Here is a 57,671-nt window from a genome sequence, read left to right on the forward strand (position 1 = left end):
CTGGACCCATGGACCGCCGCTGAAGTGGCCATGCGCGTGACTGTTCGCACCGCCATCGTGCAGGCAGACGGCCATCTGACGTCCTTGCTGAGGGTGCCGACGGGCACCCCTCTCGCTGAGTTCTTCTGCATCAGCCATGAGGGAGACTCACCGCACGGTCTGGCCCGCATTTACATCCCGCGCGACCTGGCATCGGCCGACGTGCTGGGCGACGACTCCTCGTTGCGGGACACGGCCACGCGATTCGCTGTCCTCGGCTCGGCACCGGCAACTGTCCGGGAGACGGTATGCGCTCGTCCACCGACACCGGACGAGGCATCCGCCCTCCGGATCGGCCGAACGGCGGCAGCCCTCGCGATCACACGGGTCGCGACCGACTCCACCGGTCGAGTCGTCGAGGCCGCGCTTCTCGTGTTCCCCGGGGATCGCGTCGACGCGGTCTTCACCACCACGACGTGACCGATGAGAAGGGAACCCAACGATGACGGCACCGAACGAACTGCGACTCCTCCCGTGGTCGGGGCCGGAGGGGAAGCCCTGCTACTTGGACACCGACGACAAGGCCGGCTACATGTCCCGGCTGGCGGACAACATCGAAGCGGTGCAACTGGGGACGGCGGCCGAGTTGTTGGAGCATGCCTCCGACACCCTCGACGACCAGGGCGCCAGCCCGGAAGACTTGGAACGGCTGGCGAGGGAACTGACCAGGGCGTTGCGGGATGTTCTCCGCGTTGCAGTCAGCCGCGGTCACCTTCTGGCGCTGAGCGACCCTCATCGCTCCTGAGAACCGCTGATCAGCGGGACAGAAGAAGCCCACGGTTTTGACCTCCTCGGATGCCGTGGGCTTCTGTCATTGTCGGCCGGCGTCGACTGACGTCGTCGGCATAGGGACGGCCCGGACGTCGCACGCGCTCAACCACTGGCCGCAGCATATGGGCAACGAGGGAAGGACATCGCGCTGGGACGCAAGGGGGCACGACGCATAGTCGTCGACGGCACGAGCTATCGCTGGCGGCTGCGACGCAGGCCCACCTATGGCCAGGGTCTCCACTGGTCGCCGTGTACGTATGCCGTGGAGCATGCGAAGCACTCTGGGACGACCCTGATCGTCACCACGAACCAACCAGCAACTGGTCAGAACGCCCAGGAAAACCGGTTCTGCCTTCCGATGTTGCCGACGCCATCACGTCGCGCTCCGGCAGGGACGGGTTCCGACCCGTGTGGGCTCACCGTTTCAACTGGACCAGTCCGCCGGCTTCTCTCCCCCGACAGGGTGCGATCGCCGACCCAACGCACTTCAAGCAACGCACCCGTGGGACTTCACTAGCTTCCAGGCCGCGACCCCCTGACCGTTCCGATCCGGCACCGTTGACGTCAACCGGTGATGTCAGACTGTGGGCCTTTACGCGCTGATGGCAGGCTTCTTGGCCTGCTGCCGTGCTTGCCTGGGATCTCCTCAAGCTGAGGGGGAGGGCCTTGTGGCCGGTCTGGTCGAGTTTCGGCGGCAGGACCAGTCGTGAGATGAGCCCTGACCCTGACCGTCGGCAGCGATCGGGCTGCATCGACAAGCCGCCCGGACCTCATGTGGGGTATCCGCGAGACCAACGTGGGACGACGACTACCGTGGCCGAAGAAGACTCCAGCTCATGGGGTCATGGGGTCATGGGGTCATGGGAGGGCATCATGCAGTTCGTCGTGGTGAAGCGGCTACGGGATCTGCCTGCGGACTACAGCGGAGCCTACCTAGTACCGGACAGCTGGAATGACTACGGCTTCGTGACGCTGTTCAAGCTGGGCATCAAGCGTCGCGGGAGGGATGCGAAGTCCATCGGTGGTGTCCGAATCGGCCATCTCGATATGGGCTCAGGCCACCATGACGAATTCTTTCGAACTGAGGAACGCCTGCCGAGCCGGTTCGAGTGGCTCGACGAAGATTACTTCAGCCTGGGCCTCGATGACACTTATTACGAGTCGCTCAGAAAGCTGGGTGATCACGACAGAACCAGCATTCTGACTGCGTTGCGGGATGTAGCGTACGACTACAGCGTGGACTTCGTGGAACGCGTATGGCATCTGCGAGTCTTCACAGACTCACTGATGCGCGATGTGCGTCATCCCCGCGCGGAGCTGGAGCGCCTCCATCTCATTGCCCGCGGCCGCGATCGTGTCGTCGACTTCCAGTGGGAATATGCGCCTCCCTTGCCTGAGGGTTCAGGGTACGAACCACCTACACTAAGCTTTCGTGCCAGTCCCGCCTCTCTGCCGCCAAGCAACGTGCATGCTTTGATCGGCCGTAATGGAGTGGGCAAGACCAGCATGATGCGTGCGATGGCTGAAGGGGTGGCGTCCGGGAGCATTGAGGTCACCCAGCTGGCTGCCCGCGCAGCTAAGGCCACACCGAACGTGGTACTGGTCTCCTTCAGCGCCTTCGATGAGTTGTTTCATCACCCGGACGCAGGCTTCGCCTACATCGGGCTGCGGGACGATGAGGAGCCGCAGCGTTTGAAGACGAGCGAAGACCTATCCGCGGAATTCGCCGAGAGTCTGGCGACGGCCCGAATCGGTGCCCGTCGTAGCCGGTGGGAGCAGATCCTGGCCACGCTCAGTTATCCGGAGTCCGGTTTCTTGGAGGACTACACAGGCGATCTTGAAGAGCTTTTGCACGAGGGCTCTGACCGCCGATTTAGGGCCGCCGCGATACGACTCTTTGCGCCGCTGAGCTCCGGCCACAAGATCGCTTTGCTGACCTTGACGCGGCTGGTCCAGGAGGTGACCGAGCGCACGGTCGTCTTCATGGACGAACCCGAAGCACATCTTCAACCACCGCTATTGTCGGCGTTCATCCGTGCACTGTCCGACTTCCTCTCGGATGTCAACGGGATGGCGGTCGTGGCCACGCACTCACCGGTCGTCCTGCAGGAGGTGCCGAAATCGTGCGTTTACAAGCTGCGCCGATATGGCAACATTGTCAAAGCTGAGCGGCCACTGATGGAAACTTATGGGGAGAACGTCAGTACTCTCACTCACGAAGCCTTCGGCTTGGAGTCCACCGCCACCGGTTTCTATGCTGCCCTGGCTAAGGAGGTCGACGAGGGGCGCAGCTATCAAGAGATCCTGGCAGACTTTGAATCGCTGGGCAGCGAAGCCCGAGGTTTGCTGCGTGTTCTCACCTCCCGTCATCACCGGAGAACCTCATGATTCCGATCGACCCTCCGGTCATGACGGTCAAAGACACGCTGACCGCTTCCTGCAAGAGGCTGCGGAACTCCGTCTTGAGAATTCGGCTTTTGGCCCGCGAAAAGGACTTGTCCACAGCCGAGCAGACCTACATCGACGCTGCCGAGCATAACGATCTATACAGGCTCGCTATCACTTCCCGGGAAGCCGAGGAGCTACTGCCCGATCGCGACGGTGAGCACCTGAAAGAGCTTTACAATGCGGGGCTGGTCGGGCGTAAGGACGGGAGGATAAAGTACGACGAGCTCAAGGCCCGCGCTCCGTACGGGCGCTGCCTCCTCTGCGGTAACGGCGAGATCGGCTCGCTCGACCATCATCTGCCCAAGGACATGCTCCCGCTCTACGCGATTTGTCCGGTCAACCTTGTGCCGGCGTGCAGCAAGTGCAACCAGATGAAAGGCGACCGGATTGGTGCCACCGCCAGCCAGCGCACGCTCCATCCCTACTACGACCGCCCCGGCCAGACCGGACGCTATCTTTTTGCGGACATCACGAGCTGGCCCGTGCAGTTCCGCATCCAGGCCCTGCCTGAATGGGACGCTGAACTACGTGCCCGCGTAGAATATCACTTTCACACCTTCAAGCTGGCAGAGCGATATGCTGAGTTCTGTATATCCGAGGTGACTGGCAACCAGTGGCTGCACCAGAAGATACGCCGCGAGAGCGGTGTGCCGGGCTTGATCGCACACCTGCAAGAGGACGCCGAGCAGCGCGCTAGTACCCACGGCCTCAATGCTTGGGACACAGCCCTGCGCTATGGATTGGCTGACAGCGCCTGGTACCTCCACCGCGGGGTCCTCGAAAGCCCCTGACTGTGCCCGCGAAGATCAGGAAGCGGAGCGCACGGAAGAACAGGAAGAAGGCGACATGGTGGCCTGATCAATCTCGTTTGTCTCCCTGTTTGGCCCTCGAGCACGTCAGAGCCCCATTCACGACCACGTGAATGGGGCTCTGGCCAACGTCGGGGTGGCGGGATTGCACCCACGTCCTCTTCGTCCCGAAGTAACTTGGGCTGGCGGCTGACCTTGCGTCGCTGCGCCTCTCACCTGCTGTGACGGTCCGCAGGTGTGCGTGGTCGTCCGCCGCTGTGCGTCGGCGTTGTCACGCAGTTAGACACTCAGCGGTGCGCTGTTCCGTTGCCTAGTGGTACTAGCCCAGGGATGTTCCAGTTTCTTGGCGCCCTCCTGATGCAGGAAAAGGACGTTATTATAGCGAACCTAAGGTTATTCCTACCCAATTACGACACTGACGAGGAATTCGTGATCTTGCTTCCGTCGCAAACCGTTTAGATCCTTGGAAAAGGACTCAGGATCCGCGATGAAGTGATTGGGGTCGTAGATGTACGCGAACAGTCGACGGCAATCCGGGTGCCAGTGGTAGCTCTCGAAGTCAATTTGCAGCTCGGATGCAATTTTCTTGGCGTGCGCCGCGTCTCGAACGTACTTGCACTCGATGAGAATTCCCTCATCTTTTACGATCAGGTCAATTCGCTTAGCTGAACCGGCGTTTTGCGGGGTCCATTCCTCTCGCTCGACCTTCGGAAACACTGCACTTAGTGCTACCTCTACGAGATCCTGCACGTCGTATTCGTTAGCTACCGTGAGGGCGGGCCGACCGTGAGAGCGTGAAGCCATTCTTCGTGCTGAAATGGCAACTGATTTCAGGGCTTGATGGACAAGCTCTTCTTGGTTGCCCTGGCTGCCCAGCGCAGGAAGGCGCTCGTATCGTTCCTTCTGACCGCCGCACACGAGGCTCTCTAGGTGGGGGCCGAGAAAACTTGCTGAGCATCCGCGGATGTCAATTACGGTCCCGTCTTTGAACGGGCGACTTCCGTACTCACCGTACTCGGTGACGCGTTTCCGGTATTTTTCATCCTCGATGGCCAAGACTGCTGCCGTGAAGTCCCTCGTCTCTTGAAAGGCTTTCATGAACTGCTGTTCTGCGACGCTTGCCTCGACGTACTCATAGATTTCTGCAGGGGTGAGTGCGATTCGGTATCGGGTGAAAGTTCCGAGGAAGGTTCCTTCCTCGTCCCTGTCTGCGAATTCAGCATAAATGGCCCCTTCTTGCTCTAGCGTCCGCAGATCCTCCGCGTTCCCTGGAAGCATGTTCTTGAAGGTCTTGCCGAATGCCTCGATGGTGACGTGTCGCACCCTGTGCCGGTCTTCGGTGTCTGTCACGGCCCCTCCCCTGGCGAGATCTAAACCGATGGTAGGACGCACGAGAGGTCGGCGGAGCGGGTTTGGCCGGTGGCCTGCCCGGTCTGGGGTCGAGCATGATCAGGGGGCCGTACGCTGGTTGGCAACTCGGGCAGGCTTTGGACCTGCCCGCAATGTGCACGAGTGGCCCCCTGGTCTTGCTCGACGCGGGACCCGGACCGGGGAGGTGGCTAAAGCCGTGGAACTGACCGCCCCAGCCACGACGTAACCCTTCTCTGACATCAGGCGGCGGGGTGCTGTGCGCGGGGAGCGGAGCGACCCGCCTTGATGAAGTAGAGAAAGTCCTATCCCGCCGTCGGCCGAGGTCTGGGTGTACTCGTTTCGCACGGTGGCCAGTGCGGTCAGGGGTAAGCCAACCCCGACGGGTCAGGTCCGCCTGACCGCTGTGCATGTCTCTGCGTGAGCGGGCGTTCAAGCGACTCGGACTTGACCCTCTGACGCCCTGTCAGGCGTGGTGCACATCCTTCATCTGGTGAGCGCGACTGCATGAGCGTCTTGGTGTGCCACACGCGCCGAGGAAGCCGTGGCCAAAGCGAGTGGAGGACGTGACCTTGCCCGAGCTCGACATCGACGACCAGTGGCATGAGTCGGCCCCCCGCGCCCGATCGATCTGCCTGCCCGGAGCGGGTCGGTCGAGTCGCCGGATCCGTCATCGGTCGGGCTTGGCGTAGGTCACGTAAGGCCTCGCTGGCATCGCCTCGAAGCCGCGGGCGATCCGCTAGAGCGGCCCGGCGCCGGCTGATCCCCGGGCCGGGGGCTTCGACCCGTATGTGACACGGCCATCCGTGAGAACCCGGTGACAGCCGTACAGCCTCGGACCCCGGCCTAGATCATCGATCGGGCGTCCGGGGCTCCGCCATGCCCGCCCGCACCCACCCCGACCAGCAAAAACGCCCTCCCAAGGGGAGGGCGGAGACATGCGCCCCCGGCAGGACTCGAACCTGCGGCCAAGCGCTTAGAAGGCGCCTGCTCTATCCACTGAGCTACGGGGGCCTGGTGTGGTGGCCTCTGTCGTGGTGCCCGGGTGTGGGCTGTGCCGTGACGTTGCCGGGGTCAAGGATAGGGCTCCCGGATCCTTGACCCTGTCGCTTCGCCTCCGTGGCTCGATGTGGAGGTTCGGTGAAGCGGTCCTGATAATCGCAGGCAGGTACGAATCGTGCACCGCTTTTGGCGCCCCGCGCCACGGGTGTTGTGCACTCGTTATGCCTGCGCTGCGCCCATGTCCCGGTCGTCCCTTCCGTCCCTTGTGTTCAGTCGGCGCGCAGACATGCCTATATGCTTCAGAATTCCCCTAAAATTGGGCATTCTTCGCATGTGGTGACCTTGGACGTACGGCCTCAGCTGCTCGACGCACTCTCCGCGCTGCGCGACCGCGTCGCCGCCGCACGCTTCCCGCTGCCCCTCAGAGGGGCTCCACGCGCGCGTGCCAGCCGCGACGAACTGCTCGCCCAGCTCGACGACTACTTGGTGCCCCGCCTGCGGCAGCCCGAAGCGCCCTTGCTGGCCGTCGTGGGGGGTTCGACCGGCGCCGGCAAGTCGACGCTCGTCAACTCGCTGGTCGGACGACGCGTCAGCGAGGCGGGAGTGTTGCGGCCGACGACCCGGACGCCGGTGCTCGTATGCCATCCGGAGGACCATCACTGGTTCAGCGGGATGCGCGTACTGCCCGACCTCACCCGCGTGTGGGTGCCCCAACAGGACCCCGGTGACGACCTGCTGCTCCCCGACGAGAACCCCGCGCGCGTGCTGCGCATCGAGACCGCCGAGACCGTGCCGCCCGGCCTCGCCCTCCTCGACGCCCCCGACATCGACTCCCTCGTCGCCGACAACCGCGTCCTCGCCGCCGAACTCATCTGCGCCGCCGACATCTGGGTGATGGTCACCACGGCGGCCCGCTACGCCGACGCCGTGCCCTGGCACATGCTGCGCACCGCCAAGGAGTACGACGTCACCCTCGTGACCGTCCTCGACCGCGTACCCCACCAGGTCGTCTCCGAGGTCTCCCGGCAGTACGGCGCCCTCCTCACCAAGGCCGGCCTCGGCGACGTACCCCGCTTCACCGTGCCCGAACTGCCCGAGTCCGCCTGGGGCGGCGGGCTGCTCCCCGCCACCGCCGTGGCCCCGCTGCGCACCTGGCTCGTGCACCACACCCAGGACCCCGGCGCCCGCCAGCACGCCATGGCCCGCACCGCCTACGGCGTCCTCGACTCCCTCAAGTCCCGCATGCCCGAACTCGCCAACGCCACCGCCCAGCAGTACGCCGCCGCCCTCCGGCTCACCGCCGCCGTCGACGGGGCGTACGACAGCGAGCACACGCGCGTGCGGAACCGGCTGCAGGCCGGTGCGGTCCTCGCCGGCGACGCCCTCAAGCGCTGGCGGGCCTTCCCGCTGGACTGCACCGCCGGAGAGCTGCTCGACGCCCTTGTGGAGAGCCTCGCCACGCTGCTGCTGTGCGCCGTCACCGCCGCCGACGAGCGCATCGACGACGCCTGGCGCCGCGAACCCGCTGCCGCCGCCCCCGGCCTCGCCGACCCCGACGACACCGCCGAGAGCGCGGAGCACCGGATCGGGCTCGCGGTACGGCGGTGGCGGCGCGAGCTGGAGGAGCTCGCCGAGGAGGAGGTGCGCGAGCTGGACCGCAGCTCCGCACCCGACCCCGAGGTGGTCGCCGCCCTCGTCGCCACCGCCCTGCTCGGCGGGCGCCGGGCGCGCAGCGCGGGCGAGGGGCTCGCCGAGCGGCTCGGCGCGCACGGTGCCCTGCGGCTGCGCGACCGCGGCGGGCGGCTGCTCACCGAGCACGTCGACCGCGTCCTGCACACCGAGCGCGAACGCCGCCTCGCCCCCCTCGACGGGCTCGATGTCCACGCGGAGCCGCAGGCCGAACTCATCGCCGCGCTGTCCCTGCTGCAGAAAGAGAGGTGACCGGTGACCGCCGTCACTGACCAGGACCACAGGGGCGTCACGGACGTCACTGATCAGCACCCCACGGACGACGCCGACCACCCCGGGGAGGGGACCGTGCAGGACGACGACCGCAGCCTTCCCGCGCCCGACGGTGAGAAGGAGGAAGACGGTGACGGGCGGGGGGCCGACGGGGGCGAACGCTCGGGGCAGGGCGCGGGGGGCGACACCGAGGGCGCTGAGAGCGCCGAGAGGGCCGGGGAGGACGCCGGCGTCGAGGCGGGTGCCTCGCCCGCGGCGCCCGAGGCCGGGCCGGGCGACGGGGACGCACGCGCGCGTGGGGACGAAGACGGGGACGAGGATGAAGACGACGCCGTACGCGCGCGTGGTGCCGACGGTCCTTCCGGCGCCTCGTCCGCTTCGTCCGCGCCGTCTGCTTCGTCCGCGCCGTCCGCCCCGCCGCCTACGCCCGCCGGCGGCTCCTCCGGGGACGACGCCCCCTCCCGCCGTACCGAATCCCGCCGTACCGAATCCCGTCGGCCGGAATCCCGCCGCCCGGAATCTCCTCCTGCCGAGTCCCCCCGTACCGACTCCGGCCCCGCCTGGGACGACGGGCTCATCGCGCGGCGGGTGGCCGAGGGGGCCGCAGCGGAGCAGGCCGTCGTGCTGGAGGCCCGGGGCAGCGGGTCGCAGGGGGTGGCGCCGCTCGCGTACGACGGGACGCTGCGGTCGCGGCTGGACGCGCTCCGCGAGCTCGTGGGGCTCTCCCGGACCCGGCTGGACAGCCGTACCCTCTCCGAGGCCGGGCGGGTGCTGGACGAGGCGGCGGCGCGGCGCAGGCTCTCCGGGCAGCACACCGTCGTCGCCATCGCGGGTGCCACCGGCAGCGGCAAGTCCCAGCTGTTCAACGCGCTCGCCGGGGTGACCATCTCGGAGACCGGCGTGCGCCGGCCGACCACCGCCGCGCCCATCGCGTGCAGCTGGAGCGACGGCGCCGCCGGCCTCATCGACCGGCTCGGCATCCCGCCCCGCCTGCGGCGGCGCCCGGTGCAGAACGCCGAGCTGGAGGCGCAGCTGCGCGGGCTGGTCCTGGTCGACCTGCCCGACCACGACTCCGCCGCCGTACAGCACCGCGAGCAGGTGGACCGCATCCTGCGCCTGGTCGACGCGGTGATCTGGGTCGTGGACCCGGAGAAGTACGCCGACGCCATGCTGCACGAGCGCTATCTGCGGCCCATGGCGGGCCACGCCGAGGTGATGTTCATCGTGCTCAACCAGACCGACCGGTTGCCCGGCGAGGCGACCGAGCTGGTCCTGGACGATCTGCGGCGGCTGCTGGACGAGGACGGCATCGCGCTCGGCGAGTACGGCGAGCCGGGGGCGACCGTGCTGTCGCTGTCCGCGCTCACCGGGGACGGGGTGCCGGAACTGCGGGAGGCGCTCGGTCAGTTCGTCACGGAGCGCGGGGCCGCGGCCCGCCGGATCTCCGCCGATGTGGACGCCGCCGCGGCCGAACTGTGGCCCGTGTACGCCGCCCGGCAGCGCACCGGGCTCAGCGAGCAGGCGCGGGAGGAGTTCGCCGCGCGGCTCGCGGACGCGGTCGGCGCCACCGCGGCGGGCGAGGCCGCCGAACGGGCCTGGCTGCGCAATGCCAACCGGGCCTGCGGGACGCCGTGGCTGCGGCTGTGGCGCTGGTTCCAGGACCGGCGCGAACCTCCCACGGGGCGGCTGCTGCTGCGTACGCCGGCCGACGAGGAGGCCACGGCCCGGCAGCGGGTGGAACAGGCGGTGCGTACGGTGGCCGACCGGGCGTCGGCCGGGCTGCCCGCGCCGTGGGCGCAGGCGGTGCGCGAGGCGGCCGTACGTGGCGCGCAGGGGCTGCCCGAGGCGCTGGACCAGCTGGCGGCGCGGGCGGGGCTGCCTCCGGGGCGGCCGCCGCGGCCGGGCTGGTGGCCGGCGGCGGTGCTGGCGCAGGCGTCGATGACGTTGCTGCAGGTCGTGGGCGGGTTGTGGCTGGTGGGGCAGATCGTCGGGGTGATGTCGCCGAACCTCGGGGTGCCGGTGCTGCTGATGATCGCCGGGATCGTCGGGGGGCCGCTGGTGGAGTGGAGCTGCAAGATGGCGGCCCGCGGACCGGCCCGGCGGTACGGGCAGGAGGCCGAGCGCAGGCTGAGAGAGGCGGCCGCCGGGTGCGGCCGGGCGCGGGTGCTGGATCCGGTGGCGGCGGAGCTGCTGCGGTACCGGGAGGTGCGGGAGCAGTACGCGCGGGTCACGGGGGTGGGCGCGGGAGCGCGTTGAACTTGCGTGAGCGCTCGGCTCCGTTCGGGTGAGGTGACCGGGCTTTCGTCCGGGCACCGGTCACTCGTCCGGGTGGTGCGCTTTTCCACAGGTCGGGGGGCGGTCCACAGGGCTCTGCGGGCCCGGCCCGGCGGAGGCAGTCTGGCGGTGCGGCGGTCGCGACGGACGCGATGGCCGCGGCAGCGGTGAGCGTGCGGGGAGTGCGCGCCGCCGCAGCCGGACGCAGCCGCACGGGACGGGCCCGTCGGCGTTTCCGCCCGGCCGGGGCCGGTCGGGGGAGGGGAGTTCACGATGAACGAGACGGTCATCTGCGTGGTGGGCAACGTGGCGACGGCGCCGGTCTACCGGGACCTGGCCTCGGGGCCGTCGGCCCGGTTCCGGCTGGCGGTGACCGCCCGCTACTGGGACCGGGAGAAGAGCGTCTGGACGGACGGGCACACCAACTTCTTCACCGTGTGGGCCAACCGGCAGCTCGCCGTGAACGCGGCGGCCTCGCTGTCGGTCGGCGAACCGGTCGTGGTGCAGGGCCGGCTGAAGGTCCGCACGGACGTACGCGACGGGCAGAACTGGACCTCGGCGGATATCGACGCGGTCGCGATCGGTCATGATCTGTCGCGGGGTACGTCCGTCTTCCGACGGGCCGGCCGCGCGGAGACGACCGCGCCACCGGACCGTCCGGAGCCCAACTGGGAGACACCGCCCGCCACTTCGGACAGCGCGGACCAACGCGCCGACGCCGAACTCGCGGTGACCTGATGTCAGCGTCTGCCCCGAGCTGAAACGGGCTGCGGCTTATCGGCGAATACGCCCCGAACAGACCGGTGGATTTGTCGATAAGCCCTGCTCGCGGGCCGCTTCGGCGATAACGATTACGAGTCGGATCGCTTGTCCGACGATATGACGGCGAAACGGGGGTCCGTCGCGTCCCTAGGATGCCGGACAGAGCTGCCAGGCTCCTGATTCTGCTGGTGGGACCCCGTACCCCCCACGTCAACGGGTCCTGCTCGGAGGGGAATTCCGTGTTTTCTGTGTACGGCCGCGTCGCCGCCACGACGCTGGTGTCCGGGCTCCTCACCGCCGGCGCGTTCATCGCGGCCGGCCCGGCGGCCGCCGACGAGGCGGCGCAGACCCGGGGCGGGGCCAGTGCCGTCATCGGCGGCCTGAAGACGTACGGCACCGCCGTGATCCACGACTCCGGCGGCGGCCAGGACGACCTCCAGGTGTCCGCCGGCCTGTTCGAGATGTCCGTCGACGGCGGTGGCACCCTGCAGACCTACTGCGTCGACCTGCACACCGCCACCCAGCGGGACGCCCGGTACCACGAGACGCCCTGGAGCGGCACCTCGCTCGCCGCCAACAAGGACGCCGGCAAGATCCGCTGGATCCTGCAGCACTCCTACCCGCAGGTGAACGACCTCGCGGCCCTCGCCGACCAGGCCGGCATCAACGGCGGCCTCACCGAGCAGGACGCCGCGGCCGGCACCCAGGTCGCCATCTGGCGCTACTCCGACGGCGCCGATGTCGACGCGCTCGACCCGCAGGCGGAGCAGCTCGCCGACTACCTCCACAAGAGCGCGCGGTCCCTGCCCGAGCCGAAGGCGTCGCTCACCCTCGACCCGCCCGCGGTCTCCGGCCGCCCCGACAAGCCGCTCGGCCCGGTGACCGTGCACACCGACGCGGGCAGTGTCACGGTGAGCCCGCCGGCGGACGCCGCGGTGAGCGGGGTGCGGATCGTCGGGCCGGACGGCAAGCCGGTCACCACGGCGCAGGACGGCAGCCGCCTCTTCTTCGACGTGCCCGAGGACGCGGCGGCCGGCTCCGCCGAGCTGACCGTGCAGGCCTCCACGACCGTCCCCGTCGGCCGGGCCTTCACCTCCGAGGAGCGCAGCCAGACCCAGATCCTGGCCGGCTCCAGCGAGTCCACGGTCTCGGCGACGGCCGGCGCGACCTGGGCGGAGCAGGGCGCGATACCGGCCCTGTCCGCCGCCCGGAACTGCGCCAAGGGCAGCGTGGACATCACCGCCGGCAACACCGGCGACCAGCCGTTCGCCTTCACACTGATGGGCGTGGAGCACTCCATCCCGGCGGGCGCGTCACGGACGGTGACGCTGCCGTTGCTGGAGGACCAGGCCTACGACTTCACGATCACCGGGCCCGGCGGCCTCCAGAAGCGGTTCTCGGGCGTCCTCGACTGCAAGACCCAGAGCAACGCGCCCGAGGTCACCACCCAGACCGTCAGCGAGCCCAGCCCCGCCACGGTCGGCGGCACGGCCCCCGACACCAACCTCGCCGAGACCGGCGGCTCCACCACCACCCCGCTGATCACGGGCACCGCCATCGGCCTGGTGGTGATCGGCGGCGCGGTCCTGGTACTCCTCCGCCGCAAGGAGACCCACCCGCAGGACTGACCGGACACGCCCGCAGGGCCGACCGCATCCGCCCGCAGGACCGACCGGACCTGCGGGCGGAGCCGACCAGGCCACGCCCACCGGGCCTGCGGGACGGATCAGACTCCGTACACGTGGCGCCGTACCAGCGGGTCGTTCTCCGGCAGCCGCGGATGTCGCAGGACGGCCGCAGAGCCGAGCTTCCCCGAAGAGATCAGGGCATCCCGGCCGAAGGTCAGTGACATGGCGCACATCCTGCAACAGCGATTCCGGCCCTGAAGGGCCAGGTCAGGGCCGCCCGGGTATAACGCGTTTCCGCGCAAGGGTGGCCGTACGGCAAGATGGGGTGTATCTGCCCACTGCCAGATTCAAGCTGCCGGACGGTTTCTCTTGGCTGAGTTCATTTACACCATGCGCAAGGCGCGCAAGGCGCACGGCGACAAGGTGATCCTCGACGACGTCACCCTGAACTTCCTCCCCGGGGCGAAGATCGGCGTCGTCGGCCCGAACGGCGCCGGTAAGTCGACCGTGCTGAAGATCATGGCGGGGATCGAGCAGCCGTCCAACGGCGACGCGTTCCTGTCGCCCGGGTACAGCGTCGGCATCCTGCTGCAGGAGCCCCCGCTGAACGAGGAGAAGACCGTCCTGGAGAACGTCCAGGAGGGTGTCGCCGAGATCAAGGGCAAGCTCGACCGGTTCAACGAGATCGCCGAGCTGATGGCCACCGACTACTCGGACGCCCTGCTCGAGGAGATGGGCAAGCTCCAGGAGGAGCTGGACCACGCCAACGCCTGGGACCTCGACGCCCAGCTGGAGCAGGCCATGGACGCCCTGGGCTGCCCGCCCGGCGACTGGCCCGTCACCAACCTCTCCGGTGGTGAGAAGCGCCGCGTCGCGCTGTGCAAGCTGCTGCTGGAGGCCCCCGACCTGCTGCTGCTCGACGAGCCCACCAACCACCTCGACGCCGAGTCGGTGAACTGGCTGGAGCAGCACCTCGCCAAGTACGCGGGCACCGTCGTGGCCATCACCCACGACCGGTACTTCCTCGACAACGTCGCCGAGTGGATCCTGGAGCTGGACCGCGGCCGCGCCTACCCGTACGAGGGCAACTACTCCACGTACCTGGAGACCAAGCAGACCCGTCTGAAGGTCGAGGGGCAGAAGGACGCCAAGCGGGCCAAGCGGCTGAAGGAGGAGCTCGAATGGGTTCGCTCCAACGCCAAGGGTCGGCAGGCCAAGTCCAAGGCGCGTCTGGCCCGCTACGAGGAGATGGCGGCCGAGGCCGAGAAGATGCGGAAGCTGGACTTCGAGGAGATCCAGATCCCGCCGGGCCCGCGGCTGGGCAGCATCGTCGTCGAGGTCGACAAGCTCAACAAGGCCTTCGGTGAGAAGGTCCTGATCGAGGACCTCTCCTTCACGCTGCCGCGCAACGGCATCGTCGGCGTGATCGGCCCGAACGGCGCCGGCAAGACCACCCTGTTCAAGATGATCCAGGGCCTGGAGGAGCCGGACTCCGGCGCGATCAAGGTCGGCGAGACCGTCAAGATCTCGTACGTCGACCAGAGCCGCGAGAACATCGACCCGAAGAAGACGCTGTGGGAGGTCGTCTCCGACGGGCTCGACTACATCAACGTCGGACAGGTCGAGATGCCCAGCCGGGCGTACGTGTCCGCGTTCGGCTTCAAGGGCCCGGACCAGCAGAAGCCGGCCGGTGTGCTCTCCGGCGGTGAGCGCAACCGCCTCAACCTGGCGCTCACCCTCAAGCAGGGCGGCAACCTGCTGCTCCTCGACGAGCCCACCAACGACCTCGACGTCGAGACCCTCTCCAGCCTGGAGAACGCGCTGCTGGAGTTCCCCGGCTGCGCCGTCGTCGTCTCCCACGACCGGTGGTTCCTCGACCGCGTCGCCACGCACATCCTCGCCTACGAGGGTGACTCCAAGTGGTTCTGGTTCGAGGGCAACTTCGAGTCCTACGAGAAGAACAAGGTCGAGCGGCTCGGTCCGGACGCCGCCCGTCCGCACCGCGCCACCTACAAGAAGCTGACCCGGGGCTGATCGATCTTGCGGCACACCTACCGCTGCCCACTGCGCTGGGCGGACATGGACGCGTACGGCCACGTCAACAACGTGGTCTTCCTCCGCTACCTGGAGGAGGCCCGTATCGACTTCCTGTTCCGCCCGGACAAGGATTTCAAGCAGGGGTCGGTGGTGGCACGCCACGAGATCGACTACAAGCAGCAGCTCGTCCACCGGCACCACCCGGTCGACATCGAGCTGTGGGTCACCGAGATCCGCGCCGCGTCCTTCACCCTCGCCTACGAGGTGAAGGACGGGGACGTCGTCTATGTGCGGGCCTCGACGGTGATCGTGCCGTTCGACTTCGAGCAGCAGCGGCCCCGCCGGATCACCGACGAGGAGCGCGCGTTCCTCAAGGAGTACATGGACGACGCGGGCCGGCAGGGGGCCGTCGCCGCATGACGGTGCTCCACCTCGCCGACGAGACGGAGGCCGCGGACCTCGCGGCCTTCCTCTCCCGGCTGCTCCACTACGACCGTGGAGCCGCGGTACGCCTGCAGGCCGCCGGCACGGCACTCGCCGTGTTCGGCCGGCCGCCCTCCTTCGAGGTGCTGGCGATCCGCGCCGTACGGCTGGCCAAGCCGTACGAGGACGGCCTCGACGTCACCCTGGACGTCACCGTGTCCGCGGGTGAGCTGCTGGAGTCCGTGGACGAGGCGGGCGCCACGGCCGGAGTGCCCGCCGCGGTCACCGGCCCTCCGTGGGCCGGGGTGCTGCCCCCGCGCGGCGGCTGGCGGCGCGAGTCCGGGCTGCCCGGTCCCGCCGCGCTGCACGCGCTGGTCGGCGCGGCCGTCACCGAGTTCCGCTCCCGTACCCAGGAGCTGGCGCCCGGGCGGCGCACCCGGGCCGAACTCGACCGTATCGGCGGGGAGATCTGGTCCCGCACGGTGGGGGAGACCCGGCTGCCCGTGCGCGCCGTGCACGCCGCGCAGTCGCTCGGCTTCCTGCGCCCGCCCGCGCCGGACGCGTCCGGTGACGTCGCCGCCGGGCCCGGGCTGTTCTCGTCCGGGGCGTGGCTGCGGCTGCGCACGCCGTACGGGTCGGTCGCCGTGCGGGTCGGCGGGGCGGCCGGGGGGCTCGGGGCTCTCGGGAACCTCGGCGTCAGCGTCCGCTGACGGCCCCCGGGTAGCGGCCGGGTCCGGTCAGGTTTCCTCGCTGTCGTCCGGCCATACGGCGATGTGGTCCTGCTCCAGTTCCAGCGCCACCCGGTCCCGCATGCCCAGGGCGCGGGTGTAGTCCGCCGGGAGCTGGAGGCGGCCGGCGCGGTCGAGCATGGCGTACTCGCGGGCGACGACCCGCTCGTGCCCGGTCGTCTCGTCCACCTCGCTGCGGCGCAGGACCTCCGTGGAGGTACGGCCGTCGCGGATGGCGACCGTGCGGCGGACCTCGCCGGCCACGGCCTGGTCGTGGGTGACGATGACGATGGTTGTGCCGAGGCGCTCGTTCGCCGTGCGGAACGCGGCGAAGATCTGTTCCGCCGTGTGCGAGTCCAGTTCGCCGGTCGGCTCGTCCGCGAGCAGCACGGACGGGTCGTTGGCCAAGGCGACCGCGATCGCCACGCGCTGCTGCTGGCCGCCGGACATCTCGTGCGGGCGGCGGTCGCGGCAATCGGCCACCTCCAGCAACTCCAGGAGTTCCGTGGCGCGTTCGGCGCGGGCGCGGCGGGTGTGGTGGGTGCGGTCGCCGCCGAGCTGGAGGGGGAGGGCCACGTTCTGGGCCGCGGTCAGGTAGGGGAGCAGGTTGCGGGAGGTCTGCTGCCAGACGAAGCCGACGACCGTGCGGCGGTAGGTCAGGCGGTCCTTCGCCGTCATCGTCAGCAGGTCGTGGCCGGCGACGCGGGCCGCGCCGGCGGTGGGGGTGTCCAGGCCGGCGAGGATGTTCATCAGGGTGGACTTGCCGCTGCCGGAGGCGCCGACGAGGGCCATGAGTTCGCCCTCGCGGACGAGGAGGTCCAGGCCCTGGAGGGCCTGTACCTCTATGCCGTCCGCGGAGAAGATGCGGACGAGGCGGTCGCAGGTGATCAGGGCGTCGTGGCCGTAGGCGGGGGTGTGGCGGGCGGAGCTTGCCTTCTGAGCCAGGTCGGTGAGGGTTGGGTCGGCGGTCATTGGGTCTCCTGCGTGGGTGCCCGGTGATGGTGCGGGCCGGGGGTGGGTCGCGCGGCCCGGCGCTGGCGGGGTGCCGCTGCGCCCACCCGTGCCGCCCCAGCGGCACGACTGCCCGCAGCTATGCCGACAGGCGGCCCGGCTGGTCGCAGCTGCGTCGGCTGGCTGCCCGGCTGCCGGGTGGGCGCCGCCCCAGCGGCACGACTGCCCGCAGCTACGTGGGAATGCGGCGCGGCCGGCCGCAGCCTGGTGGCAAGAACCCTCATGGCCTCGCCCCTCATCGCCCCGCCCCTCACCGCGCATCCCCCGCCCGCAGCTCCCGTACCGCCCCCCTGCGCCCCACCCACCACGCCTGGATGGCCGCCACCGTCACCGTCGCCGTGAGGACCGCGAGTGCCGGGAGGGTCAGGGACAGGGGGTCCGTGGAGAGGGCGGTGGGGGCTTCCGTGGGGGCGGGGGCCGTGGCCAGGGCGATCGTCGTGAGGTCGATGCCGGGGGAGAGGAGACGGATCGTGGCCCAGCCGGTCAGCGTGCCGCCCGCCGCGGCGAGGGCGGACTGGGGCAGGGACTCCAGGATGAGCAGGCGCCGGGACTCGCGGCGGGTGAGGCCCATCGTGCGGAGGCGGGCGAGCAGCGCGGCCCGTTCCGGGGCGGCGCGCAGCAGGGAGAGGAGGAGAGCGAGGACGGTGTACCCGGCGCCCGCGGCGACGGCCGCGCCGTAGATGTCCTCGGCGCCGGACTGGAGGGGCGAGTCGACGTAGTGGGCGCGTTCGGTGGAGCGCAGCTGGACGCCGAGGCCCGGCGCGGAGCCCGTCGCCCGGCGGAGGGCGTGCGCGGTCAGGCCGTCGCCGGTGACCAGCAGGGCCGTCGGCCGGGCCGCGTCCCCGCTCAGCCCGGCGCGGTCCACGACGAGGAAGTCGGCGCCGGCGACGGCGGGTGTGCGGTCCCGTACGGCGGTGATGCGGACGGTGGTCGCGCTGCCGTCCTCCAGACGGACGAGGAACGGCTGCCTGCCGTAGGTCGCGGCGACCGTCGGCGACGCCAGGGCCGGGAGCGGGGCGTCGGCCGCACGCGGACGCTTCAGTCCGGCCGCGTCGAACGCACCGAAGCCGGTGCGGGCGGTGAGACGGGCGTACCCGGCGGGGTCCACGCCCGCCAGCGGCACGGGTGCGTTGCCGTCGCCCGGTCGGGCCTGGTAGGCGAGGCTGACCGCTGCGACGTCCCGGACCCCGGCGAGGTGCCGTACCCGGTCCGGTGCCCGGGACGGCAGCGGGCCGCCGGACGCCTCGACGCGGGCGTCCGCGCCCACCGCGAGCAGCGCCGCACGGTCCCGGGCGGCGTCCACCCCGGCGAGGACCGACCCGCCGAACGCCGCGGTCGTCAGCGCGGTCAGCAGGGCCAGCAGCGGCAGCACGGCCGAGGCCGAGGTGCGGCCCGCGCGGGCCAGCGCGAGCGGGCCGACCACTCCGCGCAGCCGGCCCGCGGGACCGGCCAGCCGGCGCAGCGGCAGCGGGTACACACGGACCAGGACCAGCGCGGCGATCACCCCGACCAGCACTGGCGCCGCCGCGACCGGCCCGCCCGCCGAGCCGCCCTGCCGGCGCAGCATGACCACCGCGCCCACGGCCAGCACGAGCAGGGTGAGTTCGGCGACGGTGCGGCGCCGGGACGGCCGTACCGCCGTGACGTCCTGCCGGTCGGTGTGCACCGTCACGCGGCGGTGGGCGGCGAGTGCGCGCAGCGGCAGCGCGGCACAGGCGAGCAGGGTCACCGCGGCGGCGGCGACCAGCGCGGGCAGGAGCCGGCCGTCGGGGACGGCGAGCAGCGCGGCGGCCAGGCCGGCCGCGCCGGCCGGTACGGCCACGGTCGCCGTCTCCGCGAACAGGCGGCCGGTGAGGCCGGGCAGGGAGGCGCCGCGGGCGCGCAGCAGGGCGAGTTCGCCGCGGCGGCGGTCGGCGGCCAGGCCGCCCGCCATCACCAGCACCACCGCGGCGACCGTGCCCGCGCCCACCGCGGCGACGGCGACGAGCGGGCGGACGCCCGACCGCAGGCCGTCGTAGGAGGTGAAGACCTGGTCGAGTTCGGTGACGGTGCCGGCCTCCCAGCCGGCGGTCGCGCGCACCTGACGCAGTCCGGGGCCGCCCTCCAGGGAGGCCACCGCCGACTTCAGGCCCGCGAGGTCGCCGCCGCGCAGGGCGCCGGTGGCGGGGGCGATGTTCCAGAAGCGTTCCTTCGCCACCGGCAGGCCTAGCAGGGCCGGGCCCGCCTCCGGGGGGAGCAGCAGCGCGCCGACCCAGTACACGTCGCCCGGTTCGCCGCCCGCGAGGTGGTTGAGCGACGGGGCGCGCAGCAGGGGCTGGGTGGCCCACCAGGCGCGCTCGGGGGCGCGCGGGGTGACGATGCCGGTCACCCGCACGGTGAGCGGCCCAGCCAGCCGCGGGCTCGGGAAGTGGAGCACCGAACCGGGCCTGATGCGCAGCGCCTTGGCGGTCTCGGCGGTGACCGCGGCCTCCACCTCGGTCACGGACAGGGGCACGGCCCCCGGGGCGCGGGGGAGCCGGCCGGTCGTCGCGGTGACATGGCCGGCGAGGTCGTGCTGCGCGGCCACGATCATCCGGACGGGCAGGCCGGAGGGCTGCGGCAGCCACGGCTCGGGCACGGCGAGGGGGTCGGTGGTGCGCACGCCGTACGTCGACTGGTCCCGGTCGGCGACGAGCGGCGCGCGGACCTGGGCGAGGATCTTCCGGTACTGCTCGCCGAGCAGGCCGGGCCGCACCGACCGCACGACGTCCTCCGCCTGGTCGGCCTCGACGCGCGGGGGCGGGGCGTACACCTGCACGGTCGTACGGTCGGGGCGGGCCTGCTCGGCGGCGCGGGCGAGGGCGGTGTCCTCGTACCGGTCGACGGCGCGCGGCAGCGCGGCGGCCAGACACGCGGTCAGCGCGACGAGGAGGGCCAGCGCGCACGCGGCGACCGGAGCGGCCCGCAGCCGGGTACGGAGCCAGGGCGCGGGGATGCCATGCCCTCCCCGGACAGGGCTTGGCCCGGGAACGCCCCGCCCTCCCCGGCCAGGGCTCCCTCCCTCGTCACGGATGCCCACGCCCCGCAACCCGCGGATGCGCACGCCACGCCACCCGCGGATGCCCACGCCTCGCAACCCCCGCACCTCACTCCCCTCCCTGTTCCCGCAGCGCCCTCGCCGGGTCCACCTGCCGCCGCGCCAGTACGGCGGTGACGGCGAGCGGCAGTGCGGCGACCGCCGTGAGCAGGACGGCCACCCGGCCCGCCGGCAGGACGACCAGGACGTCGGGGACGGGGCGGGTGGCCTCCGTGGTCAGCAGGATCAGCGGGATCACCGCCCGGGTCAGCAGGACGCCCAGCGCGCCGCCGACCGCGAGCGCCAGCGCGACCAGGACGCCGTGCTCGGCGGCGATCATGCGGGCGAGCCGGCGACGCCGGGCGCCGAGGGCGCGCAGCACCGCGAGTTCGGCGTCCCGTTCCCGCAGCGCACCGGCGGTGCTCACGGCGAACCCGACCGCGGCGAGCGCCGCCGCCACCCCGGCCGCCGCGGTGAACGCCGTCTCCGGGCCCGCCCCGAACGGGTCGTCCCGCAGCTGTCCGGCCAGCTCGTCGCGGACCAGCACCTGCCCCGGCTCCATGTCCGGCCAGGCCCGTACGACCGCCGCCACCCTGGCCGGGTCGGCGGTGCGCAGCCACCACTCGGTGGGCGCGACGGCGGCGCCGTAGCGGTCCTGGAGGACGCGGTTGACCGCGCGGAGGTCCACCAGCAGCGCCCCGCCGGCCTCGGAGGCGGCGGGGACGCCCGGGGCGCCCGCGGTCGTGGGCAGTTCCCGGACCGCGCGCACGATCCGCACCGGCACGGTCTCCCCGCCGAACGTCGCGTCCACCCGCTCCCCGACGCGCGCGCCCGCCGAGTCGAGGAAACGGTCGGTGGCCACGCCGGTCACCTCCGCCGCCCCGGGCCGTCCGGCCCGCAGCCGGACCGTCACCGTCCCGCTGGCCCAGGGGTCGTCCAGGGGGAGGAACCCGGTGCCGTACTCGACCGTCGGCGGCGCGGTCGAGGTCAGGCGCGCCCGGGTCGGCCGGCCTTTCCCGTCCGGGGAGAGGGAGCCGCCGTCGAGCCGGGAGACGACCGTCCAGGACGCGGGCAGCGGCAGCCGGCGCGCGGTGCCGTCGGCGGCTGTGGCGGTCAGCGCGTCGAGGGTGAGCCGGTGCCGCTCGCCCCGGCCGACCGGCTGCGGCAGCACCAGCTGGAGTCCGGTCAGGGTCAGCGGGCCGCGCAGGCCGCCGAGGCCGGGGGCGAGCGGGTGGGGGCGGCCGTCGGCGGGGAGCCGGCCGGCCGGCAGGTCGTAGGGGATGCCCCAGCGGTCCTGGAGCGTCAGCGTCACATCGGTGTCCGTCGGCGGTGTGCCGCCCGAGCCGCGCAGGGTCGCGGTCAGCCGCAGGGCGGCGGTGCCCGCGGGAACCGCCGCGCCGGCCGCGGTGCCCTTCGGGCCGAGCCCGGCCAGCAGCGGCCGTACCGGCTCGTCGGCGAGGTCGGGGCGCATCAGCAGCGCGTCCGCGGCGTGCGCGGTGTCCACGGCGAGGGCGGTGGCCTCGCGGTTCCCGGACAGTGGCAGCGAGGTGCGCAGCACGGGCGCCACCGCGTCGACGTGCGGGACGGCCGCGAGCTGTTCGGTGCGGGCCGGGCCGCCCTGCCCGCCGGACGTGACGCGTACGGCCGTCCCGGCGCGGAAGTCCGCCTGGTCCTCCTGTGAGCGGTCCCAGGAGGCGCCCTGCCCGACAGCCAGCATGCCGAGCGCGACGGCGAGCACCAGCAGCAGCACCGGTCCGGCCTGCCGTGCCGGGCGGCGGCTGAACTGCCAGCCCGCCAGGGCCGTCGTCAGCCCGCGCCCGCCGGCCGCCCGGCGCTCCGCGAGCCGCGCCGCCGGCGGCAGCAGCCGCAGCGTCACCACCGTGCCCGCGAGCAGCGCCAGCGCGGGCGCGGCGACCAGGAGCGGGTCGACGCCGAGGGCGCCGGTGCTGTCGTCGTTGACGGCGCTGCGGCTGTCCAGCTGCCAGTACGCCACCGCGGCCACCGCCAGCAGTCCGACGTCCGCCCCGGCCCGCACCGCGCCTGGCAGCGCACGCGCCCGGCCGACCCGCCAGCCGCTGCGGGTGAGCACGGGCACCGTCACCGCGAGCGCGCAGCCCAGCGCCGTACCGACCGTGACCAGCCACACGCCCGCGCCGCCCAGCGGCGGCACCTCCGGCCGCAGCCCGATCCGGGCGAGCGCGCCCTGCCCGGCCAGCAGCTTCGTCAGCGGCCCGGCGAGCGGCGGGGCGCACAGCACGGCCGGTACGGCGAGCAGCAGCGCCTCCAGCGCGGCCAGGCCCGCGATCCGCGCCCGGGACGCGCCGCGCGCCCGCAACAGCCGGGTCTCCGCGGTGCGTTCGGCGCTCAGCAGGCGGGCGACCAGCAGCAGCGCGCACGCCGCGAGCAGCACCAGCTGGAGCGCGACGATCAGCAGGGTCGAGCGGGAGACCAGCAGGGAGCGCTCGACGCGGTCCAGGACGTCGGGCAGCCCGGTCGTCGCGACCGTCGTGCCGCGCAGCGCGGACTGCTGCCGCAGGGAGGCCCCGCCGGTGCGGGCCGTCTCGCGCAGGGCGTCGATCCGGCCGGTGGTCAGCGCCGAGAAGTCGGCCGCGGCCAGCCATCCGGACTGGCCGGCGCTCACCCGGCCGCCGGTCAGCGCCCCGGCGTCGGTGAGCAGCGGGCCGTACGTCGTGAAGCCGGACTTCTTCACGCCGCGCCCGGCGAGGTCGTCCAGCCGCCAGTACGGGGCCGTGGTGTCGGCGGGCCGGTACACGCCGGTGATCTCCACCCGCACCGCCGGGCCGCCGAGCCGGTCGGCGAGGGTCAGCCGCGTCCCGGGCGCGAGGCGCAGCCGCTCGGCGGCGGCCCGGGGCAGCGCCACCTCGACGTCCGCCGTGCCGGGGCGCGGCAGCCGGCCCGACACCAGCCGCACCTGCGTGGGGTCGAGCGCCGCGAAGTGGGTGAGGTCCGGGTCCCCGGACCGGTGGCCGGGCAGCGCGTACGGCCCCGACCGCAGCAGTGTCCGCACGGTCACCGGCAGCCCGTCGAACGTCCTGCGCGCCTCCCGGCGTACGGCGCGGTCGGCGGCGGCGCGCTGCCCGGCCGGCACGTCGGCCTTGACGACCAGGGCGGTGTCGCCGGCGTTGCGCGGGTCGGCCAGGGCGTGCCGCAGCGCCGCGTCGCCGATCGCGCCCGTGTACGCGGTGAGCGTGGCGAGGACGGCCGTCGTCAGCAGGACGGTGAGCAGCGCGGCGGCCAGCAGCAGGCGGTGCGCCCGCGCGCGCAGCACGACGAAGCGTGCCAGTCCCCCGAACCCCGTCACCCGGCCCCCCGCCGTCGTCCCCCGCACTCCTGTCGCACGCCTGCCGTACGCGCCCCCGTGGGTCCGCCGCGTGCCCGCGTTGTCCAGACCTGTCGGCGATGGTGTCAGAGGGCGAGGGGCGCGGGTAAGCGGTTGTGGACCGGGCTTGACCGGATCGTGACCGGATTCCGGGGCACTGCGACCGGAATGCGGCGCTCAGGGGCTGGCAGTGGCTGTCAGCGGCTGTCAGCGGCGGGGCTCAGCCGGGGGTGTTCACCATCGAGGCCGCCGCGTACGTCAGGTAGTTCCACAGCGTGCGCTCGTGCTCCTCGGACAGCCCCAGCTCCTCGACGGCGACCCGCATGTGCTGCAGCCACGCGTCGTGCGCGGCCCGGTCGACGGTGAAGGGGGCGTGCCGCATCCGCAGGCGGGGGTGGCCGCGGTTCTCGCTGTAGGTGGTGGGGCCGCCCCAGTACTGGATGAGGAACAGGGTCAGCCGCTCCTCGGCCGGGCCCAGGTCCTCCTCCGGGTACATCGGCCGCAGCAGCGGGTCCTCGGCGACTCCCTGGTAGAAACGGTGGACGAGCCGGCGGAAGGTCTCCTCCCCGCCGACCTGCTCGTAGAAGGTCTGCTCCTGAAGCGTGCCGCGCCGAATCTCATTCACGTCCCCCATGGTCTCAGACGCGCGGACGGAGGACCTGAGGCTTAGGACCTGCCTCGGAGGCGCGTGGACGCCGGGCACCGATGGCGGGCGCGGCACTCGCCTCGCGGCGCCGCGGGCAGCACAGTGGAGGCATGGGCACGGACACGGCCGGCCGGGAGCTGGAGGACATCGCCGACGAGGCACGGGCGGAGCTGGTGCGCGCGATCGAGGCGAGCGGGGCCTTCGCCGGGGACCCGGCGTGGAAGGCGGCGTTCGCCGCGGTCCCGCGCCATCTGTTCGTGCCGTACTACTACGTGGCGGGCACCGCCGGATACGAACGCCGCTGGGGCGAGCACCCCGACCCCGCCGCCCGCGAGCGCTGGGTGCGCGGCGCCTACGACGACACCCCGCTGGCCACCCGCATGCGCGACGGCGAGCTGCTCTCCTCCAGCAGCCAGCCGTCCCTGATGGCGATGATGCTGGCCGAGCTGGACGTCGAGGAGGGCCACCGGGTCCTGGAGATCGGCGCCGGCACCGGCTACAACGCGGCCCTGCTGGCGTACCGCCTGGGCGACGCGCAGGTCACCACCGTCGACCTCGACCCGGAGATCACCGAGTCCGCCCGCCGGCACCTCGACGCCGCCGGCTTCCACCCGGCCGTCGTCACGGGCGACGGGGCGCGCGGGGTGCCCGAGCACGCCCCCTACGACAGGATCATCGCCACCTGCAGGCTGCCGTCGATCCCGCACGCCTGGCTCGGCCAGTGCCGGCCCGGCGGCCGGATCCTGACGCCGTTCGCCACCGGCGTGGTGGTGCTGACGATGCGGGACGACGGGCAGGCGGAGGGACGGTTCCTGGCCACGCCCGCCTACTTCGTGCCGCTGCGCGGCGAGGGCCGGCCCGGGCGGGAGCCCCCGCACCTGGCGGGGCTGCCGCGCCGGGCCCGGGAGAGCGACCTGTTCCGTTTCCTGCTGGCGCTGACCCGCGGCAGCCTCGACCCGGAGGAGGCGCACGCGCTGTGGGAGCGGGAGGGCATGCCCTCCCGCGAGCGGTACGGCCTCACGGTCGCCGGCGGGCGCGAGTGGGCGTGGCTGGACGATCCGGAGGGGCCGTACGTGTGGCCCCTTCCGGAGTCCGGGTAGGGCTTCTTCGGAGCGACAGCCGCCCGGCCGGGATCAGCCGCGGCGGATCGTGATCGTCGTCCAGGCGCCCACGTGCACCCGGTCGCCGTCCTGGAGCGGCACCGGCACGAACGGCTGGATCGGCTCCTCGGAGCCGTTCACCGTGGTGCCGTTCGTCGAGTTCTGGTCGACGACCGCCCAGCTGCCGTCCGGCTGCTGCACCAGCACCGCGTGCTGGTGCGAGACGCCCGGGTCCTCCGGCGGGACCGACAGGTCGATGTCGGGCGTCTCGCCGGTGGAGTGCCGGCGACGGCCGATGGTGACCTGGTTGCCGGTGAGCCGGCGCTGCTGCTCCGGCGAGTACGCGGGCAGGTTCAGGCCCGCGGCCTCCGGGCCGGAGCGCTGCATCATCGCCATGAAGTACTCGCGGTCCGGGCCGATGGTCGCCGTCCACGTCGCCGGCCCCTGCGGCTGCTGCGGGAACGCCTGGTGGGGCGCGGGCGGGGCCTGGGTGGCGCCGGGCTGCGGGTAGCCGTAGCCGCCGGGCGCACCGGGGCCGCCGGGGCCACCGGGTCCGCCCTGGCCGCCGGGGGTGTTCGACGGCGGGCTGATCACCCAGTCGTCCTCACCGCCGCCGAAGGACGGTCCGGACGGCGCCGGACGCTGCTGTTCCTGCGGGAAACCGTGCGGGGCACCCTGGCCGCCCGGCCCGGTCGGACCGTTCGGCTGGTGGAACGCCTGCGGTGCGCCCGAGGTCGCCCCCGGACCGGCGGGCGGCGTCGGCCCGGGCGGCGGCGGGACCGGCCGCGAGGGGTCGGCACCGAAGGAAGGGGGACCGGAGGGGCCGGCCGGGCTGCCGGGGCCACCCGGAGCACCGGGGCCGCCGTACGGGCCGGGGCCGCCGGACGCGCCGGGGCCACCAGGCCCGCCGGGACCGCCGAAGGGGCCGGGCCCGCCAGGCCCGCCGGGACCACCCGCACCCGGGAACGCGCCGGGACCGCCCGGACCGCCGGGACCACCGGGGCCGCCCGGACCACCCTGGCCACCAGGACCGTTCGGCCCCCCGAAGGGACCGGGACCGCCGGGGCCGCCCTGGCCCGGCATCCCCGTCGGACCCTGCGGCTCGCCGCCGAACGGGCTCGGCGGGATCGGCTCGGCCGGGCGGTTGACCTGGCTCGGGCGCGAGTGCTGGTAGTCGAAGGCGTCACCGCCGCCGTACGAGGGCCCCGGACCCTGCGGACCGGGACCGGGTCCCTGCGGGCCGGGGGCCTGCGGGAAGCGCGGCCCGGGACCGGGCGCCGTCGCCGACGGGCGCGGCGCGGCCGGGGTGTACGAGGTCGCCGTGTTGGTCAGGAAGTTCCACCGGCACTCCTCGCAGAACGGCGCACCGCCCTCACGGGGCGTACGGCACTGCGGGCACAGCTCCGGCTCGGGTTCCGCGGCGGACGGGCGGCCGGGGCCGCCCGGAGCGGGCGGCGGGAAGCCGTAGCCACCGCCGGCCGGGGGCGGCGGAGGGGGCGGCGGAGGTACGGCACCGGCCATGCGGTGACCGCAGACCTCGCACCAGTCGTCGGAACCCGACTGGTGTCCGTTCGGGCAGGTCGGCATGTCGGCGCGTCCTTCCTCGTCCTTCTGGGCCTGGCGGCGTCACTTCTTCACGCGAACTGTCTTGGTGGACCGGGTCTCGAGCGTCATCTCGTCGGCCTCCGCGACCTTCGCCTTCAGTCGCACAGTACCTGTCGCCGCGTCGACCACGTCCACCACCTTCGCAAGCAGTTTCGCAGTATCGGCGTTCCCCGAGGCACTGGCGAGCTGAACAGCGCGCCCCAGTTTGGCCGTTGCTCCATCTATATCGCCCGCTTTGCGCAGATCGAGCCCTTGCTGGATGGCCTGTGCCAGTTCGGCCTGCCCGGTGTAGTGGGCGACCTGGGGGTTGATCGACGTCGAGGCGACCATGTCGTCGGTCCACACGGCCCGTACGAGCCCCTGCGCGCCCAGGTTCTGCACCGAGCCGTCGGGCTGCGGGACCACCAGCGAGACGCGGGCCGCGAGCATCTCCCGGCCGACGGCGGCGGCCGGAACCTCCACGCAGAGGTGGTAGTCACGGGACTCGTCGCCCCAGGAACCGGTGGGGTAGTCACCGGCCCGCGGGCCCGCCTCGGTGCGCCGGTCGGTCAACTCCTCCACGGTGGGCGCGACCTGCTTGACGAACTTGATGGTGGTGCCGACCGGCGTCCACAGCCTGAGGGCGACGTCCGCGACCTCCTTGCCCATCGCCGTCTCCATCATCCGCGTGAAGTCCGCGGCGAGCCCGGCCGGGTCGGCGACGATGTCGGCGGAGCCGAGGAGCGCGGAGGCGATGCCTGTGACTTCTTTCACTTCCCAGTCGGTGCCCACGCCCCGCGCGTCACAGGTGAACCGCCCGGCGCAGTCGTCGAGCGCGGCCTTCAGGTCCTGCGGCGACTCGTGCTCGTTGCGGCCGTCGGTGAGCAGGATGCCGTGCCGGATGGCGACGTCCGCCGAGGACAGCAGCCGGTCGGCGAGCCGCAGCCAGGTCCCGATCGCCGTGCCGCCGCCCGCACTGAGCTTGCGCAGCGCCTGCTTGGCCTGGTCGCGGGTGGTGGCGTCGGCGACCGCGAGGCGCCCGCCGCCCGGGTAGACCTCCTTGGCCACGTGCGTGCCGCCGATCACCGCGAAGTGCACGCCGTCGCGCAGGGTGTCGATCGCGGCGGCCGTCGCGTCGCGGGCGTTGCGCATCTTGGTCGGCGGGTAGTCCATCGAGCCGGAGCAGTCCACCATGACCGCCACGGCCGCCGAAGGGCCCTGACCGGGCGCATACAGGTGGGGCGCCGCCACCGCGCCGCCGACGGTGCCGCCGCCCGTCGCCGTCACCGTGACGATGGCGTTGACCTCGCGGCCGCCCTCGGGCAGGTACTCGTTCTGGTACACGTCGACCGAGAACTGCGGCACGTTCGACTTCGAGAAATTGGCCATGCCTGATCGCATCCCCCTTGACCGCCCCACCCCCGTGAGGCGACGACTGTGACGCGGACCGGTCCCCTCCGGTCCGCGTGCGGCTTGTCGGTGGCCGGGCCGGCCCCGGCGGGCGAGGCCTCCCCGTCCTTACGGCCTCAGGCCGATCCTGCCCCCTGCGGCGGTGCGGGGAACGGCACGACGGCCACTGTTACGTTGTCGTGGCCCCCGCCGTCGAGCGCGTGACCGACCAGCACGCGGGCGCTGTGCAGCGGGCGTACGGCCGCGTCAGGCGGGAGCACGCCCGCCATCTGCTCGGCCGACTCCGCGTAGTTCCACAGGCCGTCCGTGCACACAACGACGACGCCCGGCCGGTCCGGCTTGAACGACGCGGTGTGCGGCTCCAGTTCGTAGGCGTCGGCGCCGAGCCAGCCGGTGATCGCGTGGGCGCGCTCGTCGGCGTACGCCTCGGCCTCGTTCATCAGGCCCGCGGCGACCATCTGCGCCGCCCAGGAGTCGTCCTCGGTGAGCCGGGCGGCGGGCGCGGTGCGGTCGGCGGGCACCCAGTAGGCGCGGCTGTCGCCGACCCAGCCGACGACGAGGAGGCCCTGGGCCACCACGGCGCCGACGATCGTGCACGCGGGCGCGTTCTGGTGCGGGGCGTGCTCACGGGCCGTCGCGGGCTCGTTGGCCAGTGAGTTGACCGCGCGGGAGGCGGCGACGATCGCGTCGTGCATCGCCTGCTGCGGGTGCGTGCCCTGGGGCAGCGCGGCCAGCAGCGACTCGCCGGCGGCACGGGACGCGGCGAGCGAGGCGTCGTCGGGGCGGGTCGCGGAGGACACGCCGTCGCAGACGATCGCCAGGCACGCCTCGGTGCCGTCGGGCAGCGTGGTGTGGCCGACCGCGAAGGCGTCCTCGTTGCGGTGGTGGCGCAGGCCGCGGTCGCTGACGGCGGCCACCGGGCCCGACTCCTGCTCCATGTGGTCGCGTTCGCGCGGCTGGGCGTGCCCGCAGTTCTCGCAGTAGCCGTCGCCGTCCACCCGGCCGGACCGGCACGCCACGCACAAGGCGGCCTCGTCGGCGGCCTCGGCCGCCTCAGCGGCGACCCGCGGATCGGGCGCCTGCAGCGGGTACTCCTCGGGCTCGTCCGGCCGGTCGAACCGGACCCCGGCGGCCGCCTCCGGCACGGCGGCGGGGGGTACGGCGGCGGGGGCCGGGCCCGCAGACGGTACGGCGGTGGGGGCGGGGGCCGCCGGAGGCGCGGGGGGCGCTGCGGGCGGGGGCGGCGGGGGGACGCCGGGGCCCTGCTGCGGGGCACCGGGTACGTCCGGTCCCGCACCGGGGTGCCCGGGCGGCGGGGTACCGGGTACGCCCGGTCCCGCACCGAAGTGCCCCTGCTGCGCTGCCCCGGGCCCGGCGGGCGCCGTACCCGGGTGGCCCGGCTGGGCGGGCAGGCCGGTGCCGTCCGCGGCGGTGCCCGCCGCCGGGGCTTCGGCGCCGTACGGCCACGCGCCCGGCGCCGGGACCGGTGGGGCCACCCAGTCGGCGGCCGTGGGTGCCGCGGGCGGTCGCGGCGCCGGCGGTGTGCCGTTCATGGTGAGCGTCGGATGGTCGGGCTGCGGCGCGGCGACGGCGGACAGGTCGTATCCGCACGCACCGCAGAAACGGTCACCCGACTCGAGCGGTTCCGCGCAGCTCGGGCACTCCGACACAGCGGCCTGCTGGGGCATCTGCGACATCAACTACACCCACGTCCGGGGGCGGTAACGGTTGGCACGTTCCACCAGGTCGATCCTCTCCTCGCCGCCGGGCGCGAGCCGGGCCAGCGTGCGGTACGAGCGCTCCAGGCCGAAGCGCAGGCCCCGTTCGTCCAGTTCGCTGCCGAGCAGCACCCGCCGGGCGCCGGGCGCGTCGGCCCGGCCACCGGAGAGTACCCAGTCCAGCGCGGAGCCGAGCACCTCGGTGGCCAGCTGCTCACGCCGCGTCGGGTCCAGACCGTACGCGTCCAGCGCCTCGACCTGCGCCGCGGCGGCGCCGAGGTCCTCCACGAACGACAGGTCGGCGGCGAGCGCGGCGCGCTGCCGCAGCCGCGCCCGCACCGCGGCCACCCGCGCGGCCGTGTAGTGGATGGAGGACTCCGGCACCGACTCCAGCGTCGTCACGGCGCCGCGCCGGTCCCCGGCCGCGAGCTGCACCCGGGCCAGGCCGAACGCGGCGCTCACACAGCTCGGGTCGGTCGACCACACCAGCCGGTAGTACTCGGCGGCGTTGTCCAGCTGGCCCAGCACCTCCGCGCACAGCGCGAGCGCCAGCTTGGGCGCCGTCTCACCGGGGAACGCGTCGTACACCGCGTCGAAGGCGACCGCGGCGCCCTCGTGGTCGCCGGTGACCAGCGCGGCCACGCCGCGGTACCACACCACCCGCCAGTCGTCGGGGTGATCGGCCTCCAGCTCCTCCAACTGCCGCAGCGCGGCGTCCGGTTCGCCCATCTCCAGGCGGGCCCGCAGCTCCCGCAGCCGCAGCTCCGTCGATCTCGCGGGCGCGGCGTGCAGCGCGGCGATCAGCTCGGCCGACGCCGAGCCCATCAGGCCCGCCAGGAAACCGGCGTTGGGGTCGGAGGGGTCGACCCGCGGCACCGGCAGCGCGAGCGCCGCGGGGGCCACGGCGACCGGCTTGACCAGGGCCGGGACGGCAGCCGCGGGCGGCGGCGGCACAAAGAGGCCGTTCCGCGGCGCGGGGACGGTGCTCGGGGGTGCGGGGAGGCCGTGGGGCTGTGCGGGGCGGCTGCTCGGCGGTACGGCCGCTGCCGCCGGTGCGGCGGACGCTGCCGGTGCGGCGGGCCGCCGCCTGCCGTTGACCGCACGCGCCCCCAGCCGGGACACGTCCCCGTCCAGCCGCGGGAACAGCACCGTGTCCGTGACCCTGACCTCCGGCCCGAACAGCGTGGACAGCGCGGGACGGGCGCGGCCCGTCTGCAGCGAGACCACCTCGCGCAGCACACCGGTCAGCTGCTCGGCCATCTCCTGCGCGGAGGCGAACCGGCGGGCCGGGTCGGGGTCGGTGGCGCGCACCAGCAGCCGGTAGAAGGACTCGTACTGCCGGAAGACCTCGATGGAGTCCGGGTCGGGCAGCGAGTCGGCGTAGACGTTGGTGTAGCCCTGGAAGTCGAAGGTGAGGACCGCCAGCGTGCGGCCCACCGTGTACAGGTCGGACGCCACCGACGGGCCGATCTCCGCGACCTCCGGCGCCTGGTAGCCGATCGTGCCGTAGATCGCCGACTCGTCGTCGTCCATGCGGCGCACCGCGCCCATGTCGATCAGCTTGAGCTGGTCCTCGGTCTGGATGGCGTTGTCGACCTTGAAGTCGCAGTACAGCAGGTTGCGGCTGTGCAGATGGCCGAGCGCCTCCAGCGCCTCGATGCCGTACGCGCACGCCTGCTCCACCGGCAGCGGGTCGCGCCGCCCGTCGGGCGTGCGGCGCGCGTTGGCGATCTCCTTCAGCGACTTGCCGCCGACGTACTCCATGACGATGTAGCCGTCGAGGGAGCCGGTGCGCTGGTCGAGGTGCTCGACGAAGTTGTAGATCCGCACGATGTTGGCGTGCTCGATCTCCGCGAGGAACCGCCGCTCGGAGATCGCCGCGGCCATCGCGTCCTGGTCCCCGGTGTCGAGCAGGCCCTTGAGGACCACCCAGCGGTCGGCGACCGCCCGGTCCACCGCCAGGTAGATCCAGCCCAGCCCGCCGTGCGCGAGACAGCCCGCCACCTCGTACTGGCCGTGCACCACGTCCCCGGCCTTCAGCTTCGGCACGAAGGAGTACGGGTGGCCGCACTTGGTGCAGAAACCTTCCGTACGGCCCGGACGGCCGCCGCGCGCCCGTCCGACCGGTGCCCCGCAGTCCGAGCGGGAGCAGTACCGCTTGCGCTCGGGCACCTCCGGGTTCTCCAGCACCATCGCGCGCGGGTCGGGCCGCGGCACCTGCGGCACCTCCACCAGCCCCGCGCCGAGCCGGCTGCGGGCCGAGGAGGCGGCGGAGGAGCCGGAGCTGCGCACCGACACCGAGCGGCTCGCCGACAGCCCGGACACCGAGCGCGACAGGCGTCCCGGCACCGAGCGGCGCGACTTCGACGACTGCGACGACGTACCCGAGCCGCGGGTGCCGCGGGCGCTGCCGCTGCCCGCCGAGCCGCGGCCGCCACCGGTGATCCCGGTCGGCGCCGAGCCGACCAGGCCGGTCGCCGACACCACCGGCGCCAGCCCGCACGTGTCGCAGTACAGCTCGCCGCCGCCGACGTCCTCGTACGACCCGTCGCACCCCGGCCGCTGGCACGTCTGCCCTGCCTGACTCATGACGGCTCCCCCCTGGAGTCATGCGGACCGTACTGCCGGGGCACCGCGGAGGCGCCCGGTCCGCCGAGCGCCTCGGCCGCCGCCTGCTGGTAGCGCAGCACGGCCTGTTCGGCGACGCGCAGGTCGCAGGGCGCGCTCCACAGCATGCGGCGCGCCTTCTCGTACCGCTCGACCAGCTCCGGCTCCTCCGCCAGCCCGTGCCGGGCCACCTTCGCCTTGTAGGCGTCGAGCCGGCCACGCAGCTCGGCGCGGACCGCGAGCGGCGCGGTGACCGCCGTCAGCGACTCACGGGCGCGCAGCAGCTCCTCCTCCGCCTTCTCCTCCAGCCGCTCCAGCAGCGGCGACAGCCGGTGCCACTGCGCGTGTCTGCGGTACTCGGCGGCCGTCGCCAGCTGCTCCTGCAGCGCGGTCGGCGGTCCGCTGACCACCGGCACCTCCGTCGCCGCGATCTTCGCCAGCACCTCGCCGCGCGCGGTGCGGGCCTCGGCGAGCGTGCGGTCCGCGCGCGAGAGGACATCGCGCAGCCGCACCAGCCGCTTCTCCGCGTCCTGCCGCACCGTCAGCACGGCGTCGATCTCCCGGCGCACGTCCTCCAGGGCGCGCGCCTCACGGTCGTACACCGTGGTGTCAGGCCGGCCGCCGCCCGGCGCCGAACTGCCCTGCGCGGGCACCCAGAACGCCAGCGGGTCGCTGATCACCTGCTCCCGCAGCCGGGTCAGCGTGCGCGTGATGCGCTCCAGGTCGTCCCCGGCCGGGTGCTCGCCGGGGCGCACCCCGACCGAGTGCGCCAGCTGCCGGGTGCGCTGGAGTTCCGCGGCCAGTAAATCGATCCGCGCGGGCAGCGCCGACCACACCGCGTCGGCGGCCACGACCACGTCCAGCGAGGCCGCGTACAGCTCGTTCATCCGGTCCACCAGCGCCGACAGCGAGTACCGCTCGCTGAGCCGGCCCGGACCGCCGTGCAGCGTCGGCGCGCCCGCGACCGCCGCCGCCGAACCGGCCACCGTCACGGCCTCGCCGCGCAGCAGCCCGGTCAGCTCCACCAGGTCCTCGCGGCTGGACCAGCGGCGCCGCGAGCGGATCTCCCGGGCGGAGCGCAGCGCGCCGGAGTACGCGTCGAAGTACGCCCACAGCAGCGTGATCGACGCCTCCGTGGCCGCCCAGCGCTCCGCGGTGACGCCCGTCAGCGCGGCGCCCTCCAGCAGTCTGCGGCCCGCGTGGTCCTGGAGGGCGAGCAGCGACGTCTCGATCGCCTCGTGCTCGGCGCCGAGCCGTGCCAGCGCACGGTCCACCTCGTCCCGGTCCATCACCGGCCCGGCGGGGTCCGTGACGCCCATCGATCACCTCTCGCTGCTGTGTCGGATCTCTGCCCTGTGCTTGCCCTGTGCCGGTCCCGATGTCGTTCGCGTGGTCGTCGGGCCTTTCCGCCGTCCCGTCAGCTCGTGCGCAGGTACTGGGGCGCGGGCGGCTTCGACGCCGTCGAATCCTTCCCCAGTGTCGCCGACAGCCATGTGTCGTACGACGTCTGCCAGCCGTTCCTGCCGTAGTCCACCAGGGTCTGGTTGACCCGGCGTACCAGATCGTCGGCGTCCTTCTTCATCGCCACGCCGTAGAACTCGGTGGTGAACGCCTTGCCCTTCAGCTCCACCGTCGGGTCCTGCGCGGCCTGGCTCGCCGCGAGCGCGCCGTCGGTCACCACCGCGTCGACCTCGCCCAACTGCAGCCTGACCAGGCAGTCCAGCTGGTTCGGCACGGTCGTGGAGATGTCCGCGGAGGCCGGCAGCCGGCCTGTGCGCCGGTCCTCCTCCAGCGTGGTGTACGCCGTCGAACCGGCCGCCGTGCAGATCCGCTTGCCGGCGAGCGAGCCGTCGTAGCCGGTGATCGCCGACGACTTCGGCGCGAGGACCTGCTGGCCCGTCCTGAAGTACGGCGCGGAGAAGGCCACTTCGCCGATGCGGGCGCAGCTGATCGTCATCGTGCGCACCACCATGTCGACCCGGCCGTCCTGGATGGCAGGGATGCGCTGGTCGGTGGGTATCGCCTTGAACTGCACCGCGTCCGGGTCGCCGAGGATGTCCGCGGCGATCCGGTGCGCGAGGTCGATGTCGAAGCCCTCCAGCTGCGCGCCCTCGTTGTTGGGGTCGCGGTAGCCCCAGCGGTAGCTGTTCTGGTCGACGCCCACGATCAGCTTGCGCCTGGCGCCCGTACGGTTCTTGATCGCCTCGATCGTCGGGCCGTCCGCGGCCGACGGGGACAGCGTCTGCTTCTGCGGGTCCTTGCAGTCCTCCGCGCGCGCGTGCACGCCCTCGGCGACGCCCTGGCCGCCGGTTTGCGCGTCGTCCGCGCCGCGGGACTGGGTCAGCGGCAGCAGCAGCACGAAGGCCAGCGCCAGGGCGCAGACCGCGGCCATCGCGGCGACCCCGCCCCAGCCCCTCAGCCCGGCCCGTGCGCGCCGCGCCCACATCGTCACGCCGCCGCCCTCCATCGCTTCGCCCCCTTCCATCGCTCCGCCCCCTCTCACCGGTACTCCGACAGCCTGCGCCCGATGCCGAGCAGCGCGCCCGCCGCGCCCAGCAGGGCGAGGACGGCGGCGCCCACCGGCAGGCCGCTCATCGCGTCCAGGCCGTCGCCCGCGGCCCGCTGGAACTCGCCCTGCTCGTGCGTCAGCGCCTTCGCCAGGTTGGCGTCGACGCTGTCGAAGCACTCGCCGGTCGCGCCCTTCGCGCCCGCGCTGCCCGGCGCGCCGATCACCTTGTCCAGCGCCTGCTCGTAGAAACCGTCCTCGTCGGCGGTGCGGGCGGTGGCGTGCCGCTTCTTCCACTCCGTCATGTTGCCGACGGCCGCGGTCACCGGCTGCTCGCCGCCGGCGTCGTCGGCGAGGCCGCGGGCCTGGGTGAGGGTGCGGCCGAGGAGGTCCATGTCCTTGCCGAAGTCGTAGTCGTACGCGTCGTACGTCCGGCCGCCCACCTTGACCGTCTCCGCGCCGCGCGCCACCAGCGTGAGGTTCTCGTTGCCCCGGGCCTTCAGGGAGGCGATGCGGGCGTCGTGCAGGACGTTGAGGGAGCGCACGCCGTGGTCGTAGGAGTCGTTCAGCGAGGCGCGGGCGAGGCTGTGGCCGACGACCAGCCACAGCAGGACGACCGTGGTGGCCGCGGTGGCCGCGACCAGGCCCTGGTTCAGGACGCGGTGCGTACGGCGGTAGTGGCGGTGCTGGGCCCAGGCGAGCGCGGCGAGCGCGGCGACGCCGAGGGCGATCGCGGGCCAGGGGTAGGGACGGGCGTCCGCGTAGTCCGCGGCGAGGCGCTGGTTCTCCTTCTTGTACAGGTCCTCCGCCGCCGGGAGCATGTCCTTCTGCATCTTCTCGTTGGCGTAGCGCAGGTACGCGCCGCCGACCGGGAAGCCCTGGCGGTTGTACGTGCGCGCGCGCTCCACCAGCCCCTTGTACTCCGGCAGGAGGCGGTTGAGGCGGGCGATGGTGTCCGCGGCGGGGGTGCCGGCGTCGGAGCTGTTCGCCGCGGTGATCAGGCCTGCGGCGGCCGTGCGGATGTCTCTCTCGTAGCGGTCGCGGGAGTCCTTGGTCTCCTGGCCGCCGGCCAGGAAGCCGCTGGAGGCGGCGGTGTTGGCGTCCGCGAGGGAGCGGTAGATGTCGGCTGCGGCCGAGCTGAGGGGCTGGCTCTTGTGGAGGACGTCGTCGGCTGCGGCGCTGCGGTCGGTCATCTGCCAGGCGGTGACGGCGCCGAAGGCGAGGACGAGGGCGGCGAGTACGGCGCCGATGATGCGGAGGCGGCCGGGTTCTGTGGTGGCGGCTGTGCGGAGGCGGGTGAGGCCTTCTGCGAATGCGGTGCGGTGGGGGGTGGTTGTGGGGGTGGGGGCGAGGGTGGGGGGCATGGGTGTGCCCTGTGGTGGTGCCGGGTTGCTCGTCGGCGTTCGTGTCACTGGTGACCTCCCCCATGGCCATTCGTCGCCGCAAGTATCCACGACTCCCTGCCCATGAATACGTCGGGGAGATCGGTTCGGTTCCCGGGGTTGTTCGTCTGCGGGTGCGTGGGGGCTGGTCGCGCAGTTCCCCGCGCCCCTATATGCCTGCGGCGGCCCGTGCGGGTGGCGCGGTGGCTGGTGTAGCGCCTTCCGCTGGTGGGTGGGTCGGGGCCGCGCCGGGGGGTATCCGTCCTCGGTGCGCCGCTGGGTACGGTCAAATTCGTGCCGCTTCTTTCCGGCGCCCGCTGCGGGCGGACACCCCCCGACACGTCCCCTTCCCGCCGTACGCGTCTACCGGCCGTCGCAGCTGCGGGCAGCCGCTCTTCGACGTAGCAGCGGGCAGTCGTGCCGCTGGGGCGGCACGGGTGGGCGCAGCGGCACCCCGTCGCGCCGGGCTGCGCGACCCACCCCCGGGCAGCCGCAGCGCCGGGTGAGCTAGGTGAAGTGGCTCCGGAGTCGCTCCTGTTCCGCCGCGTCCGTTCGCAAGTGGTCGAGGCCCAGCAGGGCCGCGCCCAGGACCGGGGGCTGGCGGACCACCTGGGGTACGGCCTTCGGGGCCCGGGCTGCCAGCAAGGTGTGGACGCCGTCGTTCAGTTGGGTGTGGCCCGCCGTCAACACCCCGCCTCCCAGCAGTACCGGCGTCTCCTCGGAGAGGAGGTCCAGGCGGCGCAGGGCCACCACCGCCATCGTCACGATCTCGTCCGACAGGCGGTCGACCAGGGAGCGGGCCACGGGGTCACCCGAAGCCGCCGTCGCGAACAGCACCGGCGTCAGCTCGTGACGGCGGGAGAGAGGGACGTGGCCCAGGTGCAGCGCCTCGATCAGGGCGTACATGGACGGGAGGGAGAAATGCGCGGGGAGTGTCTCCGCCAAGGACGTGGGCGCGCCGCGGCCGTCCTCCGCGCGGGCCGCGTGCCACAGCGCCTCCTCCGCCAGGCCCCAGCCGCCGCCCCAGTCGCCGGAGATGCGGCCCAGCGCGGGGAAGCGGGCGGTGCGGCCGTCGGGGCGCATGCCGACGCAGTTGATGCCCGCGCCGCAGACGACGGCCACACCGCGGGGCTCGGCGACGCCCGCCCTGAGGATCGCGAAGGTGTCGTTGCGTACCTCCACCGACTCGCCCCACGCGCGCGCGTGCAGCGCCGCCGCCAGTTGTTCCTCCTCCACCGGCAGGTCCGCGTTGGCCAGGCACGCCGAGACGTGGGTGACGGAGTCGAGGGACGCCGTGTGCAGGGCCTCGGTCACGGGTTCGGCCAGGGTGTCCAGGGCGGTCTGGATCCCTACCGCCGGGGGGCGGAAGCCGCCGCCGCGGGCCGTGGCGAGGACGTCTCCGTCCGTGGTCACCACCGCGACGTCGGTCTTGCTGTTGCCGGCGTCGATGGCGAGGACGCTTCCGGTCAGGCCCACGTAAGGTGCTCCCGGTTGTGTGCGATCAGGCGGTCGGTGAGGGCGTCGGCGTGGTCGTACTGGCCGATCAGGGGGTGGGCGAGCAGGGCGCGGAAGACGCGGTCGCGGCCGCCGTGCAGGGCCGCTTCCAGGGCCAGGTGCTCGTACGCCGTCACGTTGGCGATCAGGCCCGCGAAGAGGGGGTCGGGTTGAGCCGCGGGCAGGGGGGTCGCGCCCGTGCGGCCCACCGCGGACTGGACCTCGATCACCGCGTCGTCCGGGAGGAACGGCAGCGTTCCCCGGTTGAGGGTGTTCACCACCTGGTAGGGGGAACCGGAGCCGCCCAGCAGGGCCGCCGCCAGGTCCACCGCCGCCTCGGAGTAGTAGGCGCCGCCCCGCTTCGCCAGCAGGGCCGGCTTCTCGTCCAGGGTGGGGTCGCCGTACATCTGGAGCAGTTCGCGTTCCATCGCCGCTACTTCCGCCGCTCGGGACGGCTTGGTGCGCAGTTGCCGTACCACCTCGTCGTGCGCGTAGTAGTAGCGCAGGTAGTAGGAGGGGATCGCGTTCAGGCGGTTGAGGAGCGTGCGGGGCAGGTGCAGGTCCGTGGCGATCTGCTCGCCGTGGTCGGACAGGAGTTTGGGCAGGACGTCCTCGCCCTCGGGGCCGCCCAGGCGTACCCCGGTCTCCCAGGTGAGGTGGTTCAGGCCCACGTGGTCCAGGTGGACGTCGGCGGGGGCGACGCCGAGCAGGCCGGCGAACTTGCGCTGGAAGCCGATCGCCACGTTGCACAGGCCGACCGCCTTGTGGCCCGCCTGGAGCAGGGCGCGGGTGACGATGCCGACCGGGTTGGTGAAGTCGATGATCCAGGCGTGCGGGTTGGCGCGGCGGACGCGGTCCGCGATGTCGAGGACCACCGGGACCGTGCGCAGCGCCTTCGCCAGGCCGCCCGCGCCGGTCGTCTCCTGGCCCACGCAGCCGCACTCCAGCGGCCAGGTCTCGTCCTGTTCGCGGGCGGCCTGGCCGCCGACGCGCAGCTGGAGCAGGACCGCGTCCGCGCCGTCCACGCCCGCGTCCAGATCGGTGGTGGTGGTGATCCGGCCGGGGTGCTGCTGTCTGGTGAAGATGCGGCGGGCCAGGCCGCCGACGAGGTCCAGGCGGTCCGTCGCCGGGTCGACGAGGACCAGTTCCTCGATCGGCAGGGTGTCGCGCAGGCGTGCGAAGCCGTCGATGAGTTCGGGGGTGTAGGTCGAGCCTCCGCCGACCACGGTGAGTTTCATGTGTGGTTCAACCCTTCACTCCGGTGAGCGTGACGCCCTCGACGAACGCCTTCTGCGCGAAGAAGAACACGAGGATCACGGGGGCCATGACCAGCACGGTGGCGGCCATGGTGAGGTTCCAGTCGGTGTGGTGCGCGCCCTTGAACGACTCCAGGCCGTAGCTCAGGGTCCAGGCGCCCGGGTTCTCCGAGGCGTAGATCTGCGGGCCGAAGTAGTCGTTCCAGGCGTAGAAGAACTGGAAGAGGGCCACCGCCGCGATGCCCGGCTTCGCCATGGGGAGCACCACTTTCAGCAGGGTGCGTACGTCGCCGCAGCCGTCGACCTTCGCCGCGTCGACGTACTCGTCCGGGATCGTCGTGAGGAACTGGCGCAGCAGGAAGATCGAGAACGCGTCGCCGAGCGCCATGGGGACGATCAGGGGCCACAGGGTCCCCGAGAGGTCCAGTTGCCTCGCCCAGAACAGGTACATGGGGATCACGACGACCTGCGGCGGCAGCATCATCATCGAGATCACCAGCATCAGGGCGAGGTTGCGGCCCCGGAAGCGGAACTTGGCCAGCGCGTAGGCGACGGGGACGGAGGAGACGACCGTAAGGACGGTTCCCAGTCCCGCGTAGAGCAGCGTGTTGCGCCACCAGGTGAGGAAGCCGGGCGTGTCGAAGACCTTCCGGTAGTTGTCCCACTCCCAGGTGTGCGGGATCAGGTCGCGGCTCAGTGCCTGACTGTCGCTCATCAGGGAGGTGAGGAACACGAACACGAACGGCAGGGTGAAGAACAGCGCGGCGGCCACGCCGAGGGAGTGCACCGCGATCCAGTGCAGGACGTTGCGGCGGCGCGCGGCCGTCGCCTCCGGTGCGGGGGTGAGGGTGCGTGCCGGTGTGTCCAGCAGTTGGGTCATCGTCAGTCACCTGCCTGGATGAGACCGCCCCGGCGCCGCATCAGGAGCGCGGTGAACACCATCGACAGGGCGAAGAGGACGAGTGCCACCACGCAGGCGGAGCCGTAGTCGAAGCGCTGGAAGCCGAGGTTGTAGACGAGCTGGGGGAGGGTGAGCGTGGACTTGTCCGGGTAGCCGGGCTCGAACTGGGTGCCGGCGCCCTGGATGACGCCCGAGGCGACCTTTCCCGCGATCAGCGGCTGCGTGTAGTACTGCATCGTCTGGATCACGCCCGTGACGACGGCGAACATGATGATCGGCGAGATCGTGGGGAGCGTGACGTACCGGAAGCGCTGCCAGGACGACGCGCCGTCCAGCTCGGCCGCCTCGTACTGCTCCTTCGGCACGTCGAGCAGCGCCGCCATGAAGATGACCATCAGGTCGCCGATGCCCCACAGGGCGAGCAGGGTGAGGGCCGGCTTGGACCAGGACGGGTCGTTGAACCAGCCGGGGGCCGGGACGCCGATGCGTTCGAGGAGTGAGTTGACCGGGCCCGTGCCGGGGTTGAGCAGGAACGCGAAGGACATCGTCGCCGCGACCGGCGGGGCCAGGTACGGCAGGTAGAACAGGGTGCGGAAGACGCCCGTGCCCGTCTTGATCTTCGTGATCAGCAGGCCCACGCCGAGGCCGAACACCACACGCAGCCCGACCATCACCACGACCAGCCACAGCGTGTTGCGCAGGGCGGGCCAGAAGAGGGGGTAGTGCGCGAAGACGTACGTCCAGTTCTTCGTCCCGCTCCACGTCGGCGCCTGGAAGCCGTCGTAGTGCATGAAGGAGAAGTAGACGGTGGACAGCAGCGGGTAGGCGAAGAAGACCGCGAAGCCGATCAGCCAGGGGGAGAGGAAGGCGAGGGTGCGCAGCGCCGACCTGCGGCGCTTCGAGGCGAGGGTGAGCGCGCTCATCACTTCGCCTGCGCGATGTCCGTGTCGATCTGCGCGGCCGTCCGCGCCAGGCCGGCCTTGAGGTCCTTGGCCTTGCCGCTCTCGTAGGCGTAGCCGAACTCCTGAATCGTCACCAGGTACACGCCGCCGTTGACCGAGGCGGGCGAGGTCGTGGAGTTCGGGTTGGCGGCGATGTCCAGGAACGTCTTGAAGCGCGGGTCGTACGTCAGCTTCGGCGACTTCAGCGCGGCGAGGGTGGAAGGAACGTTGTGGATGGCGTTGGAGAAGCCGACCACCGCGTCCGTGTCGGTGGTCATGTACTTCACCAGTTCCCAGGCCGCGTTCTGCTTCTTGCTGGTCGCGGCGATGCCGGCGATGGTGCCGGTGATGTAGCCCTTGCCGTACTGGTCGGCCTGGTCGTCGGGGACGGGCAGCGGGGCGACGCCGATCTCGAAGCCGGGCTTGGCCTCCTCGGCCATGCCGAGCCGCCACTCGCCGTCGAGCTGCATGGCGACCTGACCGGTGTGGAAGGGGTGCTTGGGCCCCCACTCGTCGCCCAGCTTGGAGCGGAACGTCTCCAGCTTGCGGAAGCCGCCGAGTTCGTCGACGAGCCGCTTCTGCAGGGTGAACGCCTTCTCGAACGCCGGGTCCTTGGCGACGTTCGACTTGCCCTGCGCGTCGAAGTACGTGGGGGAGAACTGTGCGAGGTAGTGCTCGGTGGTCGACTCCCAGCCGTGGTAGTTCGGCATGAAGCCGAGCTGCTTGTAGGAGTCGCCGTCGGTGATCGTGAGCTTCTTGGCGTCGGCCTCGAACTCCGACCAGGTCTTCGGCGGGGTCTTGAGGCCGGCCTTCGCGAAGGCGGTCTTGTTGTAGTAGAGGCCGTAGGCGTCGCCGAGGAGCGGGACGGTGCAGCGGTTGCCCTCGAACTGCGTGTACTCGTTCATCGCCTTCGGGAAGGTCGTGGCCGGGTCGATCCCCGACTTCTCGAAGAAGGGGCCGAGGTCGACCAGCGCGCCGGAGGAGCAGAACTTCCCCACGTTGTTGGTGGTGAAGGAGGAGATCACGTCGGGTGCCTTGCTGCCGCCCGCCCGCAGCGCCTGGTTGATCTTGTCGTCGGTCATGCCGCCGACGACCGTGACGTGGATGTTCGGGTGCGCCTTCTCGAACCCGGCGACCAGCGACTTCACGGCCGCGACCTCGCCCGGCGCGCTCCAGGCGTGCCAGAAGGTGAGGGTCGTCTCCTTCGACGGGTCGTCGGAGGCGCCGGAGCCGGACTGGCCGGTACAGGCGGTGGCGAGGAGCGCGAGGGAGGCGGAGGCGGCGAGCGCCACGGCCGCCTTCCGGGAGACGGCGGGTATGGAACGGGAGTTTTCGGGCATGACGGGGTCTCCCTGGGCAGGGGTGGTGGGTGAGGGAAGGGAAGGAAGCGGTGAGGGGGAGCTACGGGGGTGCGGGTGCCGGGCTCAGCGTGAGGTGTCGAAGACCTCGTCGCGGGTCGCGGCCAGCGCGCTCTCCAGCGCGCCGCGCAGGACGGGCTGTTCGGTCACGTTCCCGACCACCAGCCGGGGCCGGGAGGCGGCCAGTTCCTCCAGCTCGGCCTGGACGAGACCGCGCAGCACCTCGCCGCCCGCGGCCAGGCAGGCGCCGGACAGGACGACGAGTTCGGGATCGAGGACCGACACGAGCGAGGCGAGACCGGTGGCGAGCCGGGTCGCGTACGTCTGCAGCAGCAGCCTGCCCTGGACGGTGTCCTCCTCGGCGGCCCGCCGCAGCAGGGCGGCGGCCACCTCGGCGTACGGCCCCGACGGGATGTCCTTGTAGCCGAGCTGGTGGGCGAGGTCCGGGACGGCCTGCGCACCGGCCAGCTCCTGGTAGCCGCCACTGTTGGCCCGCGTCACCTGCCGGACCAGCGGGGTGCCCGGAACCGGCAGGAAACCCACCTCGCCCGCGCCGCCGGTGAAGCCGCGGTGCAGCCGGCCTCCGAGGACGAGGGCGGCGCCCAGGCCCTCCTGGTTCCACAGCAGCACGAAGTCGTCGTGGCCGCGGGCGGCCCCGAGCCGCTGCTCGGCCACGGCGGCGAGGTTGACGTCGTTCTCGTACTCCACCGGCATCGGCAGGGCGGCCGCCAGTTCGTCCAGCAGCGTGGGGGAGTGCCAGCCGGGCAGGTGGGAGGCGTAGCGCAGGCGGCCGGTGCCCGGGTCGAAGGCGCCCGGGGTGCCGATGACGAGCCGGTGGACGTCGTCCCGGGCCAGGCCCGCCGCCTTCACGGCACCGTCGAGGGCGTCGGTGACCTGCTGCACCACGGGCTGCGCCGGACGCCGGCCGGGGGTGGGCAGTTCGTACGAGCCGACCGTGCGGCCGGTGATGTCGGCGACGGCGGCGCGGATGCGCTGCGGGGTGACGTCGAGGCCGGCGGCGTGTGCGGCGGCCGGGTTGACCTCATACAGCTGGGCATTGGGGCCGGGGCGGCCCTCGCTGGTGCCGCTCGCGAGGACCAGGCCGGCCGCCTCCAGCCGGGCCAGCAGCTGCGAGGCCGTCGGCTTCGACAGGCCGGTCAGCTTGCCGATCCGGGTCCGCGACAGCGGGCCGTGCTCCAGCAGCAGGTCCAGCGCGGCCCGGTCGTTCATGGCGCGCAGCACGCGCGGCGTACCCGGCGTACCCGCGGTTCCTGCCATGGCGTCGACACCTGCCCTTCCAGCGGCCCAGCTTCCCAGTGACCTGGGACGACTGTCCACTCGCCGTCTCCCCGCACGTCACTGTTAGGAAAGTTTCCTATCGGGTGGCAGGAACGTATGCCCGCCGGGAAGGAGGCGTCAAGACGGAACGCCCCCGCGGCAACGGAGTCGTTACCTGCGGGGGCGTCCGGTGAAGCGGGGCCGGCGTGCCGGGGAGCGGTTACTTCGGCGCGGGCGCCTGCGGGGTCAGCGGCGTCGCCGCCTCGGCCTGCGGGGAGGCGCTGTTGGCCAGGACGGACGGGGCCGCGACCACGGCCGTCGGATCGGGGGCGTCGTCCTCCGCGGGGGCCGTGGCCCCGCCGACGATACGGATGTCGGCCGCGTCGAAGGCCCGCTTGATCCGCCAGCGCAGCTCGCGCTCGACGGCCAGCGACTTGCCGGGCATCGTCCGGGCCGAGACCCGCACCACCATGGAGTCGAGCAGCACGCTGTCCAGGCCGAGCACCTCGATCGGGCTCCACAGCAGCTCGTTCCAGGGCTCTTCCTTGCCCATCTTCTCGGCGACCTCGTCGAGCGTGGCCTTCAGCCGGTCCAGGTCCTCCGAGGCCTTCACGGTCACGTCGACCCCGGCCGTCGCCCAGCCCTGGGAGAGGTTGCCGATGCGCTTGACCTCGCCGTTGCGGACGTACCAGATCTCGCCGTTGTCGCCGCGCAGCTTCGTCACCCGCAGGCCGACCTCGATCACCTCGCCGCAGGCCACGCCCGCGTCGATCGTGTCGCCGACGCCGTACTGGTCCTCAAGGATCATGAACACGCCGGACAGGAAGTCCGTGACGAGGTTCCGGGCGCCGAAACCGATCGCCACGCCCGCGACACCGGCGGAGGCCAGCAGCGGGGCCAGGTTGATCTGGAAGGCGGACAGCACCATCAGGGCTGCCGTGCCGAGGATCACGAACGACGCCACCGACCGCAGCACCGAGCCGATCGCCTGCGACCGCTGCCGGCGCCGCTCGGCGTTGACCAGCAGCCCGCCGAGCGCGGTGCCGTCGACCGCCTGCACGGTGCGGTTCATGCGGTCTATCAGCTTGGTGATCGCCCGCAGCACCACCTTGCGCAGCACCGCCGCGATCACCAGGATCAGCAGCACCTTCAGCCCGATCGCCAGCCAGGTCGACCAGTTCTCCTCGACCCAGCTGGCCGCGTGCGTCGCGCTCTCCTGGGCGTCTTGGAGCGAGGGCACCGCGGGCGCCGTCGACGAGGACGGGGACGGCGACGGACCGGCGGCCGCGAACACGGCGGACGACACGGGCAAGGACACGGCAGGTACCTCCAGGTGCAGCACTGCTGCCCGGGCCGGTGCGGCGGTCAGGTCACGGAAAGGTCACCGGGCGGGCAGAACCACCACACTAACGGGGCATCGTGTGTGTGCCGGGCATAAGTGTGAAGGAGCTACGGCCCCCGTCCGGGCCGCCATCCACCGCATGAACTGGAGGGATGAACCCACGGCGATCCGGGGGATGAATCAGGTGTGGTCGAAAACACTCCCAGCCCGTTACCGGGACATGGTGGCGCGTCCACCAGGCATGAGGGGAGACTGACTACGGATCGTCCCGGCGCGAGCCACGCGCCGCCGGCGTACAAGGAGGCATCCGTGCCGCATGTCCTGGTCCTCAACGCGTCGTACGAGCCCCTCGGCGTCGTACCGCTCCGCCGCGCGCTCATCCTCGTCCTGGAGAACAAGGCCGTCTGCCTTGAGGAGTCCGGCGCCTTTCTGCACAGCGCAACCGTCACAGTCCCCGCACCCAGCGTGGTCCGGCTCAAGCGATTCGTGCGGGTTCCCTACCGGGGGCCCGTTCCTCTGACACGGCGCGCGCTCTTCGCGCGCGACGGCGGCCGGTGCATGTACTGCGGTGGCGTCGCAACCAGCGTCGACCACGTCATCCCGCGCTCGCGCGGGGGCAAGCACGTCTGGGACAACGTGGTGGCCTCCTGCCGCCGCTGCAACCACGTCAAGGCCGACCGGCACCTGGTGGAACTGGGCTGGCGGCTGCGGCACAAACCCGCCCCGCCCACCGGGCTGGCCTGGCGCATCATCGGGACCGGCCACAGGGACCCGCGCTGGCTGCCCTATCTGCAGCCCTACGGCGCGGACGACGCCCTGGCCCGGATCGACGGCATCTCCGCCTGACGATCCGGGCCTTCGCGTCCCGGCGCGCCCGGGCACGTCGACCGGCCCCGGGGGACCCCTGTGCCCCCGGGACCGACGTCACGCGCCCGGCGGGCGCCCGCGCACGTCGGCCCCCGGCCCGCGCACGGCCTCTGCGCCCGGGCGCCCCCCCCGGCGCCGCCGTACCCACGCCGTGTGGCCCATGCCGCCGTGCCCCCGCCGCCGGCCCCGCCCCGTCAGGCGTACCGCAGCTCCCCCGGCCGCACCGACCGGCGCAGCAGCGGCAGCGAGGTCGCCGCGGCCAGCAGGCAGCAGGCGTACACCCCGAGCGGCACCAGCAGCGCCGCCCACGGCACCGAGCGGCTGCCGCCGTCGTCGGTGAGCCAGGTGTACCCGGTGCCGATCGCCATGCCGCCGAGCCCGGCGAGCAGCACCGCGGGCGCCAGCGGCAGCGCCGTCTCCAGCAGCAGGGCCCGGCCCAGCACCCGCTGCGGCACCCCGGCCGCGACCTGCGCGGCCAGGCCCCGGCGGCGGGTGGCCAGGGACTCGGCCGTGCCGACGGCGAGGGCGAACAGCACGATCAGCAGGGCGGCGCCGATGGCGGCGGCGGTCAGGTCGAGGCCGGTCGTGTAGTAGTCCATGTTCTCGGCGAGGTACTTGTCGCCGCGCAGCACCTCCAGCATCACCTGCCGTACCCCGACGAACCCGGTGCCGACCACCGTCACCAGCAGCACCGCCGCATGGGTGCGCGCCGCCGCCCACGGGTCGCCGGCCAGCCGTTCCGCCGCGATCAGCACCGCCGGGTCGCCGGTGCGCGCGGCCAGCAGCCGGCCGGTCAGCCGGGCGGTGGCACCCACCAGCCAGACCGCCGCCGTACCCGCCACCACCACGGCACCGAGGACGATCACCGGCCCCTCCAGGCCGCCCGGACGCGGACCCTGGGCGGTCCGGGCGACCGCGGCCACCGCCACCGCCGCGAACAGCACCGCCGTCAGCAGCAGCCACGGGCCCGGACGGCTGTGCCGCCGCTCCCGGCGCACCCAGCCCAGCGGCGAGGCCACCACGCGCCGCAGCGCCACCGCGCCCGCCACCGCGCCCAGTACCGGCACCCCGGCGGCGACCACGGTGAGGCCCGCCCACGCGAAGGCGTTCGGCCGCGTCCACACCCCCAGCAGCACCGGTACGGCGACGGCCGTGGCGAGCGCCGAGCCCAGCAGGCAGGCCAGCCCCGTCTCCAGGGCGGCGATCCGCCGCACCTGCCAGGGCGTCGCGCCCGCTAGACGCAGCCCCGCCAGCCGCCGGTCGCGGTGCACGGCCCCGATCCGGGCGCACTGCCCGACGAAGCCGAGCACCGGGATCAGCAGGAGCAGCAGGGAGACGATCACGCCCGCCCGGGTGCCCGGCTGGTCCAGCAGTCCCGCGCCCAGCGAGACGTCGTACCCGCCGCGCAGCGCGCCCAGCGTCACCGCCGTCTGCGCGCAGCCCGTCGCCAGCGCCGCGCCCGCCGCGGTGAGCCCCGCCCGCCACCACTCGCGCCGGTCCGAGCCCCGGCTCAGCGCCCAGGCCAGCCGCAGATCCGTACCGAGCCTCACGCGGTCGCCGCCGGCGCGATCAGCGGCACCGCCGCGCCCGACGCGCGTGCCGTGCGCACCAACGCCGTCACCGGGCCTCATGCCGTCACCTCCAGCGGGGTCACGGTCCCGTCGGCCATCCGCACCTCGCGGTCCGCGTACGCCGCCGTCTGCGCGTCGTGCGTGACCAGCAGCACCGCCGCGCCCGACTCGCGGGCCGCGCGCGCCAGCGCCGTCATCACCTGCTCGCTCGCCAGCGAGTCCAGCGCCCCCGTCGGCTCGTCCGCGAACACCACCCGCGGCCCGGTCACCAGCGCCCGCGCCAGCGCCACCCGCTGGGCCTGGCCGCCGCTCAGCTCACCCGGCCGCAGCTCCTCCTGCCCGCGCACCCCGAACCGCTCCAGCCACTCCGCGGCCCGCGCCCCGGCCTGCGCCCGCCCGAGACCGCCGAGCAGCAGCGGCAGCGCCACGTTGTCCCGGACCGTCAGCTCCGGGATCAGCTGCCCGAACTGGAAGACGACGCCGAAATCGGTGCGGCGCAGCTCGCCGAGCCGCCGCTCCGGCTGCTCCGCCAGCCGCTCACCGGCGTACGACACCGTGCCCTCGTCCGGCCGGACGATCCCGGCCAGGCAGTGCAGCAGCGTCGACTTGCCGCTGCCGCTCGGCCCGGTCACCGCGAGGATCTCCCCCGCGCGCAGGTCGATGCCGGCGCCGCGCAGGGCGGGGGTACGGCCGTAGGCCTTGGTCAGGCCCCGTGCCGACAGGAGCGGCACCGCCGCGTCCTCGTGCTTGCTCATGCTGCGTCGACCTCCGCGGTCAGATGGGTGAGCCGGGCCGCCGTGGTCGTCATCCAGCGGAGGTCGGCGTCGAGGTGGGTCAGGGCGTAGTCGGCCGAGAGGACCGTCGCGAGGTCCGCGCCGGGCGCGGTCTTCACGGCCGTCAGCTCGCGCATGCGTGCCATGTGCGCGGCCCGCTGCGCCCGCAGGTAGGCCGCCGGGTCGCCGCCGGAGAGGATCGCGACGACGACCTTGGCGAAGATCTCGTTGGTGACGAAGGGCGCGGGCGGCGCGATCCCGGCCGCCCAGCGGGCCAGCTCCGCCGAACCGTCGGGGGTCGCGCGGTACAGCGTCCGCTCCGGGCCGCCGTCGGCGTCGGTGCCGTCGATCTCGGCGAGGCCGTCGCGGACCAGGCGCTGGAGGGTCGTGTAGACCTGGCCGTAGGCCAGCGGGCGGGCCTGCGGGAAGCGTTCGTCGTGGCGTCGCTTGAGGTCGTAGCCATGGCTCGGCCCGGAAGCGAGCAGCCCCAGCAGGATGTGGCGGGTGCTCATGAAGATCAGTATCTACTGAAGATATGTACTGAGTGAATAGCCGGACGCGAAAAACCCGGCCACGCGCATCCGCGGGCCGGGTCTTACGGCAAGGGGACGGTGACGACCGGCGTCAGGCGCGGGCCTTCGGCCTCGTCACACGCGTCTTCGACCGGTCCAGGACCATGACCAGGCCCGCGATGACCGCGAAGATCACCAGCGGGGCGAAGACGTACAGGCCCAGCGTCTCCCCGACACTGAGGCCCTTCCCGGGGTCGTCGCCGTCGTCGCGGGTCAGCGCGAGCGCGGGGGACGACATGAGCAGCATCATCAGCGTCGTACCGGCGGCCAGGGCGCCGGCGCGCAGGGCGTTCTTCTTGTCCACAGTGCAAAAGTAGCGAACGGCGGAACGGGCCGCGCGCCCGGGGTGCCGTACGAGCCGTCCCCGCACTAGCCGCCGCCCCGCAGCACCTCGAGGAGTGCCCGCAGCCGGGGCGACGCCGTCAGCTCCTCCAGGGTGACCGGGCGGCCCTCCGCGTCGGCGATCGGCAGCCGCCAGTTCGGGTACTGGTCCCAGGTCCCCGGCAGATTCTGCGGACGCCGGTCGCCGACCCCGTCCGGCAGCCAGACGCCCACCAGCCGGGCCGGGGTGCGCAGCAGGAAGCGGTGCACGGCCTGCACCTCCGCCTCCTCCGAGGGGACGCCGATGCCGCCGCCCGCCGGCTCCAGCAGGCCCAGCCGGGCCAGCAGCGCCAGCCACTCCCCGGTGTCCGCCGCGGCCTCCGCACGCTCCGTCTCCAGCGGCCGGGTCAGCAGGCCCAGCCGGTCGCGCAGCTCCACGTGCTCCCCGCTCAGCCGTGCCGCCGTGGACGGCAGGTCGTGCGTGGTGGCCGTCGCCAGACAGTCCGCCCGCCACCGCTCCGGCGGCAGGGGCTGCCCGTCGCCCTCCCAGTCCCGCTCGAACCACAGCACCGACGTGCCCAGCACCCCGCGTTCGCGCAGCGCCTCCCGCACCCCCGGCTCCACGGTGCCCAGGTCCTCGCCGATCACCACCGCCCCGGCCCGCGACGCCTCCAGCACCAGTACCGCGAGCATCGCCTCCGCGTCGTAGCGCACATACGCGCCCTGCGTCGGCGGCTCGCCCTGCGGCACCCACCACAGCCGGAACAGGCCCATCACATGGTCGATGCGCAGGGCGCCCGCGTACCGGAACAGCCCCCGCAGCAGCAGCCGGTACGGCGCGTAGCCCGACGCGGCCAGCCGGTCCGGGCGCCACGGCGGCAGCCCCCAGTCCTGCCCGCGCGCGTTGAACGCGTCCGGAGGCGCCCCGACCGACATGCCCGACGCGAAGAAGTCCTGCTGCGCCCAGGTGTCCGCGCCCTCGGGATGCACCCCGACCGCCAGGTCGTGGACGACCCCCACCGGCATCCCCGCCTCGCGCGCCGCCCGCTGCGCGGCGGTCAGCTGCGTGTCCGTCAGCCACGCCAGCCAGCAGTGGAAGTCGATACGGTCCGCCAGCTCGGCACGGGCCCGCACGGTGCCTTCCGAACGCGGGTCGCGCAGCTCCGGTGGCCACCGGCGCCAGTCCGCGCCGTGCACCTCCGCCAGCGCGCACCACGTGGCGTGGTCCTGCAGTGCCTGGCCCTGCCCGGCGAGGAAGTCGGCGTACGCCGCCCGCCGGCCCGGTCCGAGCGGCACCCGGCGCACCAGCTCCAGCGCCTCCCGCTTCAGCTCCCACACCGCGTCCCGGTCGATCAGCGCGCCCTTGTCCAGCACGGCCGCGCGCAGCCGCCCGGCCCGCTCCAGCAGCGCCGCGACCCGCTCCCGGTCCTCGACGTACGCGAACTCCGGCACGTCCTCCACCCGCAGATGCACCGGGTCGGGGAACCGGCGGGAGGAGGGCCGGTACGGGGACGGGTCGGTGGGCGCGCCCGGCACGGCCGCGTGCAACGGGTTGACCTGCACGAACCCCGCGCCCAGCGTCCGGCCCGCCCAGGCGGCCAGCTCACCGAGGTCACCCAGGTCGCCCATGCCCCAGGAACGCCGGGACAGCAGCGAGTACAGCTGCACCAGCAGCCCGTACGACCGTCCCGGCGGCGCCGGCAGCCGTGGCGGGGCCACCACCAGGTGGGCCTCGGCGGTGCGGCCGTCGGGCGCCGTGGCGGTCAGCCGGTGCACGCCGGGCGGCAGCCGGTCGACGGTGGAGCGGGCGCCCTGCTCGGTCTCGATGTGCCAGGACGCGCCCTGCTCGGCGTCGGTCTGCTCGGCCTCGATCTGCCAGGACGCGGCGCGCTCGGCGTCGAAGTGCCAGGTCTCGCCCTGCTCGGTCGCGATGCGCAGGGAGGTGCCCGGGGGCAGTGCGGTCAGGGCTCGCGGGGCGCTGCCGCTCCAGCAGACCACCGTCGGTGGCAGCAGCCGCTCGCGCAGTTCCCGCTCCCGCGCCTCCCGGGCGGCCCGGGTCGCCTCGGGGGTGCTCGCGTCGACGCCGAGCGCGGCCAGGACGCGGACCAGCGCGGCGGCGGAGGCGTGCTCCTCGCGGTCGGGTGAGGGGCGGTAGGACGGGGCGACGCCGTGCAGCTCGGCGAGCCGGGTCAGGTCCGCGCCGGGCGCGGCGTCGGGCGGCGGGACGGGAGCTGCCATCTACGGCCTCGGGTAGGTGGGGTCCGCTCCGGCGTCGGACTCGCTGGTCAGCGGCGCGGCGTCGGCCATCGGGGGTTCGCTGGTCAGGGGCTCGGCATCGGGCAGCGGCGGTTCGCTGGTCAGCGGGGTCTCGGCGCAGGCGCTCTCGGCGCTGAAGACGCAGAAGGGGGCGGGGTCGCGGTCGGCGACGGGGTCCGGCTGTGCGGGGATCCCCGGCGCCGAGCCGGGTTTGGACAGGGCCGAGAGCAGGAGATGTGCCGATGCGGCCACGGGGGCCTCCTTGTCGCGTGTGCCGGGTGCGGCGTCGTACGGGTTACGGCAGGCCTACCCAGCGGGCGCGACGGCAGACGTGCGGGGTGGAACTGGGTGCGTCGCGTCACCGGTCATATGCGTGCATGTTCCAGCAGATTCTGACATACGGGATGTTGCGCGCAGGGCTTACGCGCCCCCTCCGCGCCTCTTCCCGCCCCGCCCCTCCGCGCCTGTTCCCGCCCCCGCCCCTCAGCCCTCCGGCCACGCGCTGTGCGGGGCCGTCAGGTAGCGCTGGAGCGTGGGGCCCAGCCAGGCCACCAGTTCGTCGCGGGTCAGCGCCGTGACCGGCGGCATGCGCAGCACGTAGCGGGTGAGGGCGAGGCCCAGCATCTGGGTCGCGGCGAGCGCGGCACGGGCCGGCACCTGCTCGGGGTCGGGGCAGGCGGCGCGGGCGACGGGCAGCATCTGGTCGCGGAAGACGTCCTGCATGCGCTCGGCCCCGGCGGCGTTGGTCGTGCCGACCCGGAGCAGCGCGGTGAGCTGCTCGTTCTCCTCCCAGAGGGTGAGGAAGTGGGCCACGAGCGTGGCGCCGATCCGGTCGCGGGGCACCGCGGGCAGCTCGGACATCCTCAGGTCGATGGAGACGGCCGCGGCGAAGAGGCCCTCCTTGTTGCCGTAGTAGCGCATCACCATCGACGGGTCGATGCCGGCGTCCTTGGCGATGGCGCGGATGGTGGCGCGCTCGTACCCGTCGGTGGCGAAGCGCTCGCGGGCGGCGTCGAGGATCGCGGCGCGGGTGGCCTCGGAGCGGCGGGCCGTGGGGGTGGTGGCGCGGGTGGTGCCGGTGCCGGCGGCGCGGGCCGTGGGGGTCGTCTTGCTGTCGGGCATGTCAACGACTGTAGGTCAACATGTGTTGGCCAACAAGCGTTGACATCACTGCGCGACTGGCCCTACGTTGGTCAACGAGCGTTGGCCAACAGGTGTTGGCCAACAACCGCTGGCACAGGAGGCCAAGATGAACGGCACCACCGGCACCACGCACACGGGCACCACCGACGGCACCCCCGGCACCGTCCGCAACGTCATCGTCGTCGGCTCCGGCCCCACCGGCCTCCTCCTGGCCGGCGACCTCGCCACCGCCGGCATCCCGGTCACCGTCGTCGAGAAGCGCCCGCACAAGATCAGCAACCTCTCCCGCGCCTTCGTCCTGCACGCTCGCACCCTGGAGCAGCTCGACGCCCGCGGCCTCGCCGACGGCATCGAGGACGCCGGCCGCCCCCTGGACCGCCTGCGCCTCTTCGGCCGGCTCACCGTCGCGCTCGACACCCTCCCCTCCCGCTTCAACCACCTCCTCGTCATCCCGCAGTACGAGGTGGAGAAGGCACTGGAGCGGCGCGCCCTGGAGGCCGGGGTCGACTTCCGGCACGAGACCGAGGTGACCGGCCTCGCCCAGGACGCGGACGGCGTGACGCTGCGGGTCCGCACGGCCGCCGGCGAGGAGGAGCTGCGGGCCGCGTACGTCGTCGGCACCGACGGCATGCGCAGCGCCGTACGGGACGCGATCGGGCTGCCCTTCCCCGGGCACTCGGCGATCCGTTCCGTGGTGCTGGCGGACGTACGGCTGGCGGAGGAGCCGGCGAACCTGCTCACCGTCAACGCGGTGGGCGACGCCTTCGCCTTCCTCGCCCCGTTCGGCGACGGCTACTACCGCGTCATCGGCTGGCACCGCGGCCGCAACGTCCCCGACAGCGAGCCCCTCGACCTGGAGGAGATCAAGGAGATCACCCGGCTCGCCCTCGGCCGCGACTACGGCATGCACGACGCCCGCTGGATGTCGCGCTTCCACAGCGACGAACGCCAGGCCCCCGCGTACCGCGTCGGCCGCGTCTTCCTGGCCGGCGACGCCGCGCACGTGCACACCCCGGCCGGCGGCCAGGGCATGAACACCGGCCTGCAGGACGCGGCCAACCTCGGCTGGAAGCTCGCCCAGGTGCTGCACGGCCACGCCTCCGGCGCGCTGCTCGACACCTACGAGGCCGAGCGGCACCCGGTCGGCAGGTCGGTGCTGCGCAGCAGCGGCGGCATCGTCCGCATGGCGATGGCCAAGCGCCCCTGGACGCTCGCCCTGCGTGCCGCGCTGACCACCTTCCTCAACAACGCGGCGCCCGCCCGCCGCAAGGTGGTCGGCCAGCTCACCGGCATCGGCTACCGCTACCCGGCCCCGCGCGGCGCCCACCGCCTGACCGGCGCCCGCGTCCCCGACGTCGCCCTCGCCGGCGGCGGCCGCCTCTACGAGGCCCTGCGCGGCGGCCGTTTCGTCCTGATCACCCCGGAGCCGTACGAGGCCGAGCCCGCCCGCAAGGACCGTCTGACCGCCGCCCAGTGGGCCGGCGCCCGCCGCACCACCCTCCTGGTCCGCCCCGACGGCTACACGGCCTGGGCGTCGGACGACGCGACCCCGGCGGACATCGAGACGGCCCTGGCGGCCCACGTGGGCTGAGCGGCCCCGGCCGCACCCGCCCCGGCCGCGAGCCCGCCGCAGCGAGACGCGGATCACATCGGCGCCCGTGTCACAGGGGCGCCGGCTGTCTCGTCCCGTGGATGTAGCCACCCGGCGACCACGACCACACGGAGGGACCCACGATGGACGCCCGACTCGACCTCTTCGCCACCGAGACGGCCGGCAAGGCCTTCAAGCACTTCATGGGCGTCGGCAGGACGCTCAAGGGCTCGTCGCTGCCGGCCGCCACGCAGGAGCTGGTGGCGCTGCGGGTGAGCCAGATCAACGGCTGTGCCGTGTGCATCGACATGCACACCAAGGACGCCCTCGCGGCCGGCGAGTCGTCGGTGCGGCTGCACCTGGTGGCGGCCTGGCGGGAGGCCACCGTCTTCACCGAGGCCGAGCGGGCGGCGCTGGAGCTGGCCGAGCAGGGCACCCGGATCGGCGACGGGGCCGGCGGGGTCGACGACGCGCTCTGGGCGCGGGTCGCCGAGCACTACGACCAGGAGCAGCTGGCCGCGCTGGTGATGCTGGTGTCGTTCATGAACACGGTGAACCGGCTGAACATCATCACGCGGCAGCCCTGCGCCGGGGACTACGTGGCCGGCCAGTTCCACTGAGCCGGGCGCGGCCGGTGCCCCGGGTCGGGCATAGTGCTCCGGGCCGGGCACCCGCCGGCCGCGGGCGGAACGAGGGGGAGCAAGACGTGAGCAAGGTCGAGGAGTTCGAGGAGCTGCGGCCGCTGCTGTTCTCGATCGCCTACCGCATTCTCGGCAGCGTGAGCGAGGCCGAGGACGCGGTGCAGGAGACCTGGCTGCGCTACGACCTCTCCGGGACCCGGCCCGCCTCCACCAAGTCCTTCCTGTCGGCCACCGTCACCCGCATCGCGATCGACGTGCTGCGCTCCGCGCGGGTGCGGCGGGAGGAGTACACCGGGACCTGGCTGCCCGAGCCGCTGCTCGGCGACCCCTACCAGGACCCGGCGCGCTCCGCCGAGCTGGCCGACTCGGTGTCGATGGCGGCGCTGCTGCTCCTGGAGCGGCTCAGCCCGCTGGAGCGTGCCGTGTTCGTGCTGCGGGACGTGTTCGCGTTCGGGTTCGACGAGGTCGCCGCGGCGGTGGGCCGGTCGGAGGCGGCGTGCCGGCAGCTGCTGGTGCGGGCCCGGCGGCACATGCGGGAGGGGCGGCCGCGGTTCGCGGCGGACGAGCGGGAGCGCACCGAGCTGGCCGGGCGGTTCTTCGACGCGCTGAAGAACGGCGACGTGGCCGCACTGCGCGGCGTGCTGTCCGCCGATGTCGAACTGGTCGGCGACGGCGGCGGAAAGGCGCCGCAGCTGGCCCGGGCGGTCGTCGGCGCCGAGGGTGTGGCGCGGCTGCTCGCGGCGGTGTACCCGCTGATGGCCCGTATCGACGTGACGTTCGAGCCGCGGGAGGTCAACGGCGGTCCGGGCGCCGTCTTCCGCGACCGGGACGGCAGGGTGCTGCACGTCCTGGCGCTGGACGTGGCCGACGGGCGGATCCGCGCCGTCCGCTCGGTGCTCAACCCCGACAAGCTCGCCCACCTCGGCCCGGTCGCCGACGCCTGGGCCGTCGACGCCGAGCTGAAGCGGGTCCGGCGCGGTCTCGGCTGACGTACGGCGTGGTCTCAGCCGGCGTCGTCCAGCTGGTGGTCGGCCCAGACGTAGGTCTCCGGCAGCAGCTCGGCGACGGGCACGGCCCGCATCCGGTCGCCGTTGCCGACGATGACCCGCAGTGCCGGGAAGTAGTCGAACAGGACCTGGCGGCACCGGCCGCACGGCGGGACGACCCCGCGGTCGCGGTCGCCGACGGCGACGACGGTGTCGAGGTCGTAGGCGCCCTGGGCGGCCGCCGTGCCGATCAGGACCAGCTCCGCGCAGGGGCCGCCGGTGAAGTGGTAGGCGTTGACGGCGGTGACGATCCGGCCGTCCCGGGCGCGGGCCGCGGCGGCCATGGTGTGGTGGTCGCCCCGGCAGCGCGTGCGGGCCACCTCGGCCGCGGCCCCGACCAGTTCGTGGTCCACCGCGAGTGGCTGCGGGACGCTCATGCCGCCTGCCCCGTTCCCGCGAGCAGGTCCCGCAGCAGATCGGCGAGCTGCCCCACCCGTTCCTCGTCGAGGGCGGCGGTCAGGGCCTCCGTCTGCACGGCGAGGCCCGCGCCGACCGCCTCGTCGATCAGCCGCAGCCCCTCCTCGGTCAGCGTCACCTGGAGACCGCGCCGGTCGTGCGGGTCGGGGGAGCGGCGCAGCAGTCCGGCGCGTTCCAGCTTGTCCAGCCGGCCGGTCATACCGCCCGTGGTGAGCATGAGCGTCGCCGAGAGCTGGCGCGGCGAGAGGGTGTACGGCTCGCCGGCGCGGCGCAGGGTCGCCAGGACGTCGAACTCGCCGCGCGAGATGCCGAACCGGGCGTAGGCCTTCTCCACCCGGTCGCCCATGGTGCGCGAGAGCCGGTAGATGCGGCCGAAGACCTCCATCGCGCGGGTGTCGAGGTCGGGGCGCACGGCGGCCCACTGCTCGATGATCGCGTCGACCGGGTCCCGGGAGGCGGGGGGCTGAGGGTTCGAGGTCATGGGGCGAGTATCCGCACCGGTCGGCTCGGCCGCAAGAAAGTGGGTTCCGACTAAGTGCCTTGACTGTAAGTTGCTTAGCGCTAAGCTACTTCCTACCAAGCAACCGCAGCAGGGGGTCCACCGTGCAGAACGTGATCGACGTGCAGAACGCGCAGAAGCGGTCCGACCGCGCACCCGGTCGCTGGTCCCTGCCCGTCGCCGCCGCCGTCAACGGCGTCGGCACCGGCATGTACATCCCGTTCACGCTGGTGTTCTTCCACTACGTCACGGGCCTGTCCTTCACCGTCGTCGGCACGGTCCTCACCGTCACCGGCCTCGTGGGCCTCGCCGCACTCCCCGCCGCCGGGGCGGCCGTGGACCGGTACGGCGCCAAGCCCGTGCAGTACGTCCTCTACGGCGTCCGCGTCGCCGGCTTCGCGCTGTACCCCCTCGCCCACTCCCTGGCCGCCTTCGCCGCCGTCGCCCTGGTCACCGCGGCGGCCGACCGCGCCTTCCCCGCCGTGCAGCAGTCCCTGATCGGCGAGGTCGCGCGGGGCGCCGACCGCGACCGGCTGCAGGCCGCCACGCGCGCCCTGCAGAACGGCGGCAACGGCGCCGGCGCGCTGCTCGCCTCCCTCGTCATCGCCTTCGCCGGACCCACCGGCTACACCTGGGCCGCCTGGGGCAACGCCCTGTCCTTCGCCGTCGCCGCGCTCCTGCTGCGCCCGCTCAAGCCCCTCCGCGCCGCCGCCGCCCCGGCCCGGCGCCGCGCCGGGTACCGGCTCGTCCTCGCCGACCGGCCCTTCCTCGTCGTCACCGGCGCCAACTTCCTC

46 protein-coding genes and 1 tRNA gene (1 of these 47 only partly in view) are annotated in these 57,671 nt (G+C 73.0%); 17 read left to right on the forward strand and 30 right to left on the reverse strand.

From position 1 onward, the window contains the following. The 4 genes from IE308_RS37010 to IE308_RS20800 form a co-directional block, all read left to right on the forward strand. Positions 1-459: UTRA domain-containing protein (locus IE308_RS37010; protein WP_229908978.1), on the forward strand; the 459-nt coding region annotated here is incomplete at its 5' end. A gap of 22 nt (positions 460-481) precedes the next feature. After that, a complete protein-coding gene (locus tag IE308_RS20790) occupies positions 482-784 on the forward strand; it encodes a hypothetical protein (RefSeq protein ID WP_190219081.1) in 303 nt (100 codons plus the stop codon). An 899-nt stretch (positions 785-1,683) separates the two neighbouring features. Continuing rightward, positions 1,684-3,198: an AAA family ATPase gene (locus IE308_RS20795; protein WP_190219082.1), complete on the forward strand. Its 1,515-nt coding sequence runs from the start codon at positions 1,684-1,686 to the stop codon at positions 3,196-3,198. After that, entirely contained in the window at positions 3,195-4,049 is an 855-nt protein-coding gene (locus tag IE308_RS20800; RefSeq protein ID WP_190219083.1) for a hypothetical protein, read from the forward strand. Before IE308_RS20795 ends, IE308_RS20800 begins: the two co-directional genes overlap by 4 nt. A gap of 417 nt (positions 4,050-4,466) precedes the next feature. Here the strand turns inward: IE308_RS20800 and IE308_RS20805 are convergent, their stop codons facing one another. Both IE308_RS20805 and IE308_RS20810 read right to left on the reverse strand, forming a co-directional pair. Beyond that, the gene (locus tag IE308_RS20805) at positions 4,467-5,417 is read right to left on the reverse strand and encodes a PD-(D/E)XK nuclease domain-containing protein (RefSeq protein WP_190219084.1); all 951 of its coding nucleotides are present in this window, start codon (positions 5,415-5,417) and stop codon (positions 4,467-4,469) included. A 959-nt stretch (positions 5,418-6,376) separates the two neighbouring features. Next, positions 6,377-6,449 (reverse strand) — tRNA-Arg (locus tag IE308_RS20810). A 321-nt stretch (positions 6,450-6,770) separates the two neighbouring features. On the opposite strand from IE308_RS20810, the gene IE308_RS20815 reads away from it, so the two are divergent. The 4 genes from IE308_RS20815 to IE308_RS20830 all read left to right on the forward strand — a co-directional run bounded on the left by IE308_RS20815 (position 6,771) and on the right by IE308_RS20830 (position 13,063). Then, a complete protein-coding gene (locus IE308_RS20815; RefSeq protein WP_190219085.1) occupies positions 6,771-8,378 on the forward strand; it encodes a dynamin family protein in 1,608 nt (535 codons plus the stop codon). Positions 8,379-8,381: 3 nt separating this feature from the next. Further along, on the forward strand, positions 8,382-10,655 hold the full coding sequence (locus IE308_RS20820; RefSeq protein ID WP_190219086.1) for a YfjP family GTPase: 2,274 nt from the start codon (positions 8,382-8,384) through the stop codon (positions 10,653-10,655). Between the two features lie 291 nt (positions 10,656-10,946). After that, positions 10,947-11,411 carry a single-stranded DNA-binding protein gene (locus IE308_RS20825; protein WP_190219087.1) on the forward strand — a complete coding sequence of 155 codons (465 nt, stop codon included), beginning with the start codon at positions 10,947-10,949 and terminating at the stop codon, positions 11,409-11,411. Positions 11,412-11,674: 263 nt separating this feature from the next. Next, positions 11,675-13,063, forward strand: a complete 1,389-nt coding sequence (locus IE308_RS20830) for a Cys-Gln thioester bond-forming surface protein (RefSeq protein WP_229908979.1) — start codon at positions 11,675-11,677, stop codon at positions 13,061-13,063. A gap of 98 nt (positions 13,064-13,161) precedes the next feature. On the opposite strand, the gene IE308_RS37255 is transcribed toward IE308_RS20830, so the two are convergent. Further along, positions 13,162-13,287, reverse strand: coding sequence for a hypothetical protein (locus tag IE308_RS37255; RefSeq protein ID WP_268256486.1), 126 nt, complete (start codon positions 13,285-13,287; stop codon positions 13,162-13,164). Positions 13,288-13,432: 145 nt separating this feature from the next. Here IE308_RS37255 and ettA point away from each other — a divergent pair, with 145 nt between their 5' ends. From ettA to IE308_RS20845, 3 genes are read left to right on the forward strand one after another with little or no spacing between them, the layout of a single operon-like run. Then, entirely contained in the window at positions 13,433-15,097 is a 1,665-nt protein-coding gene (gene ettA / locus IE308_RS20835) for an energy-dependent translational throttle protein EttA (protein ID WP_110628235.1), read from the forward strand. Between the two features lie 6 nt (positions 15,098-15,103). After that, complete coding sequence (locus tag IE308_RS20840) at positions 15,104-15,520, forward strand: acyl-CoA thioesterase (protein WP_110628234.1); 417 nt, start codon at positions 15,104-15,106, stop codon at positions 15,518-15,520. Beyond that, positions 15,517-16,233: a DUF8010 domain-containing protein gene (locus IE308_RS20845; RefSeq protein WP_190219089.1), complete on the forward strand. Its 717-nt coding sequence runs from the start codon at positions 15,517-15,519 to the stop codon at positions 16,231-16,233. The genes IE308_RS20840 and IE308_RS20845 overlap by 4 nt, the downstream gene beginning before the upstream one ends. A 27-nt stretch (positions 16,234-16,260) precedes the next feature. Here the strand turns inward: IE308_RS20845 and IE308_RS20850 are convergent, their stop codons facing one another. From IE308_RS20850 to IE308_RS20865, 4 genes are all read right to left on the reverse strand, one after another. Next, positions 16,261-17,223 (reverse strand): ABC transporter ATP-binding protein, encoded by a 963-nt coding sequence (locus IE308_RS20850; RefSeq protein ID WP_190219090.1) that lies wholly within the window; start codon positions 17,221-17,223, stop codon positions 16,261-16,263. Between the two features lie 289 nt (positions 17,224-17,512). Then, entirely contained in the window at positions 17,513-20,320 is a 2,808-nt protein-coding gene (locus IE308_RS20855; protein WP_373314545.1) for an FtsX-like permease family protein, read from the reverse strand. Between the two features lie 67 nt (positions 20,321-20,387). Beyond that, positions 20,388-23,639 carry an FtsX-like permease family protein gene (locus IE308_RS20860; protein ID WP_190219091.1) on the reverse strand — a complete coding sequence of 1,084 codons (3,252 nt, stop codon included), beginning with the start codon at positions 23,637-23,639 and terminating at the stop codon, positions 20,388-20,390. A gap of 238 nt (positions 23,640-23,877) precedes the next feature. Beyond that, entirely contained in the window at positions 23,878-24,291 is a 414-nt protein-coding gene (locus IE308_RS20865; RefSeq protein WP_110628230.1) for a globin, read from the reverse strand. A gap of 122 nt (positions 24,292-24,413) precedes the next feature. Here IE308_RS20865 and IE308_RS20870 point away from each other — a divergent pair, with 122 nt between their 5' ends. Beyond that, complete coding sequence (locus IE308_RS20870; protein WP_190219092.1) at positions 24,414-25,403, forward strand: methyltransferase domain-containing protein; 990 nt, start codon at positions 24,414-24,416, stop codon at positions 25,401-25,403. Between the two features lie 33 nt (positions 25,404-25,436). Here the strand turns inward: IE308_RS20870 and IE308_RS20875 are convergent, their stop codons facing one another. The 14 genes from IE308_RS20875 to IE308_RS20940 all read right to left on the reverse strand — a co-directional run bounded on the left by IE308_RS20875 (position 25,437) and on the right by IE308_RS20940 (position 45,156). Continuing rightward, on the reverse strand, positions 25,437-26,990 hold the full coding sequence (locus tag IE308_RS20875) for an FHA domain-containing protein (protein ID WP_190219093.1): 1,554 nt from the start codon (positions 26,988-26,990) through the stop codon (positions 25,437-25,439). 39 nt (positions 26,991-27,029) lie between these two features. Further along, complete coding sequence (locus IE308_RS20880; RefSeq protein ID WP_190219094.1) at positions 27,030-28,376, reverse strand: vWA domain-containing protein; 1,347 nt, start codon at positions 28,374-28,376, stop codon at positions 27,030-27,032. 137 nt (positions 28,377-28,513) lie between these two features. Further along, positions 28,514-30,094 (reverse strand): PP2C family protein-serine/threonine phosphatase, encoded by a 1,581-nt coding sequence (locus tag IE308_RS20885; RefSeq protein ID WP_190219095.1) that lies wholly within the window; start codon positions 30,092-30,094, stop codon positions 28,514-28,516. 3 nt (positions 30,095-30,097) lie between these two features. Further along, positions 30,098-32,704 (reverse strand): serine/threonine-protein kinase, encoded by a 2,607-nt coding sequence (locus IE308_RS20890; protein ID WP_190219096.1) that lies wholly within the window; start codon positions 32,702-32,704, stop codon positions 30,098-30,100. Then, complete coding sequence (locus IE308_RS20895) at positions 32,701-34,041, reverse strand: hypothetical protein (RefSeq protein ID WP_190219097.1); 1,341 nt, start codon at positions 34,039-34,041, stop codon at positions 32,701-32,703. The genes IE308_RS20890 and IE308_RS20895 overlap by 4 nt, the downstream gene beginning before the upstream one ends. Before the next feature lie 98 nt (positions 34,042-34,139). After that, a complete protein-coding gene (locus IE308_RS20900) occupies positions 34,140-35,168 on the reverse strand; it encodes a glutamate ABC transporter substrate-binding protein (RefSeq protein ID WP_190219390.1) in 1,029 nt (342 codons plus the stop codon). Between the two features lie 53 nt (positions 35,169-35,221). After that, the gene (locus IE308_RS20905; RefSeq protein WP_190219098.1) at positions 35,222-36,592 is read right to left on the reverse strand and encodes a GlnX family signal transduction membrane protein; all 1,371 of its coding nucleotides are present in this window, start codon (positions 36,590-36,592) and stop codon (positions 35,222-35,224) included. 525 nt (positions 36,593-37,117) lie between these two features. Further along, positions 37,118-38,086, reverse strand: coding sequence for an N-acetylglucosamine kinase (locus tag IE308_RS20910; protein WP_190219099.1), 969 nt, complete (start codon positions 38,084-38,086; stop codon positions 37,118-37,120). Beyond that, positions 38,077-39,342, reverse strand: coding sequence for a 6-phospho-beta-glucosidase (locus tag IE308_RS20915; protein WP_190219100.1), 1,266 nt, complete (start codon positions 39,340-39,342; stop codon positions 38,077-38,079). The genes IE308_RS20910 and IE308_RS20915 overlap by 10 nt, the downstream gene beginning before the upstream one ends. A 7-nt stretch (positions 39,343-39,349) precedes the next feature. Further along, positions 39,350-40,240 carry a carbohydrate ABC transporter permease gene (locus tag IE308_RS20920; protein WP_190219101.1) on the reverse strand — a complete coding sequence of 297 codons (891 nt, stop codon included), beginning with the start codon at positions 40,238-40,240 and terminating at the stop codon, positions 39,350-39,352. Positions 40,241-40,242: 2 nt separating this feature from the next. Continuing rightward, entirely contained in the window at positions 40,243-41,184 is a 942-nt protein-coding gene (locus tag IE308_RS20925; protein ID WP_190219102.1) for a carbohydrate ABC transporter permease, read from the reverse strand. After that, on the reverse strand, positions 41,184-42,542 hold the full coding sequence (locus tag IE308_RS20930; protein WP_190219103.1) for an ABC transporter substrate-binding protein: 1,359 nt from the start codon (positions 42,540-42,542) through the stop codon (positions 41,184-41,186). Before IE308_RS20930 ends, IE308_RS20925 begins: the two co-directional genes overlap by 1 nt. Positions 42,543-42,626: 84 nt before the next feature. Then, on the reverse strand, positions 42,627-43,838 hold the full coding sequence (locus IE308_RS20935; RefSeq protein WP_190219104.1) for an ROK family transcriptional regulator: 1,212 nt from the start codon (positions 43,836-43,838) through the stop codon (positions 42,627-42,629). A 220-nt stretch (positions 43,839-44,058) separates the two neighbouring features. Further along, positions 44,059-45,156 carry a mechanosensitive ion channel family protein gene (locus IE308_RS20940; RefSeq protein ID WP_190219105.1) on the reverse strand — a complete coding sequence of 366 codons (1,098 nt, stop codon included), beginning with the start codon at positions 45,154-45,156 and terminating at the stop codon, positions 44,059-44,061. A 333-nt stretch (positions 45,157-45,489) separates the two neighbouring features. Here IE308_RS20940 and IE308_RS20945 point away from each other — a divergent pair, with 333 nt between their 5' ends. Then, positions 45,490-46,026, forward strand: coding sequence for an HNH endonuclease (locus tag IE308_RS20945; RefSeq protein ID WP_110628217.1), 537 nt, complete (start codon positions 45,490-45,492; stop codon positions 46,024-46,026). A gap of 215 nt (positions 46,027-46,241) precedes the next feature. On the opposite strand, the gene IE308_RS20950 is transcribed toward IE308_RS20945, so the two are convergent. The 7 genes from IE308_RS20950 to IE308_RS20980 all read right to left on the reverse strand — a co-directional run bounded on the left by IE308_RS20950 (position 46,242) and on the right by IE308_RS20980 (position 52,662). Further along, entirely contained in the window at positions 46,242-47,597 is a 1,356-nt protein-coding gene (locus tag IE308_RS20950) for an FtsX-like permease family protein (RefSeq protein ID WP_190219106.1), read from the reverse strand. 77 nt (positions 47,598-47,674) lie between these two features. Next, a complete protein-coding gene (locus IE308_RS20955; RefSeq protein ID WP_190219107.1) occupies positions 47,675-48,373 on the reverse strand; it encodes an ABC transporter ATP-binding protein in 699 nt (232 codons plus the stop codon). After that, positions 48,370-48,903: a PadR family transcriptional regulator gene (locus IE308_RS20960; protein WP_110628214.1), complete on the reverse strand. Its 534-nt coding sequence runs from the start codon at positions 48,901-48,903 to the stop codon at positions 48,370-48,372. The genes IE308_RS20955 and IE308_RS20960 overlap by 4 nt, the downstream gene beginning before the upstream one ends. 112 nt (positions 48,904-49,015) lie before the next feature. Further along, the gene (locus IE308_RS20965) at positions 49,016-49,267 is read right to left on the reverse strand and encodes a hypothetical protein (RefSeq protein WP_110628213.1); all 252 of its coding nucleotides are present in this window, start codon (positions 49,265-49,267) and stop codon (positions 49,016-49,018) included. A gap of 65 nt (positions 49,268-49,332) precedes the next feature. Beyond that, a complete protein-coding gene (malQ, locus tag IE308_RS20970; RefSeq protein WP_190219108.1) occupies positions 49,333-51,522 on the reverse strand; it encodes a 4-alpha-glucanotransferase in 2,190 nt (729 codons plus the stop codon). After that, positions 51,523-51,792, reverse strand: a complete 270-nt coding sequence (locus tag IE308_RS20975; RefSeq protein ID WP_110628211.1) for a hypothetical protein — start codon at positions 51,790-51,792, stop codon at positions 51,523-51,525. Between the two features lie 231 nt (positions 51,793-52,023). Then, positions 52,024-52,662 (reverse strand): TetR/AcrR family transcriptional regulator, encoded by a 639-nt coding sequence (locus IE308_RS20980; protein ID WP_190219109.1) that lies wholly within the window; start codon positions 52,660-52,662, stop codon positions 52,024-52,026. Between the two features lie 127 nt (positions 52,663-52,789). Here IE308_RS20980 and IE308_RS20985 point away from each other — a divergent pair, with 127 nt between their 5' ends. The 3 genes from IE308_RS20985 to IE308_RS20995 all read left to right on the forward strand — a co-directional run bounded on the left by IE308_RS20985 (position 52,790) and on the right by IE308_RS20995 (position 55,904). Then, positions 52,790-54,274, forward strand: a complete 1,485-nt coding sequence (locus tag IE308_RS20985) for an FAD-dependent monooxygenase (RefSeq protein ID WP_190219110.1) — start codon at positions 52,790-52,792, stop codon at positions 54,272-54,274. Positions 54,275-54,417: 143 nt separating this feature from the next. Then, entirely contained in the window at positions 54,418-54,894 is a 477-nt protein-coding gene (locus IE308_RS20990) for a carboxymuconolactone decarboxylase family protein (protein WP_190219111.1), read from the forward strand. A gap of 86 nt (positions 54,895-54,980) precedes the next feature. After that, entirely contained in the window at positions 54,981-55,904 is a 924-nt protein-coding gene (locus tag IE308_RS20995; RefSeq protein WP_190219112.1) for an RNA polymerase sigma-70 factor, read from the forward strand. A gap of 14 nt (positions 55,905-55,918) precedes the next feature. Here the strand turns inward: IE308_RS20995 and IE308_RS21000 are convergent, their stop codons facing one another. After that, entirely contained in the window at positions 55,919-56,338 is a 420-nt protein-coding gene (locus IE308_RS21000) for a cytidine/deoxycytidylate deaminase family protein (protein ID WP_110628206.1), read from the reverse strand. Next, the gene (locus tag IE308_RS21005) at positions 56,335-56,859 is read right to left on the reverse strand and encodes a MarR family winged helix-turn-helix transcriptional regulator (RefSeq protein WP_190219113.1); all 525 of its coding nucleotides are present in this window, start codon (positions 56,857-56,859) and stop codon (positions 56,335-56,337) included. Before IE308_RS21005 ends, IE308_RS21000 begins: the two co-directional genes overlap by 4 nt. Positions 56,860-56,981: 122 nt before the next feature. Between IE308_RS21005 and IE308_RS21010 the strand changes: the two genes are divergently transcribed. After that, positions 56,982-57,671: the 5' portion of an MFS transporter gene (locus tag IE308_RS21010; RefSeq protein ID WP_229908980.1), read on the forward strand. 618 nt of this gene lie beyond the right edge of the window; 690 of the gene's 1,308 nt are visible here — the first part of the coding sequence; it begins with the start codon at positions 56,982-56,984; the stop codon falls past the right edge of the window.

The organism is Streptomyces griseosporeus (assembly GCF_014656055.1).
GTDB classification, from domain to species: domain Bacteria; phylum Actinomycetota; class Actinomycetes; order Streptomycetales; family Streptomycetaceae; genus Streptomyces; species Streptomyces griseosporeus.

Excerpts from the sequence above, each read along its gene's own strand:
- IE308_RS20895 (WP_190219097.1), bottom strand. The coding sequence starts at position 34,041 with ATGGGCGTCACGGACCCCGCCGGGCCGGTGATGGACCGGGACGAGGTG.
- IE308_RS20825 (WP_190219087.1), top strand. The coding sequence starts at position 10,947 with ATGAACGAGACGGTCATCTGCGTGGTGGGCAACGTGGCGACGGCGCCG.
- IE308_RS21005 (WP_190219113.1), bottom strand. The coding sequence starts at position 56,859 with ATGACCTCGAACCCTCAGCCCCCCGCCTCCCGGGACCCGGTCGACGCG.
- IE308_RS20880 (WP_190219094.1), bottom strand. The coding sequence starts at position 28,376 with ATGGCCAATTTCTCGAAGTCGAACGTGCCGCAGTTCTCGGTCGACGTG.
- IE308_RS20890 (WP_190219096.1), bottom strand. The coding sequence starts at position 32,704 with ATGAGTCAGGCAGGGCAGACGTGCCAGCGGCCGGGGTGCGACGGGTCG.
- IE308_RS20795 (WP_190219082.1), top strand. The coding sequence starts at position 1,684 with ATGCAGTTCGTCGTGGTGAAGCGGCTACGGGATCTGCCTGCGGACTAC.
- IE308_RS20800 (WP_190219083.1), top strand. The coding sequence starts at position 3,195 with ATGATTCCGATCGACCCTCCGGTCATGACGGTCAAAGACACGCTGACC.
- malQ (WP_190219108.1), bottom strand. The coding sequence starts at position 51,522 with ATGGCAGCTCCCGTCCCGCCGCCCGACGCCGCGCCCGGCGCGGACCTG.
- IE308_RS20845 (WP_190219089.1), top strand. The coding sequence starts at position 15,517 with ATGACGGTGCTCCACCTCGCCGACGAGACGGAGGCCGCGGACCTCGCG.
- IE308_RS20850 (WP_190219090.1), bottom strand. The coding sequence starts at position 17,223 with ATGACCGCCGACCCAACCCTCACCGACCTGGCTCAGAAGGCAAGCTCC.
- IE308_RS20960 (WP_110628214.1), bottom strand. The coding sequence starts at position 48,903 with ATGAGCACCCGCCACATCCTGCTGGGGCTGCTCGCTTCCGGGCCGAGC.
- IE308_RS20885 (WP_190219095.1), bottom strand. The coding sequence starts at position 30,094 with ATGTCGCAGATGCCCCAGCAGGCCGCTGTGTCGGAGTGCCCGAGCTGC.
- IE308_RS20870 (WP_190219092.1), top strand. The coding sequence starts at position 24,414 with ATGGGCACGGACACGGCCGGCCGGGAGCTGGAGGACATCGCCGACGAG.
- IE308_RS20935 (WP_190219104.1), bottom strand. The coding sequence starts at position 43,838 with ATGGCAGGAACCGCGGGTACGCCGGGTACGCCGCGCGTGCTGCGCGCC.
- IE308_RS21000 (WP_110628206.1), bottom strand. The coding sequence starts at position 56,338 with ATGAGCGTCCCGCAGCCACTCGCGGTGGACCACGAACTGGTCGGGGCC.
- IE308_RS20990 (WP_190219111.1), top strand. The coding sequence starts at position 54,418 with ATGGACGCCCGACTCGACCTCTTCGCCACCGAGACGGCCGGCAAGGCC.
- IE308_RS20790 (WP_190219081.1), top strand. The coding sequence starts at position 482 with ATGACGGCACCGAACGAACTGCGACTCCTCCCGTGGTCGGGGCCGGAG.
- IE308_RS20905 (WP_190219098.1), bottom strand. The coding sequence starts at position 36,592 with ATGCCCCCCACCCTCGCCCCCACCCCCACAACCACCCCCCACCGCACC.
- IE308_RS20915 (WP_190219100.1), bottom strand. The coding sequence starts at position 39,342 with ATGAAACTCACCGTGGTCGGCGGAGGCTCGACCTACACCCCCGAACTC.
- IE308_RS20955 (WP_190219107.1), bottom strand. The coding sequence starts at position 48,373 with ATGAGCAAGCACGAGGACGCGGCGGTGCCGCTCCTGTCGGCACGGGGC.
- IE308_RS20980 (WP_190219109.1), bottom strand. The coding sequence starts at position 52,662 with ATGCCCGACAGCAAGACGACCCCCACGGCCCGCGCCGCCGGCACCGGC.
- IE308_RS20865 (WP_110628230.1), bottom strand. The coding sequence starts at position 24,291 with ATGGGGGACGTGAATGAGATTCGGCGCGGCACGCTTCAGGAGCAGACC.
- IE308_RS20875 (WP_190219093.1), bottom strand. The coding sequence starts at position 26,990 with ATGCCGACCTGCCCGAACGGACACCAGTCGGGTTCCGACGACTGGTGC.
- IE308_RS37255 (WP_268256486.1), bottom strand. The coding sequence starts at position 13,287 with ATGTCACTGACCTTCGGCCGGGATGCCCTGATCTCTTCGGGGAAGCTC.
- IE308_RS20900 (WP_190219390.1), bottom strand. The coding sequence starts at position 35,168 with ATGTGGGCGCGGCGCGCACGGGCCGGGCTGAGGGGCTGGGGCGGGGTC.
- IE308_RS20985 (WP_190219110.1), top strand. The coding sequence starts at position 52,790 with ATGAACGGCACCACCGGCACCACGCACACGGGCACCACCGACGGCACC.
- IE308_RS20930 (WP_190219103.1), bottom strand. The coding sequence starts at position 42,542 with ATGCCCGAAAACTCCCGTTCCATACCCGCCGTCTCCCGGAAGGCGGCC.
- IE308_RS20920 (WP_190219101.1), bottom strand. The coding sequence starts at position 40,240 with ATGACCCAACTGCTGGACACACCGGCACGCACCCTCACCCCCGCACCG.
- IE308_RS20925 (WP_190219102.1), bottom strand. The coding sequence starts at position 41,184 with ATGAGCGCGCTCACCCTCGCCTCGAAGCGCCGCAGGTCGGCGCTGCGC.